Origin of the sequence: Dysosmobacter sp. HCP28S3_G4 (genome assembly GCF_052065175.1) — a bacterium.
In the GTDB taxonomy this organism is placed as follows: Bacteria; Bacillota; Clostridia; order Oscillospirales; family Oscillospiraceae; genus Oscillibacter.
The window spans coordinates 1-51,877 of record NZ_JBQHUP010000014.1 but is presented as its reverse complement, the minus strand read 5'-3'; the positions used below and the strand labels follow the sequence as shown (position 1 = coordinate 51,877).

50 protein-coding genes and 1 other annotated feature are annotated in these 51,877 nt (G+C 61.7%); of the genes, 13 read left to right on the top strand and 37 right to left on the bottom strand.

Features of this window, described 5'->3' with window-relative positions; all coding sequences use genetic code 11:
* Nucleotides 1-335 precede the first annotated feature (335 nt).
* The 11 genes from ACTNBU_RS05270 to dnaN all read right to left on the bottom strand — a co-directional run bounded on the left by ACTNBU_RS05270 (nt 336) and on the right by dnaN (nt 11,252).
* Nucleotides 336-2,249 carry an NAD(+) synthase gene (locus ACTNBU_RS05270; protein ID WP_441031525.1) on the bottom strand — a complete coding sequence of 638 codons (1,914 nt, stop codon included), beginning with the start codon at nt 2,247-2,249 and terminating at the stop codon, nt 336-338.
* A gap of 331 nt (nt 2,250-2,580) precedes the next feature.
* Nucleotides 2,581-2,709: a hypothetical protein gene (locus ACTNBU_RS05265; RefSeq protein ID WP_441031523.1), complete on the bottom strand. Its 129-nt coding sequence runs from the start codon at nt 2,707-2,709 to the stop codon at nt 2,581-2,583.
* 91 nt (nt 2,710-2,800) lie between these two features.
* On the bottom strand, nt 2,801-3,238 hold the full coding sequence (gene rnhA, locus ACTNBU_RS05260; protein WP_441031521.1) for a ribonuclease HI: 438 nt from the start codon (nt 3,236-3,238) through the stop codon (nt 2,801-2,803).
* 70 nt (nt 3,239-3,308) lie between these two features.
* Nucleotides 3,309-5,813 carry a DNA gyrase subunit A gene (gyrA, locus tag ACTNBU_RS05255; RefSeq protein ID WP_441031519.1) on the bottom strand — a complete coding sequence of 835 codons (2,505 nt, stop codon included), beginning with the start codon at nt 5,811-5,813 and terminating at the stop codon, nt 3,309-3,311.
* Nucleotides 5,814-5,848: 35 nt separating this feature from the next.
* The gene (gene gyrB / locus ACTNBU_RS05250) at nt 5,849-7,798 is read right to left on the bottom strand and encodes a DNA topoisomerase (ATP-hydrolyzing) subunit B (protein WP_441031517.1); all 1,950 of its coding nucleotides are present in this window, start codon (nt 7,796-7,798) and stop codon (nt 5,849-5,851) included.
* A 100-nt stretch (nt 7,799-7,898) separates the two neighbouring features.
* Nucleotides 7,899-8,165 (bottom strand): extracellular matrix regulator RemB, encoded by a 267-nt coding sequence (remB, locus tag ACTNBU_RS05245; protein ID WP_441031515.1) that lies wholly within the window; start codon nt 8,163-8,165, stop codon nt 7,899-7,901.
* A gap of 9 nt (nt 8,166-8,174) precedes the next feature.
* Nucleotides 8,175-8,498 (bottom strand): hypothetical protein, encoded by a 324-nt coding sequence (locus ACTNBU_RS05240; protein ID WP_441031513.1) that lies wholly within the window; start codon nt 8,496-8,498, stop codon nt 8,175-8,177.
* A gap of 37 nt (nt 8,499-8,535) precedes the next feature.
* Nucleotides 8,536-9,639: a DNA replication/repair protein RecF gene (recF, locus tag ACTNBU_RS05235; protein ID WP_441031511.1), complete on the bottom strand. Its 1,104-nt coding sequence runs from the start codon at nt 9,637-9,639 to the stop codon at nt 8,536-8,538.
* Nucleotides 9,626-9,844, bottom strand: a complete 219-nt coding sequence (locus tag ACTNBU_RS05230; protein ID WP_441031509.1) for an RNA-binding S4 domain-containing protein — start codon at nt 9,842-9,844, stop codon at nt 9,626-9,628. Before ACTNBU_RS05230 ends, recF begins: the two co-directional genes overlap by 14 nt.
* 21 nt (nt 9,845-9,865) lie before the next feature.
* Nucleotides 9,866-10,135 (bottom strand): hypothetical protein, encoded by a 270-nt coding sequence (locus ACTNBU_RS05225; RefSeq protein WP_441031507.1) that lies wholly within the window; start codon nt 10,133-10,135, stop codon nt 9,866-9,868.
* A gap of 1 nt (nt 10,136) precedes the next feature.
* Nucleotides 10,137-11,252, bottom strand: a complete 1,116-nt coding sequence (gene dnaN / locus ACTNBU_RS05220; RefSeq protein WP_441031505.1) for a DNA polymerase III subunit beta — start codon at nt 11,250-11,252, stop codon at nt 10,137-10,139.
* On the opposite strand from dnaN, the gene ACTNBU_RS05215 reads away from it, so the two are divergent.
* Entirely contained in the window at nt 11,251-11,379 is a 129-nt protein-coding gene (locus ACTNBU_RS05215; protein ID WP_441031503.1) for a hypothetical protein, read from the top strand. The genes dnaN and ACTNBU_RS05215 overlap by 2 nt on opposite strands.
* Nucleotides 11,380-11,499: 120 nt before the next feature.
* Here the strand turns inward: ACTNBU_RS05215 and dnaA are convergent, their stop codons facing one another.
* The gene (dnaA, locus tag ACTNBU_RS05210; RefSeq protein ID WP_441031501.1) at nt 11,500-12,828 is read right to left on the bottom strand and encodes a chromosomal replication initiator protein DnaA; all 1,329 of its coding nucleotides are present in this window, start codon (nt 12,826-12,828) and stop codon (nt 11,500-11,502) included.
* Nucleotides 12,829-13,231: 403 nt separating this feature from the next.
* On the opposite strand from dnaA, the gene rpmH reads away from it, so the two are divergent.
* The 10 genes from rpmH to ACTNBU_RS05160 all read left to right on the top strand — a co-directional run bounded on the left by rpmH (nt 13,232) and on the right by ACTNBU_RS05160 (nt 22,413).
* On the top strand, nt 13,232-13,372 hold the full coding sequence (gene rpmH / locus ACTNBU_RS05205) for a 50S ribosomal protein L34 (RefSeq protein ID WP_021751147.1): 141 nt from the start codon (nt 13,232-13,234) through the stop codon (nt 13,370-13,372).
* Nucleotides 13,373-13,510: 138 nt separating this feature from the next.
* Nucleotides 13,511-13,855: a ribonuclease P protein component gene (gene rnpA / locus ACTNBU_RS05200; RefSeq protein ID WP_441031498.1), complete on the top strand. Its 345-nt coding sequence runs from the start codon at nt 13,511-13,513 to the stop codon at nt 13,853-13,855.
* A complete protein-coding gene (gene yidD / locus ACTNBU_RS05195) occupies nt 13,852-14,061 on the top strand; it encodes a membrane protein insertion efficiency factor YidD (protein ID WP_441031496.1) in 210 nt (69 codons plus the stop codon). Before rnpA ends, yidD begins: the two co-directional genes overlap by 4 nt.
* Nucleotides 14,062-14,350: 289 nt before the next feature.
* The gene (locus ACTNBU_RS05190) at nt 14,351-15,517 is read left to right on the top strand and encodes a YidC/Oxa1 family membrane protein insertase (protein WP_441031494.1); all 1,167 of its coding nucleotides are present in this window, start codon (nt 14,351-14,353) and stop codon (nt 15,515-15,517) included.
* Nucleotides 15,518-15,532: 15 nt separating this feature from the next.
* Nucleotides 15,533-16,417 carry an RNA-binding cell elongation regulator Jag/EloR gene (jag, locus tag ACTNBU_RS05185; RefSeq protein ID WP_441031492.1) on the top strand — a complete coding sequence of 295 codons (885 nt, stop codon included), beginning with the start codon at nt 15,533-15,535 and terminating at the stop codon, nt 16,415-16,417.
* 157 nt (nt 16,418-16,574) lie between these two features.
* Nucleotides 16,575-16,784: a binding site (T-box leader), on the top strand.
* A 76-nt stretch (nt 16,785-16,860) separates the two neighbouring features.
* On the top strand, nt 16,861-18,276 hold the full coding sequence (locus ACTNBU_RS05180; RefSeq protein WP_441031490.1) for a glycine--tRNA ligase: 1,416 nt from the start codon (nt 16,861-16,863) through the stop codon (nt 18,274-18,276).
* A 232-nt stretch (nt 18,277-18,508) separates the two neighbouring features.
* Nucleotides 18,509-19,156: a TrkA C-terminal domain-containing protein gene (locus tag ACTNBU_RS05175; protein ID WP_441031488.1), complete on the top strand. Its 648-nt coding sequence runs from the start codon at nt 18,509-18,511 to the stop codon at nt 19,154-19,156.
* Complete coding sequence (locus tag ACTNBU_RS05170; protein WP_441031486.1) at nt 19,143-20,255, top strand: betaine/proline/choline family ABC transporter ATP-binding protein; 1,113 nt, start codon at nt 19,143-19,145, stop codon at nt 20,253-20,255. Before ACTNBU_RS05175 ends, ACTNBU_RS05170 begins: the two co-directional genes overlap by 14 nt.
* Complete coding sequence (locus ACTNBU_RS05165; RefSeq protein ID WP_441031484.1) at nt 20,252-20,893, top strand: ABC transporter permease; 642 nt, start codon at nt 20,252-20,254, stop codon at nt 20,891-20,893. Before ACTNBU_RS05170 ends, ACTNBU_RS05165 begins: the two co-directional genes overlap by 4 nt.
* Nucleotides 20,890-22,413, top strand: a complete 1,524-nt coding sequence (locus tag ACTNBU_RS05160) for a glycine betaine ABC transporter substrate-binding protein (RefSeq protein ID WP_441031482.1) — start codon at nt 20,890-20,892, stop codon at nt 22,411-22,413. The genes ACTNBU_RS05165 and ACTNBU_RS05160 overlap by 4 nt, the downstream gene beginning before the upstream one ends.
* A 60-nt stretch (nt 22,414-22,473) precedes the next feature.
* Here ACTNBU_RS05160 and ACTNBU_RS05155 read toward each other — a convergent pair whose 3' ends face one another.
* The 25 genes from ACTNBU_RS05155 to ACTNBU_RS05035 all read right to left on the bottom strand — a co-directional run bounded on the left by ACTNBU_RS05155 (nt 22,474) and on the right by ACTNBU_RS05035 (nt 49,586).
* A complete protein-coding gene (locus ACTNBU_RS05155) occupies nt 22,474-23,460 on the bottom strand; it encodes a helix-turn-helix transcriptional regulator (protein WP_441031480.1) in 987 nt (328 codons plus the stop codon).
* 100 nt (nt 23,461-23,560) lie between these two features.
* Nucleotides 23,561-24,715 carry an alanyl-tRNA editing protein gene (locus tag ACTNBU_RS05150; RefSeq protein WP_441031478.1) on the bottom strand — a complete coding sequence of 385 codons (1,155 nt, stop codon included), beginning with the start codon at nt 24,713-24,715 and terminating at the stop codon, nt 23,561-23,563.
* A gap of 19 nt (nt 24,716-24,734) precedes the next feature.
* Nucleotides 24,735-25,649, bottom strand: coding sequence for a hypothetical protein (locus ACTNBU_RS05145; protein ID WP_441031476.1), 915 nt, complete (start codon nt 25,647-25,649; stop codon nt 24,735-24,737).
* A gap of 75 nt (nt 25,650-25,724) precedes the next feature.
* A complete protein-coding gene (locus ACTNBU_RS05140; RefSeq protein ID WP_441031474.1) occupies nt 25,725-26,489 on the bottom strand; it encodes a GNAT family N-acetyltransferase in 765 nt (254 codons plus the stop codon).
* Entirely contained in the window at nt 26,486-27,667 is a 1,182-nt protein-coding gene (locus ACTNBU_RS05135) for a glycoside hydrolase family 3 N-terminal domain-containing protein (protein WP_441031473.1), read from the bottom strand. The genes ACTNBU_RS05140 and ACTNBU_RS05135 overlap by 4 nt, the downstream gene beginning before the upstream one ends.
* A 324-nt stretch (nt 27,668-27,991) precedes the next feature.
* Nucleotides 27,992-29,767 carry an aspartate--tRNA ligase gene (gene aspS / locus ACTNBU_RS05130; protein WP_441031471.1) on the bottom strand — a complete coding sequence of 592 codons (1,776 nt, stop codon included), beginning with the start codon at nt 29,765-29,767 and terminating at the stop codon, nt 27,992-27,994.
* A 155-nt stretch (nt 29,768-29,922) separates the two neighbouring features.
* Nucleotides 29,923-30,210, bottom strand: a complete 288-nt coding sequence (locus tag ACTNBU_RS05125) for a hypothetical protein (RefSeq protein ID WP_441031469.1) — start codon at nt 30,208-30,210, stop codon at nt 29,923-29,925.
* Between the two features lie 132 nt (nt 30,211-30,342).
* On the bottom strand, nt 30,343-31,677 hold the full coding sequence (locus ACTNBU_RS05120) for an S-layer homology domain-containing protein (RefSeq protein ID WP_441031467.1): 1,335 nt from the start codon (nt 31,675-31,677) through the stop codon (nt 30,343-30,345).
* Between the two features lie 99 nt (nt 31,678-31,776).
* On the bottom strand, nt 31,777-33,003 hold the full coding sequence (locus ACTNBU_RS05115; protein WP_441031466.1) for an S-layer homology domain-containing protein: 1,227 nt from the start codon (nt 33,001-33,003) through the stop codon (nt 31,777-31,779).
* A 381-nt stretch (nt 33,004-33,384) separates the two neighbouring features.
* On the bottom strand, nt 33,385-33,798 hold the full coding sequence (locus ACTNBU_RS05110) for a methylglyoxal synthase (protein WP_441031464.1): 414 nt from the start codon (nt 33,796-33,798) through the stop codon (nt 33,385-33,387).
* A gap of 16 nt (nt 33,799-33,814) precedes the next feature.
* On the bottom strand, nt 33,815-34,570 hold the full coding sequence (minD, locus tag ACTNBU_RS05105) for a septum site-determining protein MinD (RefSeq protein ID WP_441031462.1): 756 nt from the start codon (nt 34,568-34,570) through the stop codon (nt 33,815-33,817).
* Nucleotides 34,571-34,601: 31 nt separating this feature from the next.
* Complete coding sequence (gene rsmG, locus ACTNBU_RS05100; RefSeq protein ID WP_441031461.1) at nt 34,602-35,318, bottom strand: 16S rRNA (guanine(527)-N(7))-methyltransferase RsmG; 717 nt, start codon at nt 35,316-35,318, stop codon at nt 34,602-34,604.
* Nucleotides 35,318-35,770, bottom strand: coding sequence for a large-conductance mechanosensitive channel protein MscL (gene mscL / locus ACTNBU_RS05095; protein ID WP_441031460.1), 453 nt, complete (start codon nt 35,768-35,770; stop codon nt 35,318-35,320). The genes rsmG and mscL overlap by 1 nt, the downstream gene beginning before the upstream one ends.
* A gap of 575 nt (nt 35,771-36,345) precedes the next feature.
* Complete coding sequence (serS, locus tag ACTNBU_RS05090) at nt 36,346-37,650, bottom strand: serine--tRNA ligase (RefSeq protein WP_441031458.1); 1,305 nt, start codon at nt 37,648-37,650, stop codon at nt 36,346-36,348.
* 85 nt (nt 37,651-37,735) lie between these two features.
* Nucleotides 37,736-38,191 carry a hypothetical protein gene (locus tag ACTNBU_RS05085; RefSeq protein WP_441031456.1) on the bottom strand — a complete coding sequence of 152 codons (456 nt, stop codon included), beginning with the start codon at nt 38,189-38,191 and terminating at the stop codon, nt 37,736-37,738.
* Nucleotides 38,192-38,332: 141 nt separating this feature from the next.
* Nucleotides 38,333-39,217, bottom strand: a complete 885-nt coding sequence (locus ACTNBU_RS05080; protein WP_441031455.1) for a ParB/RepB/Spo0J family partition protein — start codon at nt 39,215-39,217, stop codon at nt 38,333-38,335.
* A gap of 24 nt (nt 39,218-39,241) precedes the next feature.
* Nucleotides 39,242-40,000: a ParA family protein gene (locus tag ACTNBU_RS05075; RefSeq protein WP_441031454.1), complete on the bottom strand. Its 759-nt coding sequence runs from the start codon at nt 39,998-40,000 to the stop codon at nt 39,242-39,244.
* A 290-nt stretch (nt 40,001-40,290) separates the two neighbouring features.
* Nucleotides 40,291-42,162: a glycoside hydrolase family 13 protein gene (locus tag ACTNBU_RS05070; RefSeq protein ID WP_441031452.1), complete on the bottom strand. Its 1,872-nt coding sequence runs from the start codon at nt 42,160-42,162 to the stop codon at nt 40,291-40,293.
* Between the two features lie 135 nt (nt 42,163-42,297).
* Nucleotides 42,298-44,367, bottom strand: coding sequence for a penicillin-binding transpeptidase domain-containing protein (locus ACTNBU_RS05065; RefSeq protein WP_441031451.1), 2,070 nt, complete (start codon nt 44,365-44,367; stop codon nt 42,298-42,300).
* 21 nt (nt 44,368-44,388) lie between these two features.
* The gene (locus tag ACTNBU_RS05060; RefSeq protein ID WP_441031449.1) at nt 44,389-44,901 is read right to left on the bottom strand and encodes a hypothetical protein; all 513 of its coding nucleotides are present in this window, start codon (nt 44,899-44,901) and stop codon (nt 44,389-44,391) included.
* Nucleotides 44,902-44,928: 27 nt separating this feature from the next.
* Nucleotides 44,929-45,771: a rod shape-determining protein MreC gene (mreC, locus tag ACTNBU_RS05055; protein ID WP_441031448.1), complete on the bottom strand. Its 843-nt coding sequence runs from the start codon at nt 45,769-45,771 to the stop codon at nt 44,929-44,931.
* 258 nt (nt 45,772-46,029) lie between these two features.
* Nucleotides 46,030-46,608: a Maf family protein gene (locus ACTNBU_RS05050; protein ID WP_441031446.1), complete on the bottom strand. Its 579-nt coding sequence runs from the start codon at nt 46,606-46,608 to the stop codon at nt 46,030-46,032.
* A gap of 26 nt (nt 46,609-46,634) precedes the next feature.
* Complete coding sequence (locus ACTNBU_RS05045) at nt 46,635-47,066, bottom strand: dUTP diphosphatase (protein ID WP_441031444.1); 432 nt, start codon at nt 47,064-47,066, stop codon at nt 46,635-46,637.
* Between the two features lie 58 nt (nt 47,067-47,124).
* Nucleotides 47,125-49,236 (bottom strand): DUF3656 domain-containing U32 family peptidase, encoded by a 2,112-nt coding sequence (locus ACTNBU_RS05040; protein WP_441031442.1) that lies wholly within the window; start codon nt 49,234-49,236, stop codon nt 47,125-47,127.
* Entirely contained in the window at nt 49,233-49,586 is a 354-nt protein-coding gene (locus ACTNBU_RS05035; RefSeq protein ID WP_441031440.1) for a cell division protein ZapA, read from the bottom strand. Before ACTNBU_RS05035 ends, ACTNBU_RS05040 begins: the two co-directional genes overlap by 4 nt.
* Before the next feature lie 192 nt (nt 49,587-49,778).
* Between ACTNBU_RS05035 and ACTNBU_RS05030 the strand changes: the two genes are divergently transcribed.
* Together ACTNBU_RS05030 and ACTNBU_RS05025 are read left to right on the top strand one after the other, a co-directional pair.
* Complete coding sequence (locus ACTNBU_RS05030; protein ID WP_441031438.1) at nt 49,779-50,732, top strand: DnaD domain-containing protein; 954 nt, start codon at nt 49,779-49,781, stop codon at nt 50,730-50,732.
* A 3-nt stretch (nt 50,733-50,735) separates the two neighbouring features.
* A complete protein-coding gene (locus tag ACTNBU_RS05025) occupies nt 50,736-51,731 on the top strand; it encodes an ATP-binding protein (RefSeq protein WP_441031436.1) in 996 nt (331 codons plus the stop codon).
* Nucleotides 51,732-51,877: the final 146 nt, after the last annotated feature.

The following is a 51,877-nucleotide window of genomic DNA, read 5'->3' as shown; positions in this document are numbered from 1 at the left end:
CAAGCTCCATATCCCTCGCCCCGGCTTTCCGCCGGGGCTCACTCATTCCGCTGCAGCTCCTCTCCCCACCGGACCCGCTTCGCTGGGCTCCGGCGGGGGCCCCGGAATGGCAGCTGGCTCCTCTGATCCAGGTTACTCCAGCGTCTCCACTTCTGCCTGCCACAGACTGGCTTTCGCGTCGCTGGGCATCCGCCTCGTCGCTGCAAGCTCCATATCCCTCGCCCCGGCTTTCCGCCGGGGCTCACTCATTCCGCTGCAGCTCCTCTCCCCACCGGACCCGCTTCGCTGGGCTCCGGCGGGGGCCCCGGAATGGCGACTGGCTCCTCTGATCCAGGTTACTCCAGCGTCTCCACTTCTGCCTGCCACAGACTGGCTTTCGCGTCGCTGGGCATCCGCCAGTCGCCGCGGGGGGAGAAGGCCACGGAACCTACCTTGGGGCCGTCGGGGAGGCAGTTCCGCTTGAACTGCTGGGAGAAGAACCGGCGGTAGAAGGTCTTCAGCCACTTCAGGATCACATCCCGGCTGTAGGTATCGCCCAGGGCGTACTCCGCCAGACGGAATACCTTCCGGGGACCGAAGCCCCACCGGACGATATAATACAGGAAGAAGTCGTGGAGCTCATAGGGACCCACCAGGTCCTCCGTCTTCTGGCTGATCTCTCCCTGCACGGCGGGCAACAGCTCCGGAGAGACAGGCGTGTCCAGAATGTCCTCCAGCACGTCCTTCAGCTCCTCGTCCTTCTTGGCGTTGTCCCGGGCCAGATATGCCACCAGATGCCGCACCAGCGTCTTGGGGATGGAGGTATTGACGGCGTACATGCTCATGTGGTCGCCGTTGTAGGTGCACCAGCCCAGCGCCAGCTCCGAGAGATCGCCGGTGCCGATGACGATGCCGCCGGTCTGGTTGGCAATGTCCATCAGCACCTGGGTCCGCTCCCGGGCCTGTCCGTTTTCAAAGGTGACGGAGTGGTCCTCCATGTCGTGGCCGATGTCCTTGAAATGACTGCGGACCGTATTGGAGATGTTCACGGTGCGCAGGGTAGCGCCCATGCGCTCCGCCAGGATGACGGCGTTGTTCTTCGTCCGGTCGGTGGTGCCGAAGCAGGGCATGGTGACGGCCACGATGTCTGTCATGGGCCGGTCCAGCATCTTCATGGCAAGGCCTGTGATCAGCACCGCCAGCGTGGAGTCCAGTCCGCCGGAGAGTCCCACCACGGCGGTCTTGGCGCCGGTGTGCTCCAGCCGCTGCTTCAGGCCCAGGGAGGCGATGAGCAGGATCTCCCGGCAGCGGGCATCCCGGTCCTCCCGGCCCTCGGGCACAAAGGGCTGGGGCGCCACGTAGCGGGTCAGCTTGGTCTTGGAGACGGTGAGGGAGAAGGGGACTGCCAGCAGGCGCTGTCCCTCCGCGAACACCTGGGTCCGGCGGCGCTCATAGGCCAGGCGCTGCACGTCAAGCTCCGAGATCAGCAGCCCGCCGTCGAACCGGTTCTCCGCCAGCAGCGTGCCGTTTTCCGCGATCATCTGATGGGCGCCGAACACCACGTCGGAAGTGGACTCGCCCTCTCCGGCGCTGGTGTACACGTAGCCGCACAGCAGCTTGGCGGACTGCATGGTCACCAGCTGGCGGCGGTAGCTGTCCTTTCCGATGAGGTCGTTGCTGGCCGACAGATTGCCGATGACGGTGGCCCCCGCCTGGGCCAGCCGGACGGAGGGGGAGTCCGGCGCCCACAGGTCCTCGCAAACCTCAAAGCCCAGCACCAGGTCCGGGATCTCCCGGCAGGAGAACAGGATCTCCGTTGTAAAGGGGATGGTCTCCTGTCCGCACAGTGTTACCGTGCCCGGCGTCTGGGGTGCCGGAGCGAACTGGCGCTTCTCGTAGAATTCCCCGTAGTTGGGGATATGGGTCTTGGGCACCACGCCCAGGATCTTTCCCTTCTGGATAACAGCGGCGCAATTATACAGCTTCTGGTCCACGCGCACCGGCAGGCCCACCGCCGTCACCACCTCCAGATTCCGGGTGGCCTCCAGTACCGTGGCCAGCGCCTCCTCAGCGCCCCGCAGCAGGGATTCCTGATAGAACAGGTCGCCGCAGGTATAGCCGGTGAGTCCCAGCTCCGGCAGCACCAGCACCTTGACGCCGGCCTTCTCCGCCTGACGCATCATGGTAAAGGTCTGTTCCGCGTTGTAATGGCAGTCCGCCAGACGCAGCTTCGGTGTGCCGCAGGCCACAGAAATAAAACCGTCTTTCATGGTAAACATCTCCATTCGGCATAGTTTCCTGTCTATATTTTATACCGCCGGACCCTGTTTGACAAGGCTGGCAAAAAATAAAACGCACTGCTTCGATGACAGGGGCGAACACAAGAAACGCCGCCCGACGGGCGGCGTTTCTTGTGTGTGTTTTAGGAGGGAGAAAATTCAGCATCGGGCTGGGAGGACCCTTTGCTTGATTATTAAAATACCCCAAAATTGTGGCCGATTCATGATGGGAATGTAAACGAATTGTGAACATTTTTTCGCATTTCGTCGAAAGTAAATGCGCAATCGTTTTCCACAAAAGTGGATGATATTGTGGAAAACTTCACTTGTACTTTTGGCTCTCCGCCACCGCCAGCTGGTCGAAGCGGTTGTTGTACTCGTTCTCCGCCTGGTTTCCCCACAGGACTTTTGTCCTGCGGAGGCCCCGGATATAGTCTGACCGGGTAGGCAAAGCCCGCCCGGTCCAAGATTTTGCTGTGCAAAATGCCTGACGCTGCTTCACAGCGGCGCCGCTCTGCGGCTTAAAAGGCCACGCAGTCCGCTTATTTGTACTTCTGTCTCTCCGCCACTGCCAGCTGGTCGCAGCGGTTGTTGTACTCGTTCTCCGCGTGGCCTTTTACCCAATGGTAGTGCAGTGTGTGGATCTCCTCCAGCTCCAGCAATCGGCCCCACAGATCCGGATTCAGCGCCGGTTTCTTGTCGGACTTGACCCAGCCCCGGGCCCGCCAGCCCTTTGCCCAGCCCTTGGAAAGTCCGTCGATGACATACTTGGAGTCGGACCACAGCTCCACCACGCAGGGCTCCTTCAGCATGGACAGCGCCTCGATGACGGCGGTCAGCTCCATGCGGTTGTTGGTGGTATTGGCCTCTCCGCCGGACAGCTCCTTTTTGTGAGGGCCGTACATCAGGATGGCGCCCCATCCCCCGGGCCCTGGATTGCCGGAACAGGCCCCGTCGGTGTAAATGGTGACTTGTTTCATGCATTCTCCTTTGAAAAGACGGGAGCGGCGGACCGCCGCTCCCGCTGGTCGTCATATTCTTCCGGCGGATTTATACCTCCGGCTCCGCGCCGGTGTCCGTCTCCTGAGACTCGTCCCGGTCCGCCAGCGCCATGGAAATGACCCTGTCGCCCTCTTCCTTGAACCGCATGACGATGACGCCCTGGGTGGCCCGGTTGGCGGTCATTTTGATGTTTTCCACAGGGGTGCGGATCAGGATGCCGCTCTGGGTCACCAGCAGCAGGTCCTCGGACCCGTCCACCACCTTGACGCCCACCACGGGGCCGGTCTTCTCCGTGACCATATAGTTCTTGATGCCGATGCCGCCCCGATTGGTGATGCGGTACTCCTCCACGGGGGTCCGCTTGCCGTAGCCCTTCTCCGTGATAGACAGCACCTGATGCTCCGGCTTGGCCCGGGCGGCCCCTACCACGTAGTCGCCCTCCCGGAGACGGATGCCCCGGACGCCCACGGCCTCACGGCCCATGGGACGGACATCGTTCTCGTCGAAGCACACCGCCATGCCATCGTGGGTGGCGATGAGAATATGCTGGTTTCCGTCCGTCTCCCGGACGGTGATGAGCTGGTCGCCCTCGTCCATCCGCAGTGCCCGGATGCCGTTGTTCCGCAGATTCTTCAGGGTGTTGGCGGGCAGGCGCTTCACCGTGCCCTGCTTCGTCACCATGAACAGGAACCGGCCGTCATCCTCAATGGACCGGGTGTGGATCATGGTCTGGACCCGTTCGCCCTGCTCCACCTGGAGGATGTTGACGATGTTGGTGCCTTTGGCGGTCTTGCCGGACTCCGGGATCTGATAGCCCTTCTTCCGGTAGACCTTGCCGGTGTCGGTGAAAAACAGGATATAGTCGTGGGTGGAGGCGGTGAACACGTCCACCACGTAGTCCTCCTCCCGGGTGGTGATGCCCTTCTTGCCCATGCCGCCCTTGGACTGGGCGCTGTACTCGCTGACGGGGGTGCGCTTGATGTAGCCCGCCTGGGTCAAGGTGAAGACGCACTGCTCCTCCTCGATGAGGTCCTCGATGTCGATTTCGTCCTCCACGTCCTGGATCTCTGTTTTCCGCTCGTCGCCGTACTTTTCCCGGATGGCCGTCAGCTCCTCCTTCAGGACGGCGCGGATCATCTCATCGGAGGCCAGCAGCTTCTGGAAGTAGGCGATGCGGTCCTCCAGCTCCTTATACTCGTTCTCCAGCTTCTCCCGGTCCAGGCCCTGGAGGGCTTTCAGACGCATGTCCAGAATGGCCTGGGCCTGAATGTCATCCAGTCCGAAGCGGGACATCAGGTTTTCCTTGGCATTGTCGTAGCTGGTGCGGATAATGCGGATGACCTCGTCGATGTTGTCCTGGGCGATGAGCAGGCCCTCCAGCAGATGGGCCCGCTCCTGGGCCTTCTTCAGGTCGTACTTCGTCCGCCGGACGATGATCTCCTCCTGGAAGGCCAGATACTCGTCGATGATGTGCCGCAGGGACAGGATCTTCGGCTGGGTCTGATTCTGGACCAGAGCCAGCATATTGATGGCAAAGCTGGTCTGCAGCTGGGTCTGAGCGAACAGGCGGTTCAGCACCACCTGGGGATTGGCGTCCTTCTTCAGTTCGATGACGATGCGCATACCGTTGCGGTCCGTCTCGTCCCGGATGTCGCTGATGCCCTCCAGGCGCTTGTCCTCCACCTGATCGGCCATGCTCTTGATGAGCATCCGCTTGTTGACCTGGTAGGGGATCTCCGTCACCACGATGCGGACGCGGTCCTTGCCGAAGTCCTCAAACTCCGTCCGGGCCCGGACCACGATCTTGCCCCGGCCGGTGGCGTAGGCCGCCCGGATGCCGCTGCGGCCCATGATGATGCCTTTGGTGGGGAAGTCGGGACCCTTGACGTACTGCATCAGGTCCGCCAGGGTGGCGTTGGGATCGTCCAGCACATGGATGCAGGCGTCGATGACCTCCCCCAGATTGTGGGGTGGGATGTTGGTGGCCATGCCGACGGCGATGCCGCTGGAGCCGTTCACCAGCAGGTTGGGGAACCGGCAGGGAAGAACACGGGGCTCCTTTCGGGTCTCGTCGAAGTTGGGGTCCCAGTCCACCGTCTCCTTATCGATGTCCCGCAGCAGCTCGTCGGAGATTTTGGACATGCGGGCCTCGGTGTACCGGTAGGCCGCGGGGGGATCGCCATCCACGGAGCCGAAGTTGCCGTGGCCGTCCACCAGGGGATAGCGCATGGAGAAGTCCTGGGCCAGACGGACCAGGGCGTCGTAGACGGAGGCGTCGCCGTGGGGGTGGTACCGGCCCAGCACGTCGCCCACGCAGGTGGCGGACTTTTTGAAGGGCCGGTCAGAGGTCAGGTTGTCCTCGTACATGGCGTAGAGGATGCGCCGGTGGACGGGCTTCAGGCCGTCCCGCACATCCGGCAGGGCCCGGCCCACGATGACGCTCATGGCGTATTCAATATAGGATTTCTCCATCTCCGGCACCAGAGGAGAGTTGACGATCTTCTGGTCCGGATACCGGATCTCCTCGGGGTCGTATTGGGGTTTTTTAGACATTGGTAGTTTTCCTCCTCTTTAGAGGTCGATTTTTGTCAGTAATCCAGGTTCACGGCGTACTTGGCATTCTTCTCGATGAACGCTTTTCGCGGCTCCACCTTTTCGCCCATGAGGACGGTGAAGGTGGCGTCGGCGGCCACGGCGTCGTCCAGAGTGATGCGCCGCAGAGTCCGTTTCTCCGGGTCCATGGTGGTCTCCCACAGCTCGTGGGGGTTCATCTCGCCCAGGCCCTTGAACCGGCTGATGTCGATCTTCACATTGGGATTGCCGCCCCGCATCTCCGCGGACACGGCGTCCCGCTCCTCGTCGGAGAAGGCCACGCGGGTGGTCTTGCCCCGGGTCAGCTTGTACAGCGGCGGCACGGCGGAGTAGACGTAGCCGTGCTCGATGAGGGGCCGCATATACCGGAAGAAGAAGGTCAGCAGCAGCGTGCGGATATGGGCGCCGTCCACATCGGCATCGGCCATGATGATGATCTTGTGATACCGGAGCTTGTTGACGTCGAAGTCCTCACCCAGACCGGCGCCCAGCGCCGTGATGACAGGCTGGAGCTTGTCGTTGCCGTAGACCTTTTCCTCCCGGACCTTCTCCACGTTCAGCATCTTGCCCCACAGCGGCAGGATGGCCTGGAACCGGGAGTCCCGGCCCTGGGTGGCGGAGCCACCTGCGGAGTCGCCCTCGACGATATAGATCTCCGTCAGCTCCGGATTGTTCTCGTTGCAGTCCCGCAGCTTGTCCGGCATGGCGGCTCCGCCCAGAGCCGTCTTCCGGCGGATGTTCTCTCGGGCCTTCCGTGCGGCCTCTCTGGCCCGGTTGGCCATCAGGGCCTTGTCCAGGATCATCCGGCCCACCTGGGGATTCTCCTCCAGGAAGATTTCCAGCTTGCTGGACACGATGTTGTTCACCAGCGTCCGGATCTCGCTGTTGCCCAGCTTGGTCTTGGTCTGGCCCTCGAACTGGGCGTCCGTCAACTTCACGGAGATGACAGCGGTGAGACCCTCCCGGCAGTCGTCGCCGGAGACCTTTTCGTCGTCCTTCAGCATTTTGATTTTGTGGCCGTAGGCGTTCAGTACGCTGGTGAGAGCCCGCTTGAAGCCCTCCTCATGCATGCCGCCCTCCGGAGTGTGGACGTTATTGGCGAAGGAGAGGATGGTCTCGTTATAGCTGGAGTTGTACTGCAAGGCCACCTCCGCCACAGAGTCGTCCTTCACGCCCCGCATGTAGATGACCTGTTCATGAAGGGGGTCCTTGTTGGTGTTCAGCCAGGTGACGAACTCGTTGATGCCGCCGGCATAGCACATTTCGTCCTCCTGCTCCTGACCGGGACGGTGGTCCTGGATACGGATCTTCAATCCCGCGTTCAGGAACGCCTCCTCCCGCATCCGGGTATGGAGGGTATCGTAGCTGTAGACCGTATCCTCAAACATCTCCGGGTCCGGCTTGAAGGTGACGGTGGTACCGGTGCGGTCCGTGGTGCCGACGATCTTCATCTCCTGGGTGATGTTGCCCCGGGCGAAGCGCATCTCATAGATGTTCCCGTCCTTATGGACCTGCACCACCAGCCACTCGGACAATGCGTTCACCACGCTGGCTCCCACGCCGTGGAGGCCGCCGGAGACCTTGTAGCCGCCTCCGCCGAATTTTCCGCCGGCGTGAAGCACGGTGTACACCACCTCCAGGGCAGGGCGGCCCGTCTGGGCCTGGATGTCCACAGGGATGCCGCGGCCGTTGTCGGTGACGGTAATGGTGTCCTCCTCGTTGATCTCCACCGTGATCTCCGTGCAGTAGCCCGCCAGGGCCTCGTCGATGGAGTTGTCCACGATCTCATACACCAGATGGTGGAGACCTGAGACGGAGGTGGAACCAATATACATTCCGGGACGCTTGCGGACGGCCTCCAGGCCCTCCAGGACCTGAATTTCCGACGCGTCGTATTCGTTCTCCGCGTCCACGGCGGTTGGATTCCGATTTTCGATTTCTGCCATGAAAGTACTCCTTTCCGGTTCCGGGGCAAAGAGAGCCGGGCCTGAACCAGTTCCGGCCCGCTTCTCCCTGCCCTAAAACAGTTGAAATGCCGATTTCTCTTTACAATTCCAGCTTCCGGCTCTCCGCCCGCTTCTGGAGCGTGGCCGTGTTCAGCTGGGACAGATACACGATCTGGGGATGGTAGGGATGGTCGCACACCACGAAGGACTTGGGAATGTCGCCGGAGATATCCAGCACCACGCCCTCTTTCTCGGCGGCGGCCAGATACTCCCGGGTGCGCTTGCCGTAGCTGCATTTGTCCAGATCAAAGATGCCGATGATCCGCCGGTCCGGCACGATCTCGTTTTGGCCCAGGTGCAGGTACATGAGCGATCCTCACTTTCCCATAATGAGATGCCACAGTCCCAGCAGCAGCCGGGAGATTCCCCAGCCGCACAGAGCCAGAACGCCGTACACCGCCCAGAACAGCAAAATCACCGTCAGCGACAGTGGCAGTCCCGCCACCAGACACAGGACAAGTCCCGCCGCGCCCAGAATGACAGGGATGTACAGCAGCCAGCGGATGGTCCTGCAGAACAGTCCCCGCAGCAGCTGGCCGAAGAAGGCAAACGCCAGGATCAGGCCCATCAGGAACAGCACAACGCCTGCCACGGCGCCGAACGCCGCCAGCACCGGCAGGCCCAGTAAGACATGAAACATCGATTTACTCCTTTTCGTAAGCAGCCGCCACCGGTAATCATCCAATAGCGCCCTGCTTCACGTGAAACACTTTTCCGCCCAAAAGCTGCGGCAGCCGGTCATCCTCGCAGCACGTAATAAACACCTGCCCGCCCGCAATGCGGTTCAGGACGAATTCCTGGCGGCGGGGGTCCAGCTCGCTGAGGACGTCGTCCAACAGCAGCACCGGATATTCTCCGGAGGTGTTTTTCAATATTTCCCGCTCCGCCAGTTTCATGGACAGCGCCGCCGTCCGGGTCTGCCCCTGGGAGGAGTAGGTCTTGGCCTCCTGATCGTTGATCCGCACCAGCAGATCATCCTTGTGGGGTCCGGAGAGACAAAGACGGGAGGCCCGTTCCGCCTCGGCGTGGGCATTCATATGGGAGCGCAGCTGCTCCGCCACCTGTCCCTGCTCCGCCATGGGGTCTGTCACCGCCGAAACGGTCTGATAGGCGATGTCCAGTCTCTCCCGGCCTCCGGAACACTCCAGATGGTTGGCGGCGGCGTACTCCGCCAGCCGCCGGGCATATTGAGCGCGGTAGTGGATCAGCACCGCTCCATAGCGGATCATCTGTTCATTGAATTCCGGCAGCGTGTCCAGCAAGGCCGGATGCTCCTCCCAGTCCCGGAGAATGCGGGTCTTGTGCTCATAGGCCCGGTTGTACTCCGCCAGCGCCGCCGCATACCGGGGCCGCAGCTGGCACAGGGCCGTGTCCATGAATTTCCGCCGGGCGGCGGCGCCCTCCCGGATGAGGTACAGGTCGTCGGGGCAGAAAAACACCGTCTGATACACCTGATTCAGCGCCGCGGCGCTTTTGGCCGCCACGCCGTTGACTGTCAGCTTCCGCCGGCGGCCCCGAAAGAGGTCCGCCCGGATCTGAAAGTCCCGCTCTCTGGAAAAGACGTTCCCCGTCAGACTGGCGCTGTCCGCCTCAAACCGGATCAGCTCCTGATCCCGCCGGGCCCGGGGGGATTTTCCGCAGGCCAGATAGACCACGGCCTCCAGCAGATTGGTCTTTCCCTCGGCGTTCTCGCCGAAGATGACGTTGCAGCGCGGATCAAAGGACACCGTCTGCTCCTGGTAATTCCGGAAGTCCCGCAGCGTCAGCTCATTGACCCGCATAGGCGATGGCGTACTGCTGGCCGTCGAAGGACACCACGTCGCCGGGCCGGAGCTTCTTTCCCCGCATGGCGCAGACCTCGCCGTTGACGGCGGCCTCGCCTGCCTGGATGCGCTCCTTGGCCTCGCCGCCGGAGCCGACGGCGTTTGCCAGCTTCAGAAGATCCTGTAATTTGATAAATTCCGTATGAATGGTAATGGTTTTCATATTCCGCTCCCTGGCAGAGAGTTACTGCTCTCTGCCGATCCAATAGAATAGCAGGCCCAAAAGCAGGAGAGACAGGGCGATCCCCAGCAGCACCGCGCTGGATGGCTCGTTTTTCACGAGATTCAGCAGCGTGAGCGCGTCGTCCAGGAGAGACCGGCGCCCCCTGATCGATCCAAAATACGCGGGATACCTGTTAGAAGCATAGATCCAGCAAACGCCCAGCAGGATGCCGCCCAGCGCCAGCAGGGCCTTTGCGGCCGTGCGCAGGCGTGCTTTCCAGCCGCCGCTCATCTCACTCCCCGGCCTTCAGACGGACGGGCAGCACCATGTAGAGGAAGTTTTCCACACCCTCTGTGGGAACAATGATGGCAGGGGAGACGCTGGTGTTCAGCTCAATGGTCACCGTGTCCGCCGGGGCATAGCGCAGGGCCTCCATAAGATAGCGGTTGTTGAAGCCGATCTCCAGCCCATTGCCTTCGCCGGCGATGCGGCAGATGTCCTTGGCTTCGCCGTTGGCTGTCTTGGCGGACAGCAGCACCTTGTCATGGTCAAAGATGCACCTCACCGGACTCTTCAGCTTATCGGAGATCACCACGGATACGCGGTCGATGCTGTTGATCAGCTCCTTGGTGTCCACCGTGATTTTAATGGGGTTTTTCCGGGGAATGGCGTTCTTGTAATCCAGGAATTCACCCTCCAGACGGCGGCAGATCAGCTGGGTATCGCCCACTTCAAACAGAATGTGGCGCTTACCCAAGGTAATTTTTGCCGGATCGTCGGTGTCCTCGCAGATCTTCTGCACCTCGTTCAGGGCGCTGCCGGGGGTGACGAAGGAGAAAGCGCCGCCGTCGGCCTTGTCCAGCGGCTCCTTCCGGATGGCCAGACGGAAGCCGTCCACAGACACCATGGTCAGACCCTGATCCGTTACCTCGAACAGCGCGCCGGTGTGGACCGGGCGGCTCTCATTGGTGGACACGGCGAAGGAGGTCTGCTCGATCATATCCCGCAGGGTTCGCTGCTGCAGGGAGACGGCGTGGTCGTCCTCCACCTCCGGCAGCTCCGGATAATCGGCGGCAGACAGGCCCAGAATGTCGAAATCCGAGTCTCCGCAGCTGAGATGGACCATCTGCTTGTCGTCGGCGGTGAAAGTCACCATATCGTCGGGCATTTTCCGGACGATGTCGCCGAACAGCCGGGCATTCAATACCAGTTCGCCGCCCTGTACAACATCGGCGGACACCTTGGTCCGGATGCCTGTCTGCATATTATAGCCGGAGATGGTCAGCGTCTCGTCCGCCCGGAGCAGCAGCCCCTCCAGCGCGGGGATGGAGCTTTTCTGTGCCGCTGTCCGGGATGCCACATTGATGGCGTTCATGAGGAGGGCTTTTTCGCAGGAGAATTTCATCATGGTCAGTTCTTCCTCTCTGTATCAAATGATGGAAGGAGATTTCTGTTCTAAAAAGAAAAGAAGCAAATATTTTTTAGAAAAAGCAGCACTAGGGATTTTTTTTGTGGAAAACACCGTGGAGCCTTGATTTTTCAGCATTTTTCAATCCACCGCCTCTGTTGAAAAATCGCGGGACTTATCAACAGCAATTTTTCGCGGCGGGTTTTCCACAGCCGACTTTTTCTTTCTCCACCGCGGTTGTGGAAAATCAGCGCTTGGAATTGATGTTGGTTTTGATCTCCTTCACCGTCTCAGCGAAGGCGGAGTCCTTCTTCATCTGCTTTTCCACCTTGTCGATGGAGTACAACACCGTGGTGTGGTCCCGGTTGTCGAACTCCTTGCCGATGTCGTCCAGAGACAGGTTGGTCATGGAGCGGATGAGGTACATGGCGATCTGCCGGGCCTGCACCGCGTCCCGGACACGCTGCTGGCCCCGGATGACGCTCTCGTCCAAATTGTAGAACTTGCAGATGTACTCGATGATGACGCTGGGGGAGGGGATGTACTCATTGCTGCGTTTCAGCATGTCCTGAATGGCGCGGGCGGCGGTCTCCTCGTCGGTCTCGCTGCCCAGCAGGTCCTTGTAAGCCTTGATCTTGTTGATGGTACCTTCCAGCTGTCGGACGTTGGCGGTGACGTTCTCCGCTACATAGGCGGAGATCTTGTCGGGCAGACTGAGGCCCATCAGCGCGGCCTTGCTCTTGACGATGGCCAGACGGGTCTCAAAATCCGGGGGTTCCACGTCCACCAACAGGCCCCACTCAAACCGGGTGCGGAGACGGTCCTCCAGCTGGGTCATCTCAGAGGGGGGACGGTCCGAGGTCAGCACGATCTGCCGGCCGGACTCGTACAGGGTGTTGAAGGTGTGGAAGAACTCCTCCTGTGTCTGCTTCTTGCCGGCGATGAACTGCACGTCGTCCACCAGAAGCAGGTCCGCCTGGCGGTATTTCTCCCGCATTTCGGCGGTTTTGGCGGGACCGGCCTGAATGGCGGCCACCAGTTCGTTGGTCAGATCGTCGCCCTTGACGTAGGCGATCTTGGCGGTCTTCTCCCGCTTCCGGATGACGTGGGCGATGGCGTAGATCAGATGGGTCTTGCCCAGACCGGAGTCGCCGTAGATGAACAGAGGATTGTAGTGCTCCGCCGGATGCTCCGCCACGGAGACGGAGGCGGCGTAGGCCATCTTGTTGGAGGGACCCACCACAAAGGTCTCAAAGGTCAGGTCCTTGTTCAGATCCAGGCCGCCGACGCGTTTCATGGCGGGCTCGGCGCCTGAAAAAGCGGCCAGTGCCGCATCGTCCAGGATCTCCACGCCGATGTCCGTGGAGAACAGATCCTTCAGCGAGGACTGGATATTTTTCATGAACAGATCACGGATATAGCCGGTCTTGAAATCGTTGGCACAGTGCAGATATAGTTTACCGTCCCGGAAATCCACGGCCTCCAGTTCGTCGAACCAGGTCTTAATGGTGGTTTCGGACAGGTCGCGCTTCAGCTGCTGCAGTACGTTGTTCCAGATGTCTGCAACGGAATTCAAAAGGAAACACCTCTCTCCCGTAAAAATCTGTGGGGTAGAACGCAACATAACAAAATAAGTATACCAGAAATCAGGAAAAATGACAACACATATTCTAATAAATAAGTTCCATTATTTGTCCTGTTTTTGGAGGGGAAAAACAGCTGTATTTAGTCATAATGAAGAAAAAACGCACAAGATTTTGTGGCCGACGGGAAAAGATCGGAAAAATGGGAAACCTTTTGACAGGCCGGACGTGATTTTTCAGGTTTTTCAAGTTTTTATTGACACATTTTCAAAATGTATGTATACTAGAGGGCGCGTCCAAAAGACGCCTGAGTTTTGTGTGCCGCGGAGCGAGTCTCCGTCGGGCAGAGCCGCCGCTTGTCCGGCGGCCGTAATATGAGTAGGAGGTGTTTCCAACATGGCAACCAAACGTACCTATCAGCCCAAGAAGCTGCATGGTCAGAAGGTCCACGGTTTCCGCAAGAGAATGGCTACCGCCAACGGCCGTAAGGTCCTGGCCCGCCGCCGCGCCAAGGGCCGTGCCCGTCTGTCCTACTAAGGCTTACGGAAAAGCGCGGGAAACACTGGAATCGTTCTATCAGGGACGGCGGGAATTTGTAAGGATTCCTCCGTCCCTAAAAGAGTTTCCTGAACCACCGGACAATTTTGGAAATCTGGAACTGCGGAGGCGAGGCTGGTGAAACGGGCGGTGACCCTGAAAGAGAATTATGAGTTCCGCCGGATGTACCAGAAGGGCGCCTCCGCGGTGGACCGCTGCATGGTGGTCTACTGCCGGAAGAACAAGCTGGGCCGGAACCGCTACGGCTTCACGGTATCGGTGAAGCTGGGCGGGGCCGTGGTACGGAACCGGGCCCGGCGCCGCCTGCGGGAGGTCTGCCGTCTCAACGGGGACAAGCTGGCCGTGGGCTACGACATTCTGGTGGTGGCCCGGGGCAGGACGGTGACGGCCTCTTTTCAGGAGCTGACCGCCGCCTATCTCCGTCTTGCGAAAAAGCTGTCGCTTTTGAAGGAGACGCCATGAAACGGATCCTGATCGCTCTGGTCAAGTTCTATCGCGCGGCCATCTCGCCGTACCGTCCGCCCTGCTGCCGGTTTACGCCCACCTGCTCCCAGTATGCGCTGGAGGCGCTGGAAAAATACGGTGCGCTGAAGGGCGGCTGGCTGGCGTTCCGCCGCATCCTGCGCTGCAACCCGTTCCACAAGGGCGGGTATGACCCGGTCCCGTGAGTCAAAGAGGGGACTGCGTCCCCCCTTTGGATTCCCCCCACCAGTGACATCGGTCACTGGTGACGCCGCCCAAGGCGGCTGGAGTCTCGGTATTTTCGCCACGTACACGCCGCGGCGAAAATGATTATGATTCTTTGATTTGCCGCGGGCAAATCAAACCGGGAACCTGCGGTTCCCTGGCCCCTCCCTTTTCTTCTATCGTGGGAAAGGGAAATGGCTTTTTCTCATGGCCCCTCCGGTTTGAGGGGCTTCGTTGTGATCCCCAACGAAACACGTAAGGAGAACATTTATGGCAACAATCGGTTACTGGATCTGTTATCCGTTTGCGGCTCTGGTGCGGCTGTTCTACAGTCTCACCGGGTCCTATGGCGTGTCTCTGATCCTGTTTACTCTGGTCATCAAGCTGATCCTGCTCCCCTTCCAGATGAAGTCCAAAAAGAGCATGGTCCGCATGAGCCGGATGTCCGGCAAGATGCAGGAGATCCAGAAGAAATACGCCAATAACCAGATGAAGATGCAGGAGGAGATGCAGAAGCTCTATGCCGAACAGGGCGTCAATCCCATGTCCGGCTGCCTGTGGAGCTTCCTGCCCCTGCCCATCCTGATGGCCCTGTATTATATCATCCGGGAACCCATCGTCTACTTCATGAACTTCGGCACCCGGGGCAACGGTCTCAAGGTGCTGGAGGCCGCCAAGGAAGTGGTCACCAGCATTGGTCTGAGCTGGAGCACCACCACCAGCGGCGAAACCGTCAGAGACGGCATCTATGCGCAGATCGAGATCGTCAAGCACCTGTCCGACAACGCGTCCAATCCCGCGGTCCAGAAATTCTTTGCGGAGAACCCCAACTGGGTCAACGTGGATTATCATTTCCTGGGAATGGATCTGTCCACTGTCCCCAGTGACGCCTTTGCCATGCTGAAGACCGGCATCACGCTGGGCGCCATCGGCCTGATCCTCATTCCCATTCTCTCCGCCGCTTTCCAGGTCCTCACCATGAAGATCACCATGAAGGGTCAGCCTATGGAGGGTGCCGCGGCTTCTTCCAACAAGATGATGATGTGGATGATGCCCCTGATGTCCCTGTGGATCGGCTTTACCCTGCCCGCCGCACTGGGCGTGTACTGGATCGCCCAGAGCGCTTTCTCCGCCATTCAGGAGGCCATCCTCGGCAGGTTCTATAACACCAAGCTGGAGGAGCAGGAGAACGAGCGTCAGCGCCAGATCGATGAAGACCGCAAGCGGCGCCAGGAGGAAGGCCGCAAGCGTCAGGAGCAGCAGCGTCAGCAGGTGGAGCAGAAGCAGACGCTGAAGGAGAAGCGGAAGGCCGCCCAAGAGGCGAAAGAGGCCAGAGCGAAGAAGCCCAGCACCACCGAGGCTGGCCGTGTCGGCGACCGTCCTTACGCCAGGGGCCGCTCTTATAAGGCTGACCGCTATGACACTGATGAGAAATAAGGAGCTTGCTGCATTATGAGTTATATTGATGTAACGGGCAAGACTGAGGACGAGGCCATTGCCAACGCGCTGCGTCAGCTGGGACTGGAGCGGGACGATGTCTCCGTGCAGATCCTGGAGCGGGCAAAGTCCGGCTTCCTGGGTCTGGGCAGTCAGCCCGCCAAGATTCGTGTGACCTACGGCGAGACGGAGCCTGAGGAGCAGGAGCAGGCCCCCACCGCTCCGGAGCCTGCCGCCGTCAAGGCGGAGCCGGAGGAGTTGCCGGTCCGTGAGACGCCCAAGGTCGCCCCCGAAGTGCCGCAGAAACAGAAGTACGCTCCCAAGGCGGCGAAACCCGCCAAGGCCAAGTCTCCGGAAAAGCGTCCGGAGCGGAAGCCCGAGCCGGCGAATCCTGTGGAGAAAGCGGCTCCCGCCGTGGAGCTGGGTGAGGAAGTGGACGACGAGAAGGCCCAGGCCATCAAGAAGTTCCTCTCCGGTCTGCTGGAGCAGATGGAGACCCCGGCGGACGTCCGGGTGTATCTGCCGGAGAAGGGCCGCTACAAGGTCATCCTGGAAGGGAAGGACCTGGGCGCCCTCATCGGACGCCGGGGCGAGACCCTGGACGCCATCCAGCAGCTCACCAGCTACTCCGTCAACCGCACCGGCGGCGGACGGGTCCGCATTCAGCTGGACGCGGAGAATTACCGGGAGCGGCGGGAGCAGAGCCTGCAGCATCTGGCCCAGAAGGTGGCCGGAAAGGTGGTCCGCTACCGCCGCAGCGTGACGCTGGAGCCTATGAACGCCTACGAGCGCCATGTGATCCACACCGCTCTGCAGGACACCCCCAACGTCACCACCTACTCCACCGGCGTGGACCCCAACCGCCGTGTGATCGTGGCTTACGACCGGGACAAGAAGTGAATACATGAACTGTCAGCGGCCCGGAAAATCCGGGCCGCTGATTGCTTTTTTGATCTCACGGAATTTTTTCGGAGATATTTTGGGGGAAAGGGGAGTGGTGTCCTGCAAAATCCCCACTTGACAAGCATTTCAAAAGATGATACAGTGACCAAAGATGTAAAAAGCGATGACGGGAAAGAGTATCTCTTTCAGAAGGCCAAGAGAGAGGGCGGACGGTGCGAGCCCTTGCCGGAGAAGGGGAAAAGGCGTCCCTGAGCCGCGGCGCTGAACACCAGTAGGCGCCGCCGGTCCCCGCCGTTACCGGGCAGAGTGTCTCCAACATGGGGAAATTCAGGTGGAACCACGGACTGGAAAGTTCGCCCTGAGCCATACGGCTCGGGGCGTTTTTATTTTCAACTCACAGCAGACAAAATTTTTTGATAGAGCATCAGGAGGAAAACAGCATGGACAACAGACAGAAGACCATGGAAAAGGTCGTGGCGCTGTGCAAGAACCGGGGCTTCGTGTTCCCCGGCAGCGAGATCTACGGCGGCCTCGCCAACAGCTGGGACTACGGTCCTCTGGGCGTGGAGATGAAGAATAACGTCAAGCGGGCATGGTGGAAGAAGTTCGTTCAGGAGAACCCCTACAACGTGGGCCTGGACGCCGCCATCCTTATGAACCCCGAGGTGTGGGTGGCCTCCGGCCATGTGTCCACCTTCAATGATCCCCTCATCGACTGCAAGGCCTGCAAGATGCGTCACCGGGCCGACAAGCTGGTGGAGGCCTATGTTCAGGAGAACAACCTGGACGTCAACGTGGAGGCCATGACCCAGGAGGATCTGGTGAACTTCATCCGGGACAATCAGGTGCCCTGCCCCGGCTGCGGCAAGAGCGACTTCACCGACATCCGGAAGTTCAACCTGATGTTCAAGACCCATCAGGGCGTCACTGAGGACACCGCCAACGAGGTCTATCTGCGGCCTGAGACCGCCCAGGGCATCTTTGTCAACTTCCCGGCCATCCAGCGCTCCACCCGCCGGAAGCTGCCCTTCGGCGTGTGCCAGGTGGGCAAGTCCTTCCGGAACGAGATCACCCCGGGCAACTTCATCTTCCGCATCCGGGAGTTTGAGCAGATGGAGCTGGAGTTCTTCTGCAAGCCCGACACCGACCTGGAGTGGTTCAACTACTGGCGGAACTACTGCCACCAGTGGCTGCTGGGCCTGAACATCAAGGACGAGAACCTGCGCCTGCGTGACCATGAGCCGGAGGAGCTGGCCTTCTACTCCAAGGCCACTACGGACTTCGAGTATCTGTTCCCCTTCGGCTGGGGCGAGCTGTGGGGCGTGGCCGACCGCACCGACTACGACCTGACCCAGCATCAGGAGCACTCCGGCAAGGATCTGACCTACTTCGACCAGGAGAAGAACGAGCACTATATCCCCTACGTCATCGAACCCTCTCTGGGCGCCGACCGTATGACCCTGGCCCTGCTGGTGGAGGCCTACGACGAGGAGGTCGTGGACGCCGAGAAGAACGACACCCGCGTGGTCATGCGCTTCCATCCCGCCATCGCCCCCTTCAAGGTGGCGGTGCTGCCCCTGAGCAAGAAGTTGGGCGACAAGGCCCGGGAGCTGCAGCAGGAGTTGTCCAAGGACTGGATGGTGGACTTCGACGACACCGGCTCCATCGGCAAGCGGTATCGCCGTGAGGACGAGATCGGCACGCCCTTCTGCGTCACCGTGGACTTCCAGACCGTGGGCGACGAGAACACTCCCGCGGACAACTGCGTCACCGTCCGTGACCGCGACTCCATGGAGCAGGTCCGCATCCCCATCAGCGAGCTGAGAGCGTATCTGGCGGAGAAGCTGGCTTACTGAGAGCTTCGAAACGAAAAAGCGATCCCCGGCGGAGAAATTTTTCTCCGCCGGGGATCTTGTCATTTTTTGATGGATAATACGGAAAATATGGGAAAATAATAGAAAACAATGAGTTTCTTAACAGAAATTTACGGGGTGTTCACAATTTGTTAACTGACATCTTTAAAAAATGTAGTAAGTTGTTAGTATATCGTGGAATCCGAAATTCTATAATGAAAAGAAGGGACAGTCTATGCGGACGACGGTTGCACCGTCTCAATATCTGCAGATCGCCCTGGATATCGCGGGGCGCATCGCCAATGGAAACCTGCCGGAGGGCAGCCGTCTCTATGGCCGGTCCGTAATGGCCTCGGAGTACAGTGTATCGCCGGAGACCATCCGCCGGGCCCTGCGTCTGCTGGCGGACATGAAGGTGGTGGAGGTCAGGCCCCAGAGCGGCGCCACAGTCCTGTCCGCCGACAACGCCCGGCGGTATATCGAGAACTTCTCCGAGGCGGCGGATACCCGGGCATTGCGGGAACAGCTGCGGGGATTGCTGGAGCAGTACACGGAGCTGAACAGAAAGACGGCGGAGACGGTGGCAGCGCTGATCAAGAGCCGGGAGACCTTCGCCGCCGCGGAGGAGCCTCTTCCCAACTATGAGGTGACGGTGCCGCCCCAATCTCCCGTCCTGGGGAAGAGCATCGGGGCGCTGAAATTCTGGCAGTCCACCGGGGCCACCATCGTGGCCATACGCCGAGGACAATCTGTGATCCTGTCCCCGGGACCTTACGCGGAGATGTACGAGGGAGATGTGATCGTATTGGTTGGAAATGCCGCGGCCGCTCAGGCTGCCCGGCGATTTGTGTCTGTAAAGGAGGCCGTCAATGATCCAATTTGAACACGTATCGAAAAACTATGGACAGACAAAAGTTTTAAAAGACCTCACATTTACGGTCCCGGACGGCCAATTTCTGGTGCTGATCGGGCCGTCCGGCTGCGGAAAGACCACCTCCATGAAGATGATCAACCGACTTTTGGAGCCGGACGAGGGCCGCATCCTCATCGACGGGGAGGACATCGCCAAAATGAACCCCGTGGAGCTGCGGCGGCACATCGGCTATGTCATCCAGCAGATCGGCCTGTTCCCCAACATGACGGTGGCGCAGAATATCTGCGTTGTGCCAAAGCTGCTGAAATACGACAAGGCCCGCTGTGACGACATCGTCCGGGACCTGCTGAAAATGGTGAACATGGAGGCCTACGCGGACAAGTATCCCTCGGAGCTGTCCGGCGGACAGCAGCAGCGCATCGGCGTGCTGCGGGCGCTGGCGGCGTCTCCGCCCATCGTGCTGATGGATGAGCCCTTCAGCGCCCTGGATCCCATGACCCGGGAGAGTCTCCAGGACGAGGTGAAGAATCTCCAGCAGAAGCTGCACAAGACCATCGTGTTCGTCAGCCACGACATGGGCGAGGCCCTGAAGCTGGCGGACGTCATCATCTTCATGTCCGGCGGTGAGATCGTGCAGATGGCATCTCCCGAGGAGATGCTGGAGCATCCTGCCAACGACCTGGTGCGGAACTTCCTGGGCAAGCACGCCCCGGACGTGCCCGCGCCCTCCACGGTGGAGCATTTCATGCGGACGAACCCCATCACCGTCAAGAAGGACCGGGGCGTTCTGGAGTGCGCCGAGCGCATGGCCCGCAGCAGCGTGGACACCCTGCTGGTCACCGACGAGAACGGCCGGTACGCCGGCACCATCTCCATCGGCGACATCCGGCACTGGGGCCGGGAACTGAACAGCATCGAGCCCATGGTCCGCCAGACCGCCCGCACCGTCCGGGTGGGGGACGAGGCCAAGGAGAGCTTTGACTACCTGCTGGACTCCGGCGCGCCCTATGTGGTGGTGCTGAATGAGGACGACACCATCGCGGGCATCGTCACCAAGACCAGCGTGGCCCGGTCGGTGGCCGAGAACCTGTGGGGGGATGCGAAATGAGGGCGCTGTTTGATACATACGGCGCCATGCTGGGAAAGGCCATCGTCATCCACACCGGATACGTGCTGGTCTCCGTGGCGGCCGGCTTTCTCCTGGGTCTGGTGCTGGGCACCCTGTTGTCCAGGGTGCCAAAATGGTCCGGCGTCATCCTGCCCGTCATCTCCATTTTCCAGACCATCCCCGGTCTGGTGTTTATCGGCGTGCTGTTCCTGTGGCTGGGAATGGTACCCGCCACGGTCATCATCGCTTTGTCCATCTACGCCATGTTCCCGGTGCTGAAAAACACCTACACCGGCATCCTGGAGGTGGAGGACCGGTACGTGGAGGCCGCCAGAGGCTGCGGCATGTCCCGGTTTCAGACGCTGATGAAGGTGGAACTGCCCCTGGCCATGCCCACCATCATCGCGGGATTGCGGATGGCCGCCATCTACACTGTCTCCTGGGCAGTGCTGGCATCCATGATCGGCCTGGGCGGATTGGGCGACTTCGTCTACCAGGGCACCTCCTCCAATAACAACACCCTGATCCTGCTGGGCGCCATTCCGGCGGCCATTCTGGCCATCGTCATCGGCGCACTCATCGACATCTTGCAGAAGCGTGTCACGCCCCGCGGTATGCGGAAGGAGGTGGGCAGATGAACTGGTCCATTATCTGGGAGCATCTGTTCATCGTACTGGCGGCCAGCATCCTCTCCATCGCCATCGGCCTGCCGTTGGGCATCCTGTCCTATGTCTATCCCAGAGTGCGGGCCGTCACCCTGCGGGTGGTGGACCTGCTGCAGACCATTCCCTCCCTGGCGCTGCTGGGCATCATCATGGTGTTCATCGGCGCGGGAAAGCTGACGGTCATCATCGGCATCACCCTCTACTCGCTCCTTCCCATCGTGCGGAACACCTGTCTGGGCCTCCAGGAGGTGGATCCCGGCGTGAAGGAGGCGGCCCGGGGCATGGGCATGAGCAAGGCATACCGCACGCTGATGGTGGAATTCCCCCTGGCGTTCCCCACGGTGTTCACCGGCATCCGCATCGCCGTGGTCAACGCCATCGGCACCGCGGTGTTCGCGGCCTATGTGGGCGGCGGCGGTCTGGGCAGCATCATCAACCGGGGCATCCGCATCCAGGACATGGCGCTGATCCTGTCCGGCACCGGTGCGTTGATGGTCATTGCCGTCCTTCTGGACTTGCTGATGGGCTGGTTTGAAAAGCAGATGCGGAAATCCAGAGGAGGGTCTAAGGGGATGTGGATCCCCGTGGCGGCCATCCTGCTGGCCTTCGTCCTGCTGCTGCCTTACGGAATGGGCAAGGGCAGCGGAGAAAACGAACTGCTGCTCTACGACGGCGATTACTCCGAGACCCAGATCATGCACCACATGGTGAAAATGCTGGTGGAGGACAAGACGGATCTCACCGTCACCATTCAGGATCAGATGTCTCAGGTGAACAACTTCAAGTCCCTCATCGGCGACAGCCACACCTGCGACCTGATGATCAGCTACGACGGTACCCTGCTGACCACGTTTTTGCAGCTGGACACCGCCGACGTGCCGGAGGGGACCTCCATCTATGACTACGCCAATCAGGTGGCCGGAGAGCGCCATGACCTGCGCCTGCTGGAAAAGCTGGGCTTTGATAACACCTACGCCATCGCGGTGCCCCAGGACGTGGCGGACCGCTATGGGCTGGAGACCATCAGCGATCTGATCCCTGTGGCGGGAGAACTGGTGTTCGGCGCGGAGCATGAGTTCTTCACCCAGGAGGGCAGCATGAAATTCGGCCCCTTTACCGCGTTCTACGGCCTGAGCTTCAAGGACGTGGTGTCCGTGGACGTCAGCCTGAAATACACCGCCGCGGAAAAGGGCAGCTTCGACGTCACCGAGGTCTACGCCACCGACGGCCTGAACCGGAAGGCCAATCTGAAGGTGCTGGAGGACGACCGCAGCTTCTTCCCGGACTACAACGGCGCCTTCTTAGTCCGGGAGGACACCTTTGAGCGGTTCGCGGAGACGGCGCCTGATCTGGAGGAAATTCTGAACCTGCTGGCGGGGCAGATCTCCAACGACGACATGGTGGAGATGACCTATCAGGTGGACGTGGAGGGCCGGACTGTGGACGACGTGGCCCATGAGTTCCTGGTCTCCCGGGGTTTTCTCAGCGGATAATATTATCGGATCATGAAAACAGACGGGTGAGAGGCCTGCGCCTCTCGCCCGTCTGTTTTGTTACGCTTTTTTGTCTTCCGTCCGTTTCCGCACAGGGCGGATATACTTGAAATACTGTCCGGGATCAAAATAGAAGTACATGATCCGCCCGGGGGTGGTGTCCAGACAATAGCCGCTTCCGGAGAAGTCAAAGGATGCCATGGCCTGTTCAATCTTCTCCTCCACGGTGCGGTTCTCCTGCTCATAGTCAAAGGGGCCGTGTTCAAAGACGATATATTCTCCCTCGGGGATATCCGCCAGCAGCATCTGGGGCGGCACTTCGCCCTGATAACCGGCGGGAAGCCGCACGCCCCAGCACTCCGTCCGGGGGATGCCCCAGTCACAGAACCTGCCCCTGGGGTCATTGATATAGGCCATGATCTGCCCGCTGCCGCAGTTCGCCTCGCTGCCGCCGCTGTCGTCTAGCTTGCCCTTGATGCTGTCCAGCAGTCCGCAGACCGTCTCGTAGTCCTGTCCGGGGATCTGGTTCTGCTTCTGCCAGAAGTCCCAGTAGCCGTTGCTCTCGTAGTTTTTCACGTGCAGGAATTTGTGCGCCGGGATGGTGATGAAATAGGTTTTCACGCCGTCCGCCGATTTGACCATGCCGATCTCTCCCAGTCCGAAAAAGTAGCGGTCGAAGGGGTTGATCTTGGTGCGGAGGACCACCGGGCGGGGATCTCTCCGGTACTGGCTGGGGGTGACGCCGTAGGTGTCTCTAAACGCTCTGGTAAAGGCCTCATGGGAGGAAAATCCGTAGTCCAGGGCGATGTCCAGAAAACTCCGTCGGCTGTCCCGCACCTCTTTCAGGGCGAAGGCCAGCTTCCGCCGCCGCAGATACTCCCGGAAGGACATGCCGGAGATCTCCCGGAATTTCCGGGTCATGTGGAATTCGGAATACCCCAGACGGCCGGAGAGGGCCCGCAGCGTCAGGGCCTCGTCCCGGTGCTCCCGGATACAGCGGTCGATCTCGTCCACCATGGCCTGGATCTGTCTCTGCCACTCGTACATCCACCGATTCACCTCGCTTCAACTGCTCTGGGTACAGTATACCGGGTCCCGGAGACCGCCGCTTGATCCTGCTTGCGATCTTTGGAAAGGCGCAGGGCGGTCAGCGGTTTTTCCAGAACGCCTCGATCTCCTGCCGTGCGGCCTCCACGCTGCCCTGGGCGAAGCCGTTCCGTCCGCCGCCCCGGCCGTGGAGGGCGGCGTTGAGGGATTTCACCAGCGGCGCGATGTCTCCGCCGTCAGACCGCAGCAGGGCGTAGCTGTATTTGCCGCCGTCCTCTCCGGCGAATACCGCCGCCAGACCGCCACACTCCTTTGCCACGGCGTCCGCCAGACGCCGCACCGCGTCGGAGGACATGGGGGAGCGGAACAGCAGCACGTCTCCCTGACCGGCGTATTCTTTTGCCGCCGCCAGATTGGCGGCCTCCTCCAGCTCCGCCATCCGCAGCTTCACGACGTGCAGCTCCGACAGGGTCCGCTCCACCGCCGCGGCGGTCTGATCCGGCTTCACCGACAGGGCCTGGGCCACGGTGCGGTTCTGGTCGTAGACCGTGGAGAGGAACCGCAGAGCCCGCTGGCCGCAGAGGATCTCCATCCGCACGCCCTCCCGGAACTTCTGGACGGACAGCACCTTCACCAGACCCACCTGTCCGGCCCGCAGCACATGGGTGCCGCAGCAGGCGCAGCAGTCCGCGCCGGGGAAGGTGACGATGCGCACCTGTCCCGTCAGCTCCTTCTTGCTGCGGTAGTCCATGGACTTCAGCTCCTCCCGGGAGGGATAGGCGATCTCCACCGGACGGTCCGCCCAGATGATCTCGTTGGCCTTCCGCTCCGCGTCCATGGCCTGCTCCCAGGAAATGTCCGTGTTGTAGTCGATGGTGACGGTGTCGGCGCCCATGTGGAAGCCCACGTTGTCGCAGTGATAGTCGGCGCACAGGATGCCGGAGATGATATGCTCGCCGGAGTGCTGCTGCATGTGGTCGAACCGCCGTGCCCAGTCGATGCGGCCGGTGACGGTCTCCCCAATCTCCACTTTTTTATCCAGTGTGTGGAAAACCACGCCCTGTTTTTCGTGGACGTCCAGCACGCGGGCGTCTCCCAGAGTGCCGTGATCGGCGGGCTGTCCGCCGCCCTCCGGATAGAACGCGGTGCGGTCCAGCGTCACCAGAAAGCCGTTTTTGCCCGCCTCACAAGACTGAATCACGGCGGTGAATTCCGTCAGAAACGGGTTGGCGTAGTAGAGTTTTTCAGTTTCCATGTGGAAAACTTCCTTTCGTTTATAAGATCGACACCACAAAGCGCCAGATGGGTTCCATGAGATACCAGCCCAGCAGGGCGGAGCAGATGTTGGCGGTAAGGCCGTAGGCCGTGGCCCGGCGTTTGGACCGGCCTGTGAGATACCGCCGGTACAGCAGGATCTCCGCAAGGGCAATGGCGATCTCCGCCGGGACGAACAGCAGGAAGTACCCGAAGCCCACGCCGTTCTGCACCGCCTGGATACTGAAGTACAGGGAGAGTCCGCCCTGAGTCACCAGATTCGTCAGCAGAAACGGCTTCCAGTTTCGCTTCCAGGAGTAGCCGAAGGCCAGCAGGAGCAGTCCCTCCGCCAGCAGCGTGGGCAGGCAGGTACACAGAAACTGCACCGCATAGCCCATCCAGGCGGGCGGGACGGAGACGGTCTTGGCCGCCCAGTCCACTGTGACGGAGGATTGGAGGGCGGCGCGGAGATAAGTGCCGGAGACCCAGCTCTCCCCGCTCTCCGTGGCGATGACAATGCGGTAGGTGCGGGGGACGCCTACATAGCCGAAGGTGTGGAGCGGATCGCCGCCGGCGTCCACGTCCTCCGGATAGAGCTGGCCCCACATAGGCGCGCCGCCGGTGCCCTCCGCCGTGCAGGCGTGCCAGCCCTCCGGCACCGCCGCCCGCAGGGCGTCCAGCAGGTCTTCATTCAGAGCGGCCGCCTCCTCGTCAGAATAGCTCCAGTCCAGACCGCTGTAGGGGGAATTGCCATCGCCGTAGGTGTAGTCCTCGTACTCACCCTCTGCCAGCAGGTCCAGATAGTACAGCTCCTCCGGAGCGTGTTCCACCCGGACGGTGAGCTGGGGCTTCGGCCCCATGTCGGCGGAGGCGAATACCGTCAATACCGCGCAGGAGAGAGTGAGCAGGACAAAGACGCGCAGAGAGTTCTTCATTGCAGACTCCTTTCCGGATCCTGTGGATCCGCAGGTGATATCCATTCCTGTTCTGCGCCGTCCGGCAGCAGAGCTTCAACAGTCCGTGATCTCAAAGGCCGTGTAGGGGTGGTCCAGCCGGTAGCCCAGCTGCTCCGCCAGCGCCAGGGACGCCGCCGTGTGGGCGTCCCAGCTGGGATACAGCCCCCGGTCCAGACACTCCAGGATCAGCCGTGCCCCGCAGGCCCGGGCCAGCCCACGTCGCTGATGATCCGGGCGGGTGTCTATCTCAATCTCAATGCCCTCCCGGTAACGGGAAAAGGAGGAGGCCCCGGAAACAGGCTCCTCACCCAATAAGACGCAAAAGCCCAGCCCCAGATGACAGAACTGCTCCCAACTGCTAAACTGCCCCAGCAGGTCCCGACTCCACTCCATTTTACTACACTGATCGTATAATTTGCGGTCAATATTGCGGATCGTATAAGGATTCGGCAGGGAATCCGCCAGGACCCGCAGCCGCTCCGGGGAAAAGGATGGCTCTTTTTTCGTGGCGTACCGGGTGAATCGCCGGACCCGGGTTCCATAGATCTCTTCCATACATGCCGCCCATGCGTCATTTTGGGGGATCAGTAGGGCGTAGGGCTTCCGGTGTTCCGGCGGACGGAAGCCCGCCAGCTCTCGGTCCGGCGCACCGGCGAAGAAGCAGAAGTCCCCCAGATGGGCCATGGCGCTTCGGGGCCGGTCATGGTCGTCGCCCCAGACCTCCCCCATGACGCCCTCCAGACAGGACCAGAGGATGGTCTCCGGCCAGTCCCCGAACAGGGGCGCGGCCAGGCCGGGCTGGTTCAGACGGCAGATCATATCAATCCCTCCAACAGACCCAGGGCCTGCTTCCACGCCAGCACCCGGCGGCAGGCGGTGTCGATGACCGCCTCGTCCAGGGTACCGCTTTCCACCGCTTCAATGACCTTGGGGATCTGGGTGCGGTAGTCCGTGGTGACCACCATGTCGTTTCCGGCCTGAATGGCCATCACCGCCACGGCGCCGTCGGCGGCGTAGGCCGCCACCGCGTCCATGGCCAGATCGTCGGTCATGGCCACGCCGTCAAAGCCCAGCTCCCGCAGGAGGTCGTGGACGGCGGGGGACAGGGAGGCGGGCAGATCCGGGTCCATGCACTCCACGATATTGTGGGAAACCAGCACGGCGGTTTTTCCCGCGTCGCTGTCCCCCAGTTGAAAGGGCAGGAGGTCCGAGGCTGCAAAGGTCTCCATGGGCCGCTGGTCCACGGCGATGCCGGTGTGGGTGTCCGCGTTGTTCCCGTAGCCGGGAAAGTGCTTCAGGACGCTGCCCATGCCGTCGCCGTTCATCACGTCCACCACGACGCGGACGTACTCCGCTGTGGCGGCGGCGTCCTGGCCGAAAGCCCGGCGGTGAATGAAGTCACTGGAGCTGGTGGACACGTCCGCCACCGGCGCGAAGTTCACGTTGATGCCCAGGGCCGAGAGGAGGCGGTCCTTCTCCCCGGTGTCCCGCCGGATGGCGTCCAGTCCGCCGTCGGCGAAAAGGGCCTGGGGAGAGCGGAATTTCGACGCCCGCAGATGGGGATTGGAGCTGACCCGCACCACGGTGCCGCCTTCCTCGTCCACGCCGATGAGCAGGGGGATGGCGGCGGCGTCCTGATAGGCGGCGATGGTCTGGATGACGTCGTTGGCGGTTTTGTCCTTGAAATCCCGGCCAAAGAGAAGATAGCCCCCCAGATGATAGGTCTCCACGTCCTCCACGGCGTTTTCCGCCGGACAGCGGACGAAGAACAGCTGCCCCACCTTCTCCGGCAGGGTCATGCCATCCAAAAGGGATTGCAGGGCGTCCGCCTCCGATTTTTCCGGAACGGCGATGTCCGGCTCCGCCGGGGATACCGCGGCAGAGGAGGCGGCAGGCGCCGGGGCGGAGGCGGACGATGCGGGCGCGTTCTCCGGGGTACCGCAGGCGGTGAGGACAAACAGACATAGAGCGGCCAGCGCCGCGGAAAAATGTCTCATAGTACCCTCCGTTTTCAAGCTTGATGGGTATAGTTTACCATAGGGTGTGGAAAAAGAAAAGACGCGGCGCATCAACGCGCCGCGTCTGGTTTTCCGTATGGCTGATTCCTCGGGCTTCACCAGGGCAATGTGCAGCTCGTCCAACTGCTTCTGGGTGTTCCCCAAAAGGCGGGCCTTTTGGGGAACCCTGATGATTAAAATTGCTCGGCGGAAATGAATTCCGCCTCCGCCAAGGTTTTGCCTGACAGCAAAACGCTTGGACGCGCCGGACGGCGCGGCTCACCAAAGGCTCGCGCGAGGTCACCGGGGAAGCGGGTATAAACTTTATTCCTCAGGCTTCACCAGGGCGATGTGCAGTTCGTCCAGCTGTTTTTGCGTGACCTCGCTGGGGGCGCCCATCATCACGTCCTGGGCGTTCTTGTTCATGGGGAAGGGAATGATCTCCCGGATGGAGTCCTCGCCGGCCAGCAGCATCACCATGCGGTCCACGCCCGGGGCGATACCGGCATGGGGGGGCGCACCGTAGGTGAAGGCGTTGTACATGGCGGGGAACTTTGCCTTCACGTCGTCCTCACCCAGACGGACCAGCTCAAAGGCCTTGATCATGATCTCCGGATCGTGGTTCCGGACGGCGCCGGAGCTGAGCTCCACGCCGTTGCACACCAGATCGTACTGGTCGGCGGTGATGGTCAGGGGATCGATCTCGCCCCGCTCCGCCTTCAGCAGCACGTCCAGGCCGCCCGCGGGCATGGAGAACGGGTTGTGGCAGAACTCCAGCTCACCAGACTCGTCGCCGATCTCATACATGGGGAAGTCCACGATCCAGCAGAAGGCGTACTGCTCCTTGTCCATGTGGCCGGGGACAGCGGCACCCAGGGTCTTCACCAGCACACCGGCGGTCTTCTGAGCGGCGGGCAGCTTTCCGGCGGACAGGGCCACGAAATCGTTGGGCTTCAGGCCCAGGGCGGAGACCACGGCGTCCTTGATGGGGGAGACGAACTTGGCGATGCCGCCCACGATCTCGCCCTTCTCGTCCAGACGGAACCAATAGGGCTTGCCGCCGGAGACGACTTCCACGTCCGCCAGGGTCTTGTCGATGAACTTCCGGGTCTCATGGAAATCGCTGACCACAACGGCCTTCACCACATTGCCCTCGAAGGGACCGAAGCCGCAGCCGCCCAGGACCTCCGTTACGTCCTGCACCGTCAGGTCGATGCGCAGATCCGGCTTGTCGGAGCCGTACTTCTCCATGGCCACGGTGTAGGGGATGCGCTGGAAGGGGGCTTCGCTGGCCCGGTCATAGGTGCCGTACTTGGCGAAGATGGGAGGCAGCACGTCCTCCAGAACGGCGAACACGTCCTCCTGGGTGGCAAAGGCCATCTCCATATCCAGCTGGTAGAACTCGCCGGGAGAGCGGTCGGCCCGGGCGTCCTCATCCCGGAAGCAGGGGGCGATCTGGAAGTAGCGGTCGAAGCCGGAGGTCATCAGCAGCTGCTTGAACTGCTGGGGAGCCTGGGGCAGGGCGTAGAACTTGCCGGGATGGTTCCGGGCGGGCACCAGATAGTCCCGGGCGCCCTCGGGGGAGGAGGCGGTCAGGATGGGAGTGGTGATCTCCAGGAAGCCGTGCTCCGTCATGGCCTGCCGCAGGGCGGAGACCACGTTGCACCGCAGAATGATGTTCTTCTTGACGGCGGGATTCCGCAGGTCCAGATAGCGGTACTTCAGACGCTGGGCCTCGTCGGCCTCCCGGCTGCGGTTGATCTGGAAGGGCAGCTCATTGTGCTGGCAGCGGCCCAGGATCTCCACGGTCTCGGGGACCACCTCGATGTCGCCGGTGGGGAGCTTGGGGTTCTTGCTGTCCCGCTCCCGGACGGTGCCGGTGACGGCAATGGTGGACTCCTTGGTGATGGCCTTGAACTTGGCTACCATCTCCTCGGTGTCCGCCACGATTTGGGTGGTGCCGTAGAAGTCCCGCAGCACCACAAAGGCCAGGCTGGCGGACACCACTCGGACGTTCTCCATCCAGCCGGACAGCTGGACGTGCTTGCCTGCGTCAGAGAGCCGCAGCTCCCCGCAGGTGTGAGTTCGATTCTGCATCATAGTTGGTTGTTCCTTTCTGTATGTGAAGTGGTAAGCGTTCTATCTGACAACAGGAGGGGCGGCGGGCCGGTCTTCAACAGGATGGCCCGTTTCCCGTCCTTTCATCACGATGGGGAGAAGTGCCGCGCTTCCGCAGGGCTTCGCGCGGCAGGCAATCAGGCAGAGAGCGCCTGCACCCGGGCGGCGATATCCGGGATGCACAGGCCGTCATAGGCCGCCGTGGCGGTGACATTCGCCTTTTCCGCCCACTGGGACAGCTGGACCTCCACGGCCACGCTGCCCAGAGAGCTGATGAAGTCCTCGCTCTCCGCGGGATCGTCCTTCAGGTAGAGGTTGACGGTGCCGTAATCATCGGCCCACGCCTTTTCGTTGATGGGATTGGACAGACTACCCACGGGCAGGTTCCGCAGAGCCGTCTGGTCCGCCTGGGAGAGACTGTCCACAGAGAGCAGATCCGGCTCCTCATACGCATCATGATAGCCATCATCATACTTCCAGCCCAGATAGCCGAAGTAGTCGTCGTCCCGCAGATAGGCAATGGCCTCCCGCCGGACCGTCAGGGCCAGCTGACGGGCCTACGCCTCCGTGCGGCCATACCAGCCGTCCTCACTGTCCTCCGTGTCATAGCCGATGGAGATGCACCGGCCATAGAAGCAGCCATTGTCCGCCAGATACCCGCTGAGCTGGGACCTGGAGGGTGCGTACTTCTTTCCGGCGTTCTCCAGAAGGGCCTCGCTGGTGCGCCCGGCGATGATGAATTCTTCCGTATAGCCATAGTAATCCGCACGGTCCTCCGCCACACCGGCGGCAATGTCCGCCTTCTGGGCCGCGGTCAGGGGATAGGCGCTGGCGTGGGTGAACAGCATAGACACCTCTGTCAGGGCATCCAGAGTGTCCTCCGTCACCTTCTGGGCGGGGGACATGCCGCCCTCATCCGGCTTATCCCACTGAACGGCGAACTCCTGCTCCACGTCGATGCCGTATTTCTCCAGCAGATAGGCGGCGAAGTCGTCGTATTCATAGAAGACCTCGTCGTCAAAATACTCGTCCAAATACTGGGCGTAGACGTCGTAGTATTTAAAGGACGCCGCCAGCATCTGGCTCTGGATGTTGCCGGATACTGTGTAGGCGTACAGCTCAGCGGAGACGTCATAGCCGTCAATGGTCAGCACCGTGGTCTCCGGCTCCAGGCCCAGCAGTTCCCGGGTGAAGCAGAACTCCTCCGGTGTGAACCGCACCCGCTGGCTGGGGTCCACGATGCGGGCCAGCATGGCCGCCGCCTGTCCACGGGTCAGGGAGTCAAAGCCGTGGAAGGTGCCGAGGGAATCGGTGCCGGTGAGGATGCCGGCGTTGTAGAAGGCCAGAACGTCCTCGTCGCCGCAGTCCGGCAGCGCCTGAATGGCGTTGATGGGCGTCAGGGCGCTGTCCGGCAGAACGGCGGACAGCAGCCAGACGAAGTCGTACCGGTCACAGGGGGTATTGGCCGTGTCCTCGAGAAAATCCAGATCTCCCAGCAGATCGTACTCTCCGGTGGTATCCTGCATCCACAGGTCCACCAGATAGTCCGCCGCCGGCTGATACCAGGCCTCGCCATCGCCGGGGGCGTCGAATTTGCCGTCGCCGCCGTTCAGCAGCTCATGGAGCCGGGCCGTGATGACGGTGATCTGGGCGCAGGTCAGGGTGCCGTTGGGGTCGAAGCTCTGGGCGGACTTGCCCTCCATCAGTCCCGTCTCGTAGACGGTCTGGACGGCGTCGGCGCACCACCGGCCCTGTGTGTCGGCGAAGGGCCTCTCATAGGGTTTCACCTGGGGCAGCAGATTGCCCGCGCGGTAGGCGGCGGCGGGAGCGGTCAGGGAAAGGGTCATCGTCAGTGCCAGGAGCAGAGCGGAAAGACGGGACTTCTTCATCATACACCTCTCAATTCATATGTCCGCTGGTAGACGCGGTCCAATGGGCCGCCGGAGTACGGAGAGAAACAGGGAAGGGGAGTGCGCGTCCATCTGCGGTATTTACAGGAACGCTTTCAGCAGCCGCTGCTGGATGGAGGCCAGATCCAGATTTTCCAGAGCAGCGGAACGGGTGACGGTCATCTCACTGCGCACCTCGTTCAGCGCGGCCTCCAGATGGACCTCGGCATCGTTCCGGTATCGAACGGCGTATCGCTCCAGCAGCCGCTGGCGGAGATAGCTGTGGCTGTAAGCCCACAGCCAGCCCTCCCAGGTCAGGCCATAGCAGCCGTCTCCCGGAATGGGGCCGTAGATGGCCTCCAGCTCCGACGCCGTCCAGGAGACGCCCTCCCGGTCCGCCAGCACGCCGATGGCCGCGTCGTCCGCCAGCTCCTCCACGGCAATGTTCAGGCCCTGGGTCAGATCGTCCCGGGGGATGTCGCCGTCCAGCGCCTCCCAGCCCTCCTGACGCAGCGCCATGCCCAGAGTCTGGGCGGCCTGCTCCATGGTGATGACCGTTTCACCGGCGGTGAGGGCCGTGGTCTCCGGCTCCGTGTCCAGCACGTCCCGGCACAGGTCAAAGGTGTCCAGGGACAGCGGGACCCGCTTTTCCGGATCCACGATGCGGCTGAGGATCATGGCCGCCTCGCCGCGGATCACGGCCCGTTTCCCGTGGAAGGTGCCGTACCGGTCACTGCCGGTGAGGATACCCGCGTTGTAGAACCGATAGATACAGGGCTCCAGCGTTTCCATGTAATTTCCCGGCAGCACGTCCGGCAGCACCACCTGATTGATCTCCGGCAGAGTAACGCCTGCCAGTTCCAGGGCGTAGGCCGTCAGACGGACGAATTCCTCCCGGGTGCAGGGCTCGCCCGCCATCCGGGCCATGACGTCCTCCCGCAGATAGATGGGCATGTCCAGGCCGCTGCCCTCTATGGCACGACGGAAATACTGGTAATAGCCCACCCACCAGGGGGCGTCGTCGTAGATCAGGGAAATATACCCGTTGCCGGTGAGCCGGGCATGGAGCCGGGACGCCACAGCCACGGCCTGGGCGTTGGTCATGCTGTCGTGGGGGCGGAAGTCCCCCTGATACCAGCCGTCCATCAGGCCGGTTTCATACACCGGCTCCACGGCCTCCGCCCAGACGGTGCCGTCAGTATCCGGGAAGCCGGAACCGCTCCGGATGGCGGGGAGCAGCCGCCCGCCAATCTGGCTCGCCAGGGCGGGGGCGGAGAGGGGCAGTGCCAGTGTCAGCGCCAGCAGGGCTGTGATCAGACGTCTTTTCATCACAAAATCAAGTCCTTTACGTATAATATAGGACAAATAATACAATAAGGATTCTAAAACCGGGCGTTTCAGAGCAGCGGGGAGAAAAAAACACTCCCGTCCCATTGCTTTGGGACGAGAGCGTGACGCTTCGTGGTGCCACCCAAATTCAAGAGGACCTGGTCCTCTCCTTTCGGCCATCCTGTTACGGGGAGGGTGCCGTGAGCGTTTCCGCCCCCGCTCCGCCGCTGTCCTTCACCCAAGCCCCTCCGGGGACGCTTTCAGCGGTGCGTCCCTCTCTGTACGGCAGGCTGTGGGTTACTGCTGCGGCTTCTGCACGGTAAGTCCATTGTATGCAGATTTCGGTCAAAAGTCAAGGCCGGAAAACGGGTGGACAGCCTTTCAGGCGATGGGTTTGGTGCGGGGATTCGTCATCAGACGCCAATCCAGATCGCCCCGGGCCAGACCGAGGATCAGCATCTCGGCGGTGGCGATGTTGCTGGCGAAGGGAATGTTGTTCTGGTCGCACAGGCGGGAGATATAGGACACATCGGCATCCATATCGTCGCTGTTGGGGTCCCGGAAGAACAGCACCATATCGAATTCATTGTAAGCGATGCGGGCGCCGATCTGTTGGCTGCCCCCGTGGGCATAGGAGAGGAAGCAGTGGATGTTCAGGCCAGTGGCTTCGGCTACTACATGGCCGGTGGTATTGGTGGCGAAGATCTCGTGGTGGGACAGGATGCCGGCGTAAGCGGTGCAGAACTGGGCCATCAGGTCTTTCTTGTGGTCGTGGGCCATCAGAGCAATGTTCATGGGAGCGATCTCCTTTCTATTTTATCCGCATCAGAGGAACGTGCTTACCCAAAATGCGGTTGGCGATATTTCTGTATGCCATGGCTGCCAGGGTAGAGTCGGAGAGTAATAACGGGACGCCCCGGTTCTGCGCTAAAAGCAGTTTCTCATCCTCGGGGATGACGCCCAGCAGCGGAAGACCGGCGGTGTCGATGGCGTCGTCGATGGTGGCATGCATATGCCTCAGCAGCTTTCCCCGGACCCGGTTCACAACCAGATGGAGCTTGCCCCGGGGGAAGCGGTCCAGCTCCATGACGGTGTGCTGGGCGTCCCGCAGGGAGGAGGTATCCGTGGTGGTGACCACAACGCACCGGTCAGCGGCGCAGGTGGCCAGGGAGAAGCCGGAGCCCAGTCCGGCGGGCGCGTCCAGAAAACAGAAATCAAACTCCTTCCGGACGCTGCGCAGCAGCGCGGCCATCTCCTCCGGCTGCACCGGACGCCCTCTGGCGCGGGCCGGCGCGGTGAGCAGATACAGGCCGGGGATCTTGGGATGCTCCACAATGGCGTCCTGTAATCCGCAGCGCCGCTGCGCCACGTCGGAGAAATCCATCAGCGTCCGATCAGACAGGCCCAGGGCCAGGTCCAGATTCCGGAGACCCACATCACAGTCAATACAGAGGACCTGCTTTCCGGCAATCGCCAGGGCGGCACTCACGCCGGCAGTGAAGGAGGTCTTGCCGGTTCCGCCTTTACCGGATACCACAGCCACGCATTCTCCAGGTCGCTGCTTCAACTGTGCCGCCTCCTTTCAGGTCCAATGGATATTATAGGGGATTTTTCTTGATTTTAGCATACATCCGGGGATATTTCACCGGCGTGGAAGAAATTTTTTTCACCACGATCAGACGGTGGGTGACCTCTGTGCCGGGTATCACGTAATCCTTTATGTCCGACACCTGGCCTCCCAGCAGCTCCAGTGCCCGTTTCGCGCCGTCCAGCTCCTGCTGGGAGTCCACGGACTTCATGGCCAGAAAGGATCCGCCGGTCTTCACAAAGGGGAGACACAGCTCACACAGCACCGGCAGAGCCGCCACCGCCCGGGCGGTCACGAGGTCAAAACTCTCCCGGAAGCCGGGCAGGCGGGCCTGTTCCTCCGCCCGGCAATGGATGGGCCGGACGCCGGAAAGTCCCAGCGCCCCGCAGGTCTCGGACAGCCAGTCCACCCGCTTGCCCAGGGCGTCCAGTAAAGTCACATCCAGGGACGGCACCAGAATTTTCAGCGGCAGGCCCGGAAAGCCGGCACCGGTGCCCACGTCCGCCAGCCTTTTCCCGGAGAAGTCCGCCAGGTTCAGCAGAGCCGCGCAGTCCAGCATGTGGAGCCGCGCTACCTGCTCCGGTTCCGTAATGGCGGTCAGGTTCATCACCTGATTTTTCTCCAGCAGCAGCTGGGCGTACTGATCCAGGCGGGAGACGGCCTCCGGCGGGACGCGGTCTGTCAGGCCCAGCGCCGCCAGTCCGTCGGTGAGGAAGGCTTCGATCATCAGTCCTTCTGATCCTTCAGCAGATCCCGGATCTCCGTCAGCAGCTTCTCCTCAGCAGAGGGCTCGGGGGGAGCGGGAGGAGCGGCGGGAGCTTCTTCTTCCTTCTTGCGGTGCATGCCGTTGAGGAACTTGATCAGGCAGAACACGGCGAAGGCGATGATGAGGAAGTCTACGATGGTGGCCAGGAAGGAGCCGTATTTAATGGCCACCTCCGTAGCGGGATCAATGACGCCATCGGCGCCAGCCACGGCCGCCTTCAGGACGATCTTCCAGTTGCTGAAGTCGATGCCGCCGGTGAGCATGGAGACGGCGGGCATGATGACGTCGTTTACCAGAGAGGTGGAGATCTTGCCAAACGCGCCGCCGATGATAACGCCGACGGTCATGTCCATCACGTTACCCCGCGCGATGAACTGTTTGAATTCCGCGATAAAGCCTTTGTCCTTTGCCATACGATTGAGTCCTTTCTGTATATTTTTAAATTTATAAATACGATAAGGATTATCCTGCTCAGGGCCCGGTTCCGGGTCCGGCAGATGCGCCAGTTCTGCGGCAAAGCGGCCCCACCGGCAGAGCCGGTGATGTTCCCGCAATTCGGGAAGCTCTGTAACCATTGCAGCGCAAGGGCTACAGGCTATAGACAGCAATGGAGCCGATAGAATTGGGAAAATGGGACCCTAGTATCGTTCTGATCCGCTCTATTCGCTGCAGAGCCGACGGTGATCCGCCGCCATTGAACAATGCAGCCACAGTTTTCCACAGGGAGAGGGGAGGGAGGCGTTATGCCTGCGGCTTCTGCGCCAGAGGCCGCTGCTTCCGGATCCCCCGCAGGAGCAGAGTGAGGACTCCGCACAGCAGGTAAACTCCTGCCCAGATCGTCAGGGAGCGGAGGAGGGCCGCTGCGCTGTCACCGGTGAGACCGAGGACGTTGTGCAGGAAGATATCCGGATACTCGTTTGTCCGCAGGCAGCGCCAGAGATCCAGAAAACCATGGTAAGATCACAGGAAGATGGCGTTGGGATGCATCTTACTTCTTGGGGATCAGCACCTTAGTGCCGCCCATGTAGGGCCACAGCACCTCGGGGATCTTCACGCTGCCGTCGGCCTGAAGGTTGTTCTCCAGCAGGGCGATGAGCATCCGGGGAGGCGCCACGCAGGTGTTGTTCAGGGTGTGGCACAGCTGCATCTTGCCGTTCTCGTCCTTGTAGCGGATGCGGAGACGGCGGGCCTGGGCGTCGCCCAGGTTGGAGCAGGAGCAGACCTCGAAATACTTCTGCTGGCGGGGAGACCAGGCCTCGATGTCGCAGGACTTGCACTTCAGATCCGCCAGGTCGCCGGAGCAGCACTCCAACTGCCGGACGGGGATATCGAAGTTCCGGAAGAGCTCCACGGAGTAGCGCCACAGCTTCTCGTACCACTCTTTGGACTCCTCGGGCTTGCAGACCACGATCATCTCCTGCTTCTCGAACTGGTGGATGCGGTAGATGCCCCGCTCTTCGATGCCATGGGCGCCCTTCTCCTTGCGGAAGCAGGGGGAGTAGGAGGTCAGAGTCTGGGGCAGGCTCTCCACCGGCAGGATCTGGTCAATGAACCGGCCAATCATGGAGTGCTCAGAGGTGCCGATGAGGTACAGGTCCTCGCCCTCGATCTTGTACATCATGCCGTCCATGTCCGTCTGGGACATGACGCCCTCCACCACGTTGCCGTGGATCATGAAGGGGGGGATGCAGTAGGTGAAGCCCTTGCCGATCATGAAGTCACGGCCATAGGCCAGTACCGCCTCATGGAGACGGGCGATGTCGCCCAGCAGATAGTAGAAGCCGTTGCCGGACACCCGTCCGGCGGCGTCCATGTCGATGCCGTTGAACCGCTCCATGATGTCCACGTGATAGGGGATCTCAAAGTCGGGCACCACGGCCTCGCCGAACCGCTCCACCTCCACGTTGCAGGAGTCGTCCGGACCCAGGGGCACGGAGTCATCGATCATCTGGGGGATCACCATCATCCGCTTGTGGACTTCCTTCTCCAGCTCGTCCTCCAGCTTCTCCAGCTCCGCCAGACGGGCAGCCTCGTCCGTGACCTGCTTCTTTACGGCCTCAGCCTCCGCCAGCTTGGAGGGGTCCTTTTTGGCCTGTCCCATCAGCATGCCGATCTGCTTGCTGAGCCGGTTCCGGTCCGCGCGCAGCTGATCGGCCTCCACGATGGCGGCCCGGCGCTTGGCGTCCAGTTCAATGACTTCGTCTACCAGGGGCAGCTTGGCGTCCTGGAACTTTTTCTTGATGTTTTCTTTGACGGCGTCCGGGTTTTCCCGGACAAATCTGATATCCAGCATGGTGTGAATTTCTCCTTCATTATATTTGAATGGGATCTTGTTGTACGTGTTGATTAGTGGCCTGCGGGTGTTTCACGTGAAACACTCACTGTACCGCCGTGTCCTCCCGGATCTCCAAATACAGCTGAGCGGGAGATTCGATGCCCTCCGTCGTTGCCTCGGCGGGGAGCAGCTTGTCCAGTCCGTCCTTTTCCATGGCGGCAATGGTCTCCTGACAGGCGGCATCGTCCTCTGCGGCGTATTGCTGCTGAAGCGTATAAAAGGCGTTCATGGCCTCATACTGCTTTTTGGCGGACTCCGTCTCCTCCTGGCTTTTCGCCAGCTGCTCCTCCAGACTCTCCACGTTTTTCTGGAGCTGGGCTTTTTCCTCGTAGGCCACCTTCAGATCGTTCTGCAGCTGGATGTTCTCCCCCTGCGTGGCTTGCGTGGCCTGTAAGGCGTCCACTTTGTCCTTCAGTTCATCCATATCCACGCTGTTGCTCCGCTGGTGCATGGCAAAAGACAGGGCCATCAGCAGAAACGCCACGATGAACAGGATCATGATATAGACAATGACGGGCTTTTTATTCCCGCCGGACGGGGCTTGTTCCTGAGACGCGGGTTCCTGCGCCGGAGCGCCCGCACTGCGTTTTTCCAATTTCAATCCGAACAGTTCCTTTCTGATTTTCTCATTGGGGCCAGATCACTGCCCGTCATTTTCCCGGCGGAGCCGGATGAGGGCCAGGGCCTCCAGCAGGTCGTTGAGATCGTCCATTCCGTAGTATTCCAACTCCACGCGGCCTTTTTTCCGGCCGGTGACGATCTTCACGCCGCGGCCCATCTGGGCGGTCAGTTCCCGCTGGGCCTCCGCCACATAATCCACCTCATGGGGATCCGGCGTCCTGACGGGTTTCTTCTCCGCGGTGAGCCGCTTTACCAGCGCCTCCGTCTGTCGGACGGACAATCCGCCTGCAATAATGGACCGGGCGGTACTCTCCTGCATGGAGGGATTCAGCGTCAGCAGCGCCCGGGCATGGCCCGCGGACAGGGAGCCGTCCTCCACCAGCTTCCGCACAGCGGGGGAGAGGGAGAGGAGGCGCATGGAATTGGCCACAGCGCTGCGGGATTTGCCCACCCGCTTGGCGGCCTCTTCCTGAGTCATGTGATAGGTCTCCACCAGCGTCTGATAACCGGCGGCCTCCTCCATGGGATTCAGATCCTCCCGCTGGAGGTTTTCGATCATGGCCAGCTCAGCGGCCTTTCGGTCGTCGGCCTCCATGACGATGACCGGCACCTCGCTGAGCCCTGCGATCCGGGCGGCACGCCAGCGCCGCTCACCCGCGATGATCTGATAATATCCGGAGGACAGCTTCCGCACCGTCAGCGGCTGAATAATGCCGTGTTCCCGGATAGAGGCCGCCAGATCCGCCAGCGCCGCTTCATCGAAATACTTCCGGGGCTGGGAGGAACAGCTTTCCACCTGGGAGATGGGCACCGACAGGGCACCGGTGGTCTCCGTTTTCAAAACGTCGTCACCCAGCAGGGCGCCCAGGCCGCGGCCCAGGCCAGAGGGCTTTTTGCTTGCCATCGTCGACAGAGCTCCTTTCGGATATCAGGATGGGTTCTTTTTCAAAAACTCTTTTGCGAATGCGCCGTAAGCCTCGGCACCCCGGGAAGACCGGTCGTAGGAGAAAATGGGCTTTCCATGGCTGGGAGCTTCGGAAAGACGCACGTTCCGGGGAATCACAGTGGCGTAGACCTTGCCGGGGAAGTAGTGCTTGACCTCCTCCGCCACCTGGAGGGCCAGATTGGTCCGTCCATCGAACATGGTCAGCAGGACGCCTTCCAGCTCCAGTCTGGGGTTCAGAGACCGCCGCACGATGCGGACGGTGTTCATGAGGTCACTGAGGCCCTCCAGTGCGTAATACTCTCCCTGCACCGGCACCAGAATGGAGTCCGCGGCGCATAGGGCGTTGAGAGTCAGCAGCTCCAGGGAGGGGGGGCAGTCGATGAAAATGAAGTCGTACTGGTCGTTCACCTTTGCCAGAGCGTCCCGCAGGAGAAATTCCCGGTTTTCCATGCCCACCAGTTCGATACCGGCTCCGGCCAGAGCCTTGTTGGAGGGAAGCACATCGCCAAACTTCGTATGGACCACGGCGTCCCGGGTCTCGGCCTCGCCGATCATCACGTCGTAGACGCCCAGCGAGACGGTCTTGTCCACGCCCATGCCGGAGGTGGAGTTGGCCTGTGGATCGAAATCGCAGAGCAGGACACGCTTGCCCAGCTCCTGTAGTCCTGCTGCCAGATTGACACAGGTGGTCGTCTTTCCGACGCCCCCTTTTTGATTGACGATTGCTACGGTTTTTGCCACAAGGGCACCTGCTTTCCAGATTAGTTATATTGCTCACAATGTAACATTATAGCAACAGTACAGAGCATATGCAAGAATGAAAGCACAAAAAATCTAAAAAAATCGAATGATTTGTTTCACGTGAAACACGGTAACTACCTGAAGAAAACCGCGTCTGTCCCAGACCCTATCCGGCGGAGGAAAGACAGACCATGCCCTATAAAAATCTGCCGGGAAACCATGTCGCGGCACGGTCTCCCGACAGATTAGAGAAGAAGTGTTTCACGTGAAACATCCGGAGCATCCGACGCTCAGAACAGAAGATATCCGCTGCGGGGCGGCACTGTCAGAGACAGCGCGCCGTCCTTGGGACGGAACGTCTGGCCGGAGAGGAGATCCCGGCAGGACCGGCCCTCCCAGGGCAGGGAGAGGGAGACGGACTCATCCCCGGCGTTCAGCACCGCCGTCAGCGTCTTGCCGTCCGCCTGACGGCGGAAGGCCATGCAGCGGCCCTCAGCATGGAGCCACTGCAGATCGCCCCGCCGCAGGGAAGCGTGGTCCCGGCGCAGCCGGCCCAGCAGAATGTACCAGTCCTTCAGGACCGCGTCCTCCTTACCCCAGGGATAGGTGCCGCGGTTCAGCGGGTCCTCAAAGCCCTGCATGCCGGCTTCGTCGCCGTAGTAGATGGTGGGGGAGCCGGGAAAGGTGAACAGCAGCAGCGCAGCCAGCTTCACCAGCGCGGCGCCCCGGGCGTATTCCTCCGGATCCAGATGGTAGGAGGCCCGGGCGGCCTTGCTGCCGGGAGTGGTCCGGGCGCCCAGTACTGTCAGGATGCGGCCGGTGTCGTGGGTGCCCAGGAAGTTCATGGCGGAGAAGAACGCCGCCGGGGGATAGTTCTCCCGTAGCGTCTCCATGGCGTCCCGGAAGCTCCCGGCATCGCCGCCCTGAAGCCAGGCCAGCGCGGCGGTGCGGAAGGGATAGTTCATGAGACCGTGAGTCTCGCTGCCCAGCAGATATTTCCGGCGCTGGCTGTAGGCGATCTTGTTGGAGCCGTCCTCCCAGACCTCGCCCAGCAGGAAGGAGCCGGGCTTCGTCTCGTCCATGACGGCCCGGACCCTTTCGATGAACCAGTCCGGCAACTCGTCCGCCACATCCAGCCGCCAGCCGTCGGCCCCGGCCCGGAGCCAGTGCCGCACCACGGAGTCGGGATTCTCGATAATGTAGTCCACATAGGAGAGCGCACTCTCCTCCACGGCGGGCAGAGTCTTGATGCCCCACCAGGAGTCGTAGTCCTTCGGCCAGGGATGGAAGTGATACCAATCATACCAGGGGGAGTCCTGGCTCTGGGCGGCGCCTACCGTGGGATAGAAGCCGTCGTCATTGAAATAGATGCTCTGGGAGCCGGTGTGGTTGAAGACGCCATCCAGAATTACCCGAATGCCCCGCTTGTGGGCTTCCCGGCACAGCTCCGTAAAGTCCTCCTCCGTGCCCAGCATGGGGTCCACATGGAGATAATCCGCCGTGTTGTACCGGTGATTGGAGGCGGACTCAAAAATGGGGCACAGGTACAGCGTGGACACCGACAGGGACTCCAGCAGATCCAGCTTGGAACAGATGCCCTTCAGGCTGCCGCCGAAGAAATCCCGGTTTCGGATCTCACCGTCCGGGTCCGGCCGCCACTGGGGATGATCGGACCACCGCCGGTGGACCCGCCGGTTTCCCACCATTCCCCTGGGATCGGGAATGGACAGGCGGCAGAAACGATCTGGAAATATTTGGTAAGTAATACCCTCGCCGAACCAGGAGGGCGTCTCCAGATGGTCGCTGTAGACCGTCAGCTGCCAGCACACCGGATTGCCCTCGCTGCGGTAGCCGGTCTTGTCCAGGAAGCAGCCGGAGCCATCCTTTCTCCAGAAGCGGAAGTAGTACCAGATCAGCTCCGGCTGTTCCGGGGCGGAAAAGGTCAGGGAAAAGCGGACACGGTCGCCGTCCGTGCCGGTCCGGGTCAGCTGGGTCTCCACGGTCTTTTCGGCGAATTCATGGATGCAGATCAACGCGCAGTGGTCGAAATTCTCCCGTTCCAGGGGGCGGACATGGAGGGTCACGGCGGTTCCCGCTGTCACGGCGCCGTAGGGCGTCTTGCACTGGTCACAGCGGGAATCAAAGACAAACGGTTCACTCATCTGCAAAAGTCCTTTCGGATTGGGATGGCTGGGGAACGGAGCGCGATTTTCCGGAAAGGCGTCGGGAAAAAGGCGCTGAAAAACAGCCGCCGCAGTTGTCCCCGAACTGCGGCGGGGCTGGATGCGATGTTTTGATCAGGGCAGCAGCTCGTTTTCGCCCAGGATCATGGCCCCGGCTTCGCCCGAGGTGAAATAGGCGTTGAGGATCTCCACGGCGGTGGAGGCCAGGGCGGAGCCGGAGCCGCCATGTTCCAGCACCACAGCCACCGCGATCTCCGGCTCGTCATAGGGGGCAAAGCACACGAAGACGCCGTTGTTGGCCTTGTTTCCGCCCAGCTGGGCGGTGCCGGTCTTGGCGCCGGCGTCCACCACGCAGTTCTGGAAAGAGGAGGCCAGGCTGCCGGTGGTCAGATTTTTCATGCCGGTCTTCACGGCCTGAAGGGTGGAATCGCTGATGGCAATGACGTTTTCCGGCTCGCCGGCGCCCACCGCCAGCACCTCGCTGTTGTCGTAGGATTTGACGGCCTTCAGCAGATGGGCGCTGCAATGCTGGCCGCCGGAGACCAGTGTGGCGATGTAGTTGGCCAGCTGGAGGGGGGTATAGAGCTGGTTGGCCTGTCCGAAGGCGGCCCAGGGCGCCTGGTTCTGACCGGCGGCGTTTTCCGGCAGGGTACCGGCCTTATCGCCGATCTCGATGCCGGTGCTCTGGCCCAGACCGAAGGCGGAGAGGTATTCCTTCAGGGTATCCATGCCCATGCGGTAGCCCATCTCCGCAAAGAAGTAGTTGCAGGAGTTGGTGATGGCCTCGGTGAGGTTCTGCAGACCGTGGCCGGGACGATACCAGCAATTGGCATAGCTGCCAGAGGTGTCGTTGGGATAATACCACCGGCCGGTATCCCGGATCTTCTCCGTCAGGGTGGTGGTGCCGGTCTCCAGAGCGGCCACGGCAGTCAGGGGCTTCAGCGTGGAGCCGGGGGGATAAAGGCCCTGGGTGGCCCGGTTTACCATGGGGGTGCCGGGATCCGCCAGCAGGGTGTTGAAATCCCGGCGGTAGGTGGCCAGATCATAGGTGGGATAGGAGGCCAGCGACAGCACTTCGCCGGTGCCCACCCGGACCACGGCGGCGGCGGCACCCCGGGTCAGATCGCCGTCCTCGGCGTTCATCCTGGCCACGGCCGCCGCCAGAGCGTCCTCCGTGAACTGCTGGAGATTCAGGTCGATGGTCAGCTCCACGGTGCTGCCGGGCTGGGGCTCGGCCTTATAGTATTCGCCGGTGATCTTGCCGTCGCTGTTAGTGGACACAATGCGGACGCCGTTGACGCCGTGGAGATACTTCTCAAAGGCCCGCTCCACGCCGCTCTGGCCCACCGTGGCGTCTCCCGGATAGTCCGCATAGTCCGGATTTTCCTTGTCCTCCGGAGAGAGATCGCCTACAATGCCCAGAATATGGGCGGCATAGGTGGTCTCATACTGCCGGGCGGTGGCGGCCACCACCTTGGCCCCCAGATATTTGCCGTCGTTGAGCAGGGCGATGAGGGCGGTGTCCACATCCGCCAGCATCACATAGGCGGAGGCGGAGGTCAGTTCCCGGATGGACAGCTCGTACAGCACGCCCAGCACGTCCCGTGCGTCAGCATCGGACCAGCCGGAGGGGATGTCGAATTTCTCCCGCATCAGTTTGACGAGCAGATTGGCGGAGAGGCCCGCGGTGTTCAGCATGTCGGCGGTGAGATCAGAACTCTTGAGATCGGCGGACACCAGCTCCATCTTCTTCTGGAGGAAGCTGTTGAACCAGCCGCGGTAGGTGGCGGAGACCTCGTCCACTGTGTAGGTATAGGGCGCGGTGCGGCTCACCGGAAGATGGTCCTCCCAGGTCAGCCCTTGCTCCCGGAACAGCTGGATGAGCCGCAGAATGGCCTGATTCTTGTCGTCGCCCTTGCTGAGCATGCTGGTGTCGAAGGTCAGGTCATAGGTCTGCCGGTTGCTCACCAGCTCCCGCCCGTTGCGGTCGGTGATGACGCCCCGGGAGGCCTCAATGGTTTCCGTCCTGGTGATGGTGCGGACGGACTTCTCCAGATATTCCTCGCCCTGATTGTACTGGATGTCAAACAGAACGCCGATATAGATGGCCAATACCGCCAGCAGGAATCCGCCCAGAATATAGAGCCGGCGGGGATTGGTTTGTCTGTTGTCGTTTTCAGGCATGGGGATACTCCTTGTATCAACTCAGTCGTCAATGTGGCACTTCCGGTAGACCTTCCGGAACAGCAGAAACACCACAGGGACGAACAGCAGCGTGGCGCCGGTCTCCCGCAGAGCGGTGGACGCCGCGGCGGCCCAGGCGGCCTTGCCGGAGACGGCCAGCAGCAGGGCGTGGAAGCTCCCCGTCAGGGCGAAGGCCACCACGGAGACGGCCAGGGCGCAGGGCAGTCCGGCGGGCAGCCAGCTCTTGGAGAGGAGCCCGGCGCAGAGACCCGCCGCGGGGAAAACCAGCGTGTAAAAGCAGGGGATGGGTCCCGGCAGCGTCAGGTCGCACAGGACGCCCAGCACCAGACTGTACACCGTGCCGCCGAAGGCGCCCTCGTACATGGACAGCACCGCCGCCAGGGCGGGATAGAGAAAGGGCATGACGCCGAAGATCCGCAGATATTGCAGCAGAAAGCCCTGGAGCAGCAGCATCAGGAAGGTGGCCGCGCCGTAGAGCAGCCATTTGATATAGAACTCGGACCTGCCGATCAAGGCGGCCGCCTCCTTTCGGGGAAATGGTCAGCTGACGATCTCGAAGGACTTCACCACGAAGACCTCCACCAGCTCGTCAAACCTGGCGGAGGGCTCCAGTACGGCGTACTGGGTGGCGCCGGAGTCGTCCAGCCGCACTTCCTTCACGGAGCCGATGACCAGCCCGGAGGGATAGTAGCCGCCCAGGCCGGAGGTCACCACCAGGTCGCCCCCCAGCAGCTCCGTCCCCGCCGGAAGATGGGACAGCTTCAGAAGGCCCTGGCCCATCAGGGAGAAATCTCCCTCCGCCAGACCGATGTCCTCCGTCCGGAAGACCTGGGCGCCCAGGGAGGTGTCCGTGTCAATGAGGGTCAGGACGGTACACCAGTTCAGTCCCACGGCGGATACCACGCCTACCAGATAGCCCTCCTCGGTGATGACGCAGTCGTTGATCTCCACGTCGTGTTCCGTGCCCTGATTCAGCGTCAGGGAGGAGGTCCAGTTGGTGCTGGAATGCTCCAGAATGTGGGCGGGCTCCAGGTCGCCCAGATCCCGTTTCTTCTCCCGCAGGTTCATCAGCTTCCGGAACCGCTGGTTCTCCTCGCTGTCGGATTTGGCCTGCCGCAGATCCTCCTCCATGCTGGCGATCTGATTTTTCAGCGCCTGGTTTTCCTCCCGCAGGGCCTGCACGTCGGCAAAATAGTCCTGTTTCTCATTGAACCAGTTGGCCACCGCCGTATAGGCCGCCCGGAAGGGGGACGTGACGATGCCCGCCAGATTCATCAGCGGGGAGGAGGTGGTGCTGAACAGGGACATAACGGCCAGCGCCACCGCGATGACCGCGACGGCGAACAGCACCCAAAGGCCGTGTTGTTTCAGAAAATTCTTCAAGTCGGACCTCCATGCGCCCCATGGCGCGAAAACAAATGGAAACCTCTCCTATGGAGGTTTTGCCGCCGTCCGCCCCGGGGCGGACAGCCGGTATTTAAGGCAGCACTGCACAAATGCATCGGCGGCGCCTTGCGGAAATTTTGCGCCATCCATGCGTTGCAATTTTTTGAAATACACCCGGTATTCCTGCAAAATTGCGCCTTTGTCTGACGCAAAATTTGCTCGCAAACCGCTCTTGCTGCATGATGCGGTGTTGCCTTAATCAAAAAAAGATACGCCGAACCGCTCCAGCATCCGGGACAGCCGCAGCACCGGCAGGCCCATGACGTTGAAGAAATCGCCGTGAAGGCCCTCTACCAGCAGCGCACCCTTGCCCTGGACGCCGTAGGCGCCCGCCTTGTCCATGGGCTCGCCGGTGCGGATATAGCCCCGCAGCTCCGCCTCCGTGGCGGGCCGGAAGACCACCTCCGTGGCCTCGCTCTCCGTCTCCAGATGGTTGCCAAGTCCCACCGACACGCCGGTGCAGACGGTGTGTCGGCGGCCCTGGAGGGCCGTCAGCATCCGCAGGGCGTCGGCCTCGTCATGGGGCTTGCCCAGCCGGGCGTCGTCCAGAAAGACCATGGTGTCGGCGGTGATGAAGATCTCATCCTCCGCGCACAACCGCCGGGCGGCCTCCGCTTTTTCCCGGGAAATATACTCCACCGTCTCCCGGGGGTTCAGCCCGGCGGGATAGGTCTCCTCCACCCGGGGGACCCGGATGTCGAACTGTTCGATGCCGATACGGCGCAGCAGCTCCTGCCGCCGGGGGGAGCCGGAACACAATACGATTTTAGCCATGATTCGCGTCCTTTAATATGCAGAATTTATTTTCCCGTGGAGCCGAAGCCGCCCCGGTCGGGGCCGTCCAGATGGTCCACGGTCAGGAATTCCAGCTGAGGCTGGTTTTTCATGATGCGGAACTGACAGATCCGGGCGCCCTTCTCAATGGTCACGTCCCGGGTGGCATAGACCGGCATCCGCCACTGGTCGTTGTCACCGCAGTAGGAGCAGTCCACCACGCCCATGGAATTGGTCTGCAAAATGCCGTAGTTCTTGAAGGTGGAGCTGCGGGGCACGATGTGGGCCTCGTAGCCCTCCGGCAGGGCGATGGCCACGCCCAGGGGAATGAGCCGGAACTCCCCGGCTTTCAGCGTGACCTCCTCCGCCGTGTGCAGGTCGATCCAGTCGGATTTTCCGTCCACATAGCACAGCGGCTCCATATCATCAGAGAAGTATTTGACTTTGATGGTCTCCATATTTGACTCCTGAAATAGAACGATTTGTAATATATAAACAAAATTATACAAAACGGAATTACTCAACGCCCCGTTCGTACAGTCCGCGGGTGAACTGGCCTGGCGCAGGCGTGCCGTTCCGGTAGTCCTGAAACACCCGCACGCATTCCTCTGCCGTCTCTGTGGTGAACCGCAGCCGCCCGTAAGCGAGGCCCAGCTTCTTCCACTCCGGACGGTCCCCGAGATACAGAGGCCTGCAGTTCTGCAGCTCCGTCCGGTGGCCGAAGGCGGGGAGCATGGGGAATCTGGCCCCGGTGCGGTCCTGGAGGAAGTGGGCGCCGCGGCAGGCGCCGCAGTCCGGCACCGCCGGACCCTGACGGTCCAGGGCGCAGCCGGTCCCGTTCTTCACCAGACAGTTCTCCGTGATCATCAGCGGCAGCCGCCCGTAGACGATGGCCTCCGCGGGCAGAATTTTCCGCAGGTCCCGGATCTGGGCGAACCGCAGCTCAAAGGATACCGCGGCGGAGGCAAGTCCCCGGTCCCGGAGAAAAGCCAGGGACCGGCTGTTGAACACATTCAGGCCATAGTCTCCGTAAACGGAGAACCCCATGCCCCGCACCAGGGACAGGTGGCCCAGATTGCCTGCCAGCACGCCGGTGACGCCCAATGTCTGCGCCTGTTCCAGCCAGGTTTTCAGCAGCGGCTCGTCCCGGTCCCGCCAGACCCGGGGCAGGATGGCGCACCACTCCCCGGAAAATACCGGCAGCGCGTCCCGGGCCGCCAGTTCCTCCAGCGGCACATAGATCCGGGCGGGAGAGAGGTCCAGCAGCGGCCGGGAGAGCTGCTCCCACCGGGCAACGGAAACGGTGAATTCCGGCGCGTCCGACGAACAATCCTTCTCCGGCAGCGGCTCCACCGGATATTCCCGGCGCTCCGGCACTGCCGTCCGGGCGGCGGACAGGGCCGCCAGGGCGTCCCGCCGCAGCCCATTGACCGCGGAGGCGGACAGAGACAGACCGTCTTCCACGGATACAGCGGCATCCACGCAGCGATAGGCGGTGCCGCCGGTCTTTTGCAGCCGTGCGGCCAGATCCTCCGCCGTGATGGCCCGATTCCGGGCAATTTCCGGCACGGGGCCGGTGACGGTGACGGTATGGCCGTCGTCGTCCGCCGCCGTCAGGGATACGGCCTCTCCGGCAGAGACGCGGCAGGTGAACCGCACCGGCACGGTGCGGAGATCCTCTTTTTCATAGGCGGCCTTTGCCGCCGCGAACAGCTCCTTGGGATCGGCGGCGCTCTCCGGCCGGGTGCCGAACATGCCGGGACCCTTCCGGCCCTTCCAGTACCAGTCGGTGAAGCCCTCACGGGAGAACGCGGCCTCCAGCGCCGCCTGTTCCTGGGCGGTGGGCCTCCGATGCTCCTCCAGCAGCCGGGCGTAAATACCGGTGATCACCGCCACGTACTCCGGCCGCTTCATCCGGCCCTCCAACTTCAGACAGTCCAGCCTCATGGACTCCATGGCGTCCAGCTCCCCGGCCAGACAGCTGTCCTTCAGGGAGAGGGGATGGCCTCCGGCGCACTTTCCGTCCACGCCGTAGGGCAGACGGCAGGGCTGGGCGCAGATGCCCCGGTTGCCGGAGCGCCCGCCGATGAGGGCGCTCATGGCGCACTGGCCGGAGTAGCACATGCACAGCGCCCCGTGAACGAAGGCCTCCACCTCCGCCGGACAGCTCCGGCAGATGGCGGCGGTGTCCTCCCGGGAACACTCACGGGCGATGACCACCCGCTCACAGCCCAGCGCGGCCATCTCATTGGCGCCGCCGGTGGTGAACAGGCTCATCTGGGTGCTGGCGTGGAGGGGCAGATCCGGCAGGGCCTGCCGCAGAAGCTGGTACAGACCCCAGTCCTGCACCAGCACCGCGTCCACGCCAAGGCGGCAGGCGATGCGGGCAGTCTCCAGGGCCCGGGGCAGCTCCCGGTCTGTCAGAAGGGTATTGAGGGTCAGAAAGACCCGGACGCCCCGCTCATGGCAGTAGGTCAGGGCCTGGGCGAACTCCTCGTCGGAGAAGTTTTTGGCGTTCCGCCGGGCGTTGAAATCGCCCCAGCCCAGATACACCGCCCCGGCGCCGTTCTGGACGGCGGCCCGGAGGGCCTCCGGAGAACCGGCGGGAGAGAGGAGTTCCGGTCTCATGTCCGGTTCCCGCCGTGATTATTGTTGTTCCGGCCGTCCAGACGCTGCTGGAGCCGGAAGACCTCCCGCTTCAATTCGCTGACCTCACTCTGGGCCTTGGCGGCCTCGTCCAGGCTCTCCTTGATCTGGACCCGGAGCTTTTCCGAGGCGGCCTGCTCCTTGAACAGCTCGTCGGCCAGATTCACCGCCGTCAGCACGGCGGCGTCGGTGCGACCCACGTGGGCGGTGTTCAGGATGTCGCCCATCTTCTGGCCCACATAGGAGCCTACCTTCTGCATATAAGTGGCGGATTCCTCCGCGACAAGGGTGTAATCCTGGTCGCAGATGGTGACGACGACGCGGTTTTCCATATCGAAAAGCCTCCTTTGTAAAATCCAACGGACACAATGACCCATTTTTACAATTTATCAGTATACCATATCCTCCGGGGACACGCCACAAAAATCTGAAAAATTTCAAAAACTTCCGGCCAATAATTTTAGTTGTCCTCCGGTGGGATTTCGTGTAGAATAGGGGACACAAACATGAGAGGAGGCGGGGATATGGCCGGTTGTCTGCTCCCCACGGGGAACGAGAGCGTCACGCTGTCGGTGACGGTGGTGCGGGCTCTGGAGCAGCGGGGCGACGGCGACGCGGCGCTACTGTATCTGGCGCTGCTGCGCCATCAGGGCACGGTGCCGCCCCGCTCTCTGGCGGGCGAGCTGCGCTGGGAGAAGGAACGCATCGAGCGGGCGGAGGGCATTCTCCGGGAGCTGCGGCTGGTGGCTCCGGCGGAGGAGGAAGCGCCCCCCGTGCCGGCGGAGACCCGTCCCGAGTATACCGCCGACGATGTGGCCCAGCGCCTGGAGCACAGCGCGGAGTTCCGGAGCCTCACCGGCGAGGTGGAGCGGCGGCTGGGCCGCCGCCTGACCACGCCGGGCATGGGCGTGCTGCTGGGGCTGTGGGATGACCTGGGCCTTCCGGCGGATGTGATCTACCTGCTGGTGTGCCACTGCGTGGAGAAGACGGAGCGTCATCTGGGGCCGGGACGCCGCCCCGGTATGCGGCAGATCGAGCGGGAGGGCTACACCTGGGCCCGCCTGGGCATCGGTACCCAGACGGCGGCAGTGGCGTATCTGAAGCGGTACGCCGCCCGGCAGGAGAGCCTGCCCCAGTACATGGCGGCGCTCCGTCTGCCGGAGCGGCCCGCCTCCCCGTCGGAGGAGAAGTACATCCTGTCCTGGCAGGACATGGGCTTTGGGCCGGAGGCCGTGGCTCTGGCCTACGACAAGACCATCCTTCGCTGTCAGGAACTGAAGTGGCCCTATCTCAACGGCATTCTGAAGAAGTGGCATGAGGCAGGGCTCCACACACCCGCGGAGATCGAGGCGGGAGACCGCCCCGCCGTCCGGAAGGAGCCTGCCCGTTCGGAGCGCCCCGCCGGGACCCAGCCGGATCAGGATCTGTCCTGGATGAAGAAGTACATTCAGCAGCGGGACAAGCACAGGGAGGTGTAAGGCATGGCATACGACGGAAAGATCATGCGCCGGGCGTCCCAGCGGTTCGAGGAGGACCGCCGCCGCCGTCAGGAGGAGTTCCGTCTCCGGACGGAGGCGGTCTACCGCCGGGAGCCCCGCCTGCGGGAGGTCCAGCGGGAGCTGAACGCCACCATGAGCAAGCTCATCGCCGGGGCCCTGCGGCAAGGCACGGACCCCCGTCCGGCCATCGAGGGGCTGAAAAACCGGAATCTGAGCTTACAGGAGGAGCGGGCGTCCCTGCTGAGGGGCCTGGGCCTGCCGCCGGACTATCTGGAGGAGAAGCCGTCCTGCCCCCTCTGCGGCGACACGGGCCGCCGGGGAGAGGCGGTGTGCCGCTGTCTCCGGCGCTATTATGCTCAGGAGCAGCAGCGGGAGCTGAGCCGGATGCTGGACCTGGGCAGCCAGAGCTTCGACACCTTTTCCCTGGACTGGTATTCCACCCAGGAGATCCCCCAGACGGGCATCTCCCCCCGGAAGAACATGGAGCGGAACCGGGATATCTGCGTGGACTACGCCTACGACTTCAACGAAAAGAGCGGTAATCTCCTGCTGACCGGCGCGCCGGGCCTGGGCAAGACCTTCCTGTCCGCCTGCATCGCCCGGGTGGTCAGCGAGAAGGGCTGCTCCGTGGTGTACGACACCGCCGCCCACATCTTCCAGCGGTTCGAGGTCCAGAAGTTTGGCAGGGAGGAGGACGAGGAGGCGTCGGACGACGTCACCCGGGTCCTGAACTGCGACCTGCTGATCCTGGACGATTTAGGCACGGAGCTGACCACCAACTTCGTCCAGAGCACCTTCTATGAGATCGTCAACACCCGCCTCATGGGCCGGAAGAGCACCATCATCAGCACGAACCTGTCCGTGGAGGACCTGAGCCGCCGGTATTACCAGCAGGTGGCCTCCCGCATTGAGGGGGAGTATCAGATCCTGCTGTTCTTCGGCCAGGACATCCGGAAGCTGAAAAAGGAGCGGCAGTAAATGAAGCAAGGGCGCCGGGAATGTTCCCGGCGCCCTCAGGCTGTCGAAAAAGTCGAGCATAGCTGGGCTTTTTCGCATTTATATGGTAAAATAAGCATGGGTGATGAAAGATGCTTGAACGAGGGAAGCTGGATCGTGGAATCGTA

Coding starts and splice junctions, on each gene's coding strand:
- ACTNBU_RS05050 (WP_441031446.1), bottom strand. CDS start 46,608: ATGGCTAAAATCGTATTGTGTTCCGGCTCCCCCCGGCGGCAGGAGCTG.
- recF (WP_441031511.1), bottom strand. CDS start 9,639: ATGCGGGTCAATGAGCTGACGCTGCGGGACTTCCGGAATTACCAGGAG.
- ACTNBU_RS05145 (WP_441031476.1), bottom strand. CDS start 25,649: ATGAAGAACTCTCTGCGCGTCTTTGTCCTGCTCACTCTCTCCTGCGCG.
- ACTNBU_RS05140 (WP_441031474.1), bottom strand. CDS start 26,489: ATGATCTGCCGTCTGAACCAGCCCGGCCTGGCCGCGCCCCTGTTCGGG.
- remB (WP_441031515.1), bottom strand. CDS start 8,165: ATGTACCTGCACCTGGGCCAAAACGAGATCGTGCCGGACCGGCGGATC.
- ACTNBU_RS05165 (WP_441031484.1), top strand. CDS start 20,252: ATGAGGGCGCTGTTTGATACATACGGCGCCATGCTGGGAAAGGCCATC.
- ACTNBU_RS05085 (WP_441031456.1), bottom strand. CDS start 38,191: ATGATCCTGTTCATCGTGGCGTTTCTGCTGATGGCCCTGTCTTTTGCC.
- ACTNBU_RS05175 (WP_441031488.1), top strand. CDS start 18,509: ATGCGGACGACGGTTGCACCGTCTCAATATCTGCAGATCGCCCTGGAT.
- ACTNBU_RS05040 (WP_441031442.1), bottom strand. CDS start 49,236: ATGAGACCGGAACTCCTCTCTCCCGCCGGTTCTCCGGAGGCCCTCCGG.
- ACTNBU_RS05240 (WP_441031513.1), bottom strand. CDS start 8,498: ATGTTTCATGTCTTACTGGGCCTGCCGGTGCTGGCGGCGTTCGGCGCC.
- ACTNBU_RS05160 (WP_441031482.1), top strand. CDS start 20,890: ATGAACTGGTCCATTATCTGGGAGCATCTGTTCATCGTACTGGCGGCC.
- ACTNBU_RS05045 (WP_441031444.1), bottom strand. CDS start 47,066: ATGGAGACCATCAAAGTCAAATACTTCTCTGATGATATGGAGCCGCTG.
- ACTNBU_RS05215 (WP_441031503.1), top strand. CDS start 11,251: ATGGTCAGTTCTTCCTCTCTGTATCAAATGATGGAAGGAGATTTCTGT.
- ACTNBU_RS05170 (WP_441031486.1), top strand. CDS start 19,143: ATGATCCAATTTGAACACGTATCGAAAAACTATGGACAGACAAAAGTT.
- ACTNBU_RS05150 (WP_441031478.1), bottom strand. CDS start 24,715: ATGGAAACTGAAAAACTCTACTACGCCAACCCGTTTCTGACGGAATTC.
- ACTNBU_RS05225 (WP_441031507.1), bottom strand. CDS start 10,135: ATGAGCGGCGGCTGGAAAGCACGCCTGCGCACGGCCGCAAAGGCCCTG.
- ACTNBU_RS05035 (WP_441031440.1), bottom strand. CDS start 49,586: ATGGAAAACCGCGTCGTCGTCACCATCTGCGACCAGGATTACACCCTT.
- jag (WP_441031492.1), top strand. CDS start 15,533: ATGAGTTATATTGATGTAACGGGCAAGACTGAGGACGAGGCCATTGCC.
- ACTNBU_RS05025 (WP_441031436.1), top strand. CDS start 50,736: ATGGCATACGACGGAAAGATCATGCGCCGGGCGTCCCAGCGGTTCGAG.
- dnaN (WP_441031505.1), bottom strand. CDS start 11,252: ATGATGAAATTCTCCTGCGAAAAAGCCCTCCTCATGAACGCCATCAAT.
- gyrA (WP_441031519.1), bottom strand. CDS start 5,813: ATGTCTAAAAAACCCCAATACGACCCCGAGGAGATCCGGTATCCGGAC.
- yidD (WP_441031496.1), top strand. CDS start 13,852: ATGAAACGGATCCTGATCGCTCTGGTCAAGTTCTATCGCGCGGCCATC.
- ACTNBU_RS05135 (WP_441031473.1), bottom strand. CDS start 27,667: ATGAGACATTTTTCCGCGGCGCTGGCCGCTCTATGTCTGTTTGTCCTC.
- ACTNBU_RS05180 (WP_441031490.1), top strand. CDS start 16,861: ATGGACAACAGACAGAAGACCATGGAAAAGGTCGTGGCGCTGTGCAAG.
- ACTNBU_RS05030 (WP_441031438.1), top strand. CDS start 49,779: ATGGCCGGTTGTCTGCTCCCCACGGGGAACGAGAGCGTCACGCTGTCG.
- ACTNBU_RS05080 (WP_441031455.1), bottom strand. CDS start 39,217: ATGGCAAGCAAAAAGCCCTCTGGCCTGGGCCGCGGCCTGGGCGCCCTG.
- ACTNBU_RS05065 (WP_441031451.1), bottom strand. CDS start 44,367: ATGCCTGAAAACGACAACAGACAAACCAATCCCCGCCGGCTCTATATT.
- rsmG (WP_441031461.1), bottom strand. CDS start 35,318: ATGATCGAAGCCTTCCTCACCGACGGACTGGCGGCGCTGGGCCTGACA.
- ACTNBU_RS05120 (WP_441031467.1), bottom strand. CDS start 31,677: ATGATGAAGAAGTCCCGTCTTTCCGCTCTGCTCCTGGCACTGACGATG.
- ACTNBU_RS05190 (WP_441031494.1), top strand. CDS start 14,351: ATGGCAACAATCGGTTACTGGATCTGTTATCCGTTTGCGGCTCTGGTG.
- rpmH (WP_021751147.1), top strand. CDS start 13,232: ATGGCAACCAAACGTACCTATCAGCCCAAGAAGCTGCATGGTCAGAAG.
- ACTNBU_RS05230 (WP_441031509.1), bottom strand. CDS start 9,844: ATGAAAACCATTACCATTCATACGGAATTTATCAAATTACAGGATCTT.
- serS (WP_441031458.1), bottom strand. CDS start 37,650: ATGCTGGATATCAGATTTGTCCGGGAAAACCCGGACGCCGTCAAAGAA.
- ACTNBU_RS05270 (WP_441031525.1), bottom strand. CDS start 2,249: ATGAAAGACGGTTTTATTTCTGTGGCCTGCGGCACACCGAAGCTGCGT.
- mscL (WP_441031460.1), bottom strand. CDS start 35,770: ATGGCAAAGGACAAAGGCTTTATCGCGGAATTCAAACAGTTCATCGCG.
- ACTNBU_RS05115 (WP_441031466.1), bottom strand. CDS start 33,003: ATGAAAAGACGTCTGATCACAGCCCTGCTGGCGCTGACACTGGCACTG.
- ACTNBU_RS05070 (WP_441031452.1), bottom strand. CDS start 42,162: ATGAGTGAACCGTTTGTCTTTGATTCCCGCTGTGACCAGTGCAAGACG.
- rnhA (WP_441031521.1), bottom strand. CDS start 3,238: ATGAAACAAGTCACCATTTACACCGACGGGGCCTGTTCCGGCAATCCA.
- ACTNBU_RS05155 (WP_441031480.1), bottom strand. CDS start 23,460: ATGTACGAGTGGCAGAGACAGATCCAGGCCATGGTGGACGAGATCGAC.
- gyrB (WP_441031517.1), bottom strand. CDS start 7,798: ATGGCAGAAATCGAAAATCGGAATCCAACCGCCGTGGACGCGGAGAAC.
- aspS (WP_441031471.1), bottom strand. CDS start 29,767: ATGATGCAGAATCGAACTCACACCTGCGGGGAGCTGCGGCTCTCTGAC.
- ACTNBU_RS05110 (WP_441031464.1), bottom strand. CDS start 33,798: ATGAACATTGCTCTGATGGCCCACGACCACAAGAAAGACCTGATGGCC.